Genomic DNA, 57,671 nt, shown 5'->3' on the forward strand with positions numbered 1-57,671 from the left:
CTAAGTAGGTTGGCTGTTAGAACTCAATCTGTACGAGTGCCCACACAGATGATTGCTTTATATTGTTAAAGAACGTTGCGATTATAAAGTTAAACTTTATCTCGCTAGGGCTGCGCATATTACGCTTTCCTATTTTTTTGTCAACACTTAAATTTAAACTTTCTAAAAAGATTCTATCTAAGTTTTACTTAACACCCTGAGTTGTTCGTGCCTCGCTATGCGTTGGCGTTTCCCGTCTCAGTGGGGTCGCATTATAGGGAGCGGCGGATTTTACGCAAGCGTTATTTGCATAAAATAGTAATTAAAATTAAGCCCCAAGCAAGCACACATGATAAGCACAAGTTACCCACAAAAACCTGTTGATAACTCTTGTTTTTACATAGCTAAACCATTCTATAGCTTTTAATTAAAACCTTAAAAATGCAAAAAGCACCTTATTTAGGTGCTTCTCAAAAGTAATAGTTATTAGAATCTAGGGTCTGTTTATCTTTCAAGGTTAAATTTGCAGCAGCCTGTTTAGTATTCAGGCAAGGCAGAGCCTATGTAGTGTGGTTACTCCCCATAAATAAGCGATAACGTAGCATTAATGCCAAACAGGCGCTGCCCAAAGGGTTCTTCCTAGGGGCTATTTACTCTTTGTTACTCGGTTTTTACTTATTCTTACATGGATGTAAGCCAGTAGGGTAACGCAGGAGCAATTACCGAGCCCGCTAGGTTACAAATCTCGCGCCGCGATTAAACACCCCCTAGTTTGAACAAATTTTAATCCGCAAAGAGCAACAGACCCTAGTATAAAATACTATATAACTTGCGACGATACTTTGCTGCGAGCGCATCACCATCGGGTAAAGAGGCAATAATGGCTAAAAAGCTTGGTTTCGCTTCATTGAAATTCAGATCTTTTTGCAGCACTGTAAATAGTATATCCAATGCTTCTTCTTTTCTGCCTGCTTCATTGAGTAAAATACTGAGCTCTTCTTTTAATTCTAGGTCATTTGGGTACTTTTCTACTTGTTGTTGCTTTTCTTTAATCTCTGGTGAGTCTTTTGCTTCAAGCGCAGCTTCGCATTTTGCTTTTATATTATTAAAGTAAGCATCTTGCTCTTGTACGTCTATTGTATTTATAAGCGCTTGGGCTTCATCTACCTTGTGAATTTGAATACATATGTCTGCAAGCACTAATTTGATGCGTGCATTACCGCTGTCTATTTCATAAGCTTGCTTTGCATAATTAAATGCAGCATTTAAATCTGACTTTAATAACGCTTGTTTTGCTTGCTCTAACAGTAAGTCTTGTTGCGCAGGTAAATGCTTTGCTAGGGCTTCGCGTATTTGTGCCTCACTTTGAACACCTGCAAGTAAATCTACTGGTGCAGAGTCTTTTAATAATACAAGCGTAGGCAGAGTTTGAAGACCAACTTGTTGCGCAAGTTGAGAAGCGAGTGCTTGCTCTGCATCGCAATCTAGGTTTGCTACTACTATATAGCTTGCATATTCAGCCGCTACTTTATCTAAAATTGCAGCCTGTCCGATGCAGTCAGGACTTTGAGGAGAGAAAAAGTTAAGCAACACCAATTTTTGCTGTGATGTTTCACCGAGTACTTGTTGAAGGTTTTGTGCATTAATACTAACTATGTTGCTCATTGAATTGATTGCCATATTCATCTATTTAGGTTTTTATATGGTGGTGAACATAATAATTACAAGTCATATACCTAAATCATCCGGTATACATATTCAACAATGAGGGAAAACATGAAATTAACTTATCTAAGTGCAATACTTTTATTAGCAAGCCCATTAGTACAAGCAAATGGACTCGATTTGAATTTAAGCAAAGCCATGCCAGCTATAGAAAAGTTTTACCTCGATTTACACCAATCGCCAGAGCTTTCTTATCACGAACAAGAAACGGGTAATAAAATAGCGGATAAATTAACTCAGCTGGGTTTTAAAGTAACAAGTAATGTAGGTGGCTTTGGTGTTGTCGGCATTTACAAAAACGGAAACGGTCCAACCGTGATGATCCGTACTGACACCGATGGCTTACCTATTATAGAGCAGACAGGAAAATCCTATGCCTCAAAAGTTAAAGTAATTGACGAGCATGGTGCTAAAGTAGGTGTAATGCACGGTTGTGGCCACGATATTCACATGAGCTCTTTTATTGGTACTGCTGAGCAATTAATAGTACACAAAGATCAATGGAAAGGCACTTTGATGATGGTTGCACAGCCTGCCGAAGAAGTTGGTGGGGGTGCTAAAGCCATGTTAGGCGAAGGACTATTTAGTAAATATGAAAAACCTGATCATATAATTGCGTTACATGTAAGTGCTAGCGTCCCCGCTGGTAAGATATCAATGAAAAATGAATACACTATGGCAAGTGTAGATTCTGTCAATATTACAATAAAAGGTAAAGGTGGTCATGGTGCTTATCCGCATACAACTATAGACCCTGTGATTATAGCTGCACGCACAGTACTTGCTCTGCAAACAATCACAAGCCGAGAACTTTCACCGCTAGAGCCTTCGGTTATTACGGTTGGGTCTATTCATGGTGGCTCAAAACATAATGTGATTTCGGATGAAGTAAAACTACAACTCACTCTCAGAAGCTATAACCCAAATGTTAGAAGTGCTCAAATAGCAGCAATAAAACGAATCACGGCAGGTATTGCACAAAGTGCTGGCCTAAATGAATCAAACTACCCTGTAGTATATGTACATGAAGATGAATCTATTCCATCTACTTATAATAACCCTGCACAAACAGACATTGTTAGAAACTCTATTGCCAGCGCAATTGGTGATACTAATGTGCTTGAAACACAAGCTGTAATGGCGGGTGAAGACTTTGGCCTATACGGACGCACCGATGAAAATATCCCGATTACCTTATTTTGGCTAGGAGGTGTAAACCAAGCACAATATGCAGATTCGATAAAAACAGCTGAAGTACTCCCTTCCCTACACTCTAGTAAATTTGCACCAGATTATAAAGTTGCTATCCCTACCGGAATAAAAGCAATGAGTAACGCTGCTGTTGCTTTATTTAATAAGTAACCTGAATTCTGGATAATAAATCTATCTCAAGTAGAGTTCATATATGGTCTCCTCCAGTATTGCAAGGTGTCATTCAACGATAGCAGGGACAGGTTTGCTGTCATATATACGGTCTTTTAGTGAAGATTATTACTTCTGACCTTGATGTAATCCGCGCATATTGTCCTGATCAGGTTATCGGTATTTACTACCACTGAACTCTATAGGTTTTCAATATGCAGGTTTGACCTGTTATGTCATCGTTTTAGTCACTTACGCAATTCTTTGAAGAGTATTTATACGGGTGAGTAACTCTCACCTGAAGCGCTAATAGCCCAAGCCATTCTCGCCATCTTGTTGGCATAAGCTACACATGCTCGATTATGCCCTCGAGTTTGAACTAGTCGGTTTATCCATTGACTTAATTTATCATTCTTCGTTTTTGCTCTGGAGACAACCGCTTTTGCTCCTTGGATCAACAGGCACCTTAAGTAGCTATTTCCTCGCTTACTTATCCCAAGTAAAGTATCTTTTCCGCCACTACTGTGTTGACGCGGAACGATACCTAAAGACGCTGAAACATCGCGGCCTCTTTTATAGTTACTGCCATTTCCAACTTCATTGAAATAGGCGCTTGATACCATAGGACCAAATCCAGGTATTGTTTGGAGCCGTTGGCAAATATCATTATGTTTTGCTGTTTCAACTATTAATGTACTGTAAGTTTCAATGCAGCTGTCTAAGTTATTCAATTGTGTTTCTAACTGCTTTAGTACCGCTTTAAATGCGCCTGATAATCCGGTATTTTCATCTTCTAAAATTAGGGGGATACTTTTGCGTATTGTGTTTACACCCTGATTTAAAATAATTCCGTATTCAGCAGTTAAGCCTCGGATTTGATTGCATAGTGCCGTTCTTTGTCTGACCGCTAATTCTCTCGCTTTGTGCTGTGCTTGGTTATCTTGTTGCTCAACTGATTTTATACAGACACTTTTAATATGATGTTGTTTTGAAGCAACGCTAATTGCTAAAGCATCGTTATAATCATTTTTATTGCCAACTAAGAAGGCTTTTACATGCTGAGGTGGAATAAGCTTTATCTCATGACCACATTTTCTGATTTCTCGAGCCCAAAAATGAGAAGTTGCACAGGCCTCTAAAGCAACTAAACACGTAGTGTGTTGTTGGAAAAAAGATAACACTTGCGCACGCTTTAACATTTTCTTTTTAACTAAGCGCCCTTGTTCATTGCAGCACACCACATGGAAAAATCTTTTTGCTATGTCTAAACCAATTGTTGTAATCTTCATTTTGGTCTTCTCCCTTTGATTATTGTAACCACTTTAATCATGGCACATAGATGCCGTATAGGGAGGAGACCATTACATCAGGTTAAGTAATATCGTTTAATAAAATGGCTCTGTAGCTAACTAGCAACAGAGCTTTTTTTATAACTCGACTTTTTAAGGGTCGCTTTTCCACCTCGTTTAGCAAAGCGTTTTTTAGGTGAGCTTTTTGGTAACCTTGCAAATGCATTGCTATCGCAGTTTGCTGCTAATTGTACAAACCCATTTAGCTCAGCAAGTAAAGGCTGTAAAAATTGCTGATAACTCATTACTTGCTGCGCGATATCACCTAAGCTCGATTCCCACTTTGCGGTTAAATCAGGACTCGCTAAACCTTGTGGTAATACGCTAATAAGGGCAAGTCCCGTTTCGGTCGCTCTAATTGACTTACCTTCACGTTTTAAAAAGCGCCGCTTGAATAGCAACTCGATTATTCCCGCACGTGTTGCCTCAGTCCCTAAACCATCAGTGTCTTTTAATACTTTTTTAATTTGTGGATCTTTAACATAACGGCTAATGCCCGTCATCGCAGCCAATAATGTAGCGTCGGTAAAATAAGCAGGAGGTGATGTATGCTTTTCGACCACTTCGCCTTGCTCACAAAAAAGAGGCATACCTTTAGTTAAAGGAGGTAACGTAGCTTCATCTTTTAATTCAGACTTACCCATTAATACCTTAAAGCCCAGGCTTACATCTTGTTTTGCATTTGCTTTAAATAATCCGCCAGCGATTGTTATCTCTGCTTTAGTTTCGTTATATATATAGTCGGGATAAAACTGAATTAGGTAATGGCGGCTTATTAATTGATATACCTTCGCTTCGTCACCGTTCAAACTCGCTGACTTTAACTGCTTAGCCGTAGGCACAATGGCATGATGCGCAGCCACTTTTGAATCGTTAAAACATTTACTACGCTTTTTTACATCAGCCCCGTTTACTAATTCACTGCTTTGCCCACCATTAGCACTTATAGCTTTAAAAATAGCTGATGCATCTTGATGGTGATCTTTAGGTAAATAACGATTATCCGAGCGTGGGTAAGTAATTAATTTATGACGTTCGTAAAGTATTTGGCAAATATCCAACACTTTTTGAGCTGGCATACCAAATGCTTTAGCCGCATCTATTTGCAGTGCAGATAGGTTATACGGTAATGGAGCACTTTGTTTTTTTTGTTTTTGGTCAAGTGAAGTAAGCTCAGCACTTTGCTTTGTAATGCGTGAAGCAACATTTTGTGCGAGTGCTTTGTTAAGTATTCGCCCTTCTTCATCTTGATGTGGCTCACATGCTTTACTAGGAACCCACTTAGCTATGAATGGCTGGTTATCTGGAGTAAGTAAATGCGCCAGTACATCGTAAAAAGGCTTAGATACAAAGTGTGCTATTTCGTTATCTCTATTAACAACAAGACCTAAAATAGGGGTTTGTACTCGCCCTACCGAAAGCACATTACCAAACCCTGCTTTTTGCCCAGCTAGTGTGTATGCACGTGTTAAATTCATACCAAATAGCCAATCAGCACGAGAGCGCGCTAAAGCAGATACACTTAACGGAATAAAATCTCGATTAGAACGCATAGTACCCAGTGATTTTTTTACCGCCGATAAGTTTAAATCACTAATGAGTAAACGTTGCGTACTCTGCTTTTTAGCCTGACTTATTTTAGCTTCTTCAATTACTTGATCGACTAGTAGCTGGCCTTCACGGTCTGGATCGCCAGCGTGAATAAGTTGCGAGGCTTGTTTAATTAATTTTTTTAAAACAGTGAGCTGTTTGCGAGTTTTGGTTTTGGCTTTTAACTTCCACTGTTCAGGTATTATAGGTAAGTGTTCAAACTGCCACTTTTTAAAGCGCTCATCGTAATCATCGGGTTCTGCTTGTTCTAGCAAATGTCCAATACACCACGATACACAATCGCCATTAGCGACTTCTATATAACCATCATATTTTTTATGTGGTTTTGGTAACGCATCAGCAATAGCGCGTCCAAGTGAAGGTTTTTCTGCAATGTAGAGTTTCATAGCCTGCTCATCACTGTTTATATAAACAGTAGTCTAGCACAGCTATTTTAAAGGAGGGAACTTTTTGTAACTATTGGCTAGCTGAGCTTTTTTTGTCTTTTGTTAAAATATAAATAAGCGGAAGATAACAAACAACAACGGTGCCTATATTAATAAATGGCAATAAGGTTTTATAAATGTATGTACTATAAGAAAGATCCCATAAATGGCGGTCGACTAATCTAAATAGCTGTAAAATTGGTGCCATAATAACAACCAATTGACCTAATACGCATTGCCATAAATAAACCTTATCTTTTAACCCCAGATATGCGATGAGTGCCATCCAAGCAATATCATTAAAAGCCCAAACAAGGTATCGATAAACATAAATCCCATTATCAAACTCTTTCAAGTAAGGATGAATAATGGTTCCATATAAAAAAAAAGCGGCTGTAATTAAAGCGAAACGCAGGGCCAAATAATCTTTTCTAAAATAAAAGATGAAAATAGCAGGGCTTAAAATAAACACCCAACTAGTATCTAATATCAATATAGTCTTTAAAAACCATTCAGGCATTAGAGTTAATCAAGTTTTTTTTCATCATCGTCATTACCACCGCCATTTCCTGGCATATGACTAAACTTATCGACCTTTTTCATGAACTATTCCGTTACATTTGTTAAAGAAAGCATACTTTATGATAAATAAGTGTGTTTGCCAATAAAAGTTATCTTACATCTATAGGAGCTGACTCTTTTGCTTTACCTTGTAATATAGATATTTCTACTCGGCGATTCCTGCGGCGATCTTCATCGGTGTCATTCGGTACAAGTGGTCGTGTTTCAGCTCGACCAACCACCATCATTCGGGTTTTATCAAATCCTTGGACTTTTTGCAGTTCACTTGCAACGGCTACAGCACGCTTTGATGATAGGTCCCAATTATTAATATATAACTCATTCGATACCTGAAAATCATCTGTATGGCCAGATACTGTTATTTCACCGGGTACATCTTTTAACAGCACACCGATATCTTGAATTATAGGTTTAAACTTAGGTTGTAAAAATGCACTACCTGAAGGAAATGAACCATTCTCTCTAATGCGAATAATTATTTGCTGCCCTAAAGACTCAAGCTCAATTGCGCCATCGATTATTTGCTTTTCAAGCTGCTGCGCTATCTTTTTAACAAGCTCGTTAGTTTGCTCCTGATCGGCTGCTGAAGTTGCTTGCTCAGAAGATTCTTCTTGTGAGGTACTACGAGATTCGCCACCGCGTTTATCCCCGCGCTGTTCTTGCCTGCCGCCTGCTGAGCTTTCATCGCCAGCCTGAAACTCTAACATTTGTTGAGTCATTTCGACTGTTTGCTGCTGAATGGTTTCTATTGGGGTTGGCTCTGGTTTGCCTGGGGTAAACTCCATGGCAATAACAGAGGTCCCTTTAGGGATGTCTTTTACTTCAATTTTATTCTGCACACCAAAAGCAAACTTCATAGAGCCCGCAATTTGTTTAAACTTAAGTACATCCATTTCTGAAAACGCGAGCAAGAGTACAAAAAAGCACATTAACAGTGACATTAAATCGGCAAACGTTCCCATCCATGCAGGTAGACCTGGTGGTGGACATTTGCACTCTTGATCAGACATAGTTACTCCTCGGTATCTACTTTACGTTTAGATTCAGCTAAGTAATTTTTCAAAATACCTTCGATTACTTTTGGATTTTGACCATCTTGTATACCTAAAATAGCATCCAAAATTAAACGCTGATTCATCGCTTCCTCGTCTTTACGCAGTTCAAGTTTTACCTGAATAGGAATTGCCACAACATTGGCTAAAAACGCGCCATATAAAGTTGTTAATAGTGCTACTGCCATTGCCGGACCAATTGCCTTTGGGTCATCCATGTTAGACAACATTGCAACCAAACCAATTAGAGTACCAATCATGCCCATTGCAGGCCCTATATCAGCTAACGACTTAAATAAACCCGCGCCCAATTCATGGCGAGTCGTAGTTAGAGAAATATCTTTTTGAAGTGTAGCGCGAACTACATCTGCATCATGGCCATCAACGAGCATATCGACGCCTTTGCGCATAAAGGGGTTTGGAATTTCAGCTTCTTCGAGTGCTAAAAAACCGCCTTTACGAGCTGAATCCGCAAGTTCTACTGCTTTTTCGATAAGTATTTCTGGCGTTTCGATTTTAAACATAAACGCTTTGGCAACAACTTTACCTATCCCCAAAAATTGCGACATGGTGAAGTTTGATAAAACAATAAAGAGTGAACCACCAAATACAATAACCACAGACGGGGTATTGTAAAACATAGCCATTTCACCGCTACTACTCATAAACATAGACATGACAATTAAGCCAATTGCGCCTAGGATCCCAATTATGGTTGCTAAATCCACATTTCCTCCAGAAGTTTCATGCTTAATGGCCTTATCATAAATTTTTATTATTAACTGCTTATCGGCAACATATTGAATTGCTTAAGCCATTTTTATAAATAAACATAAAAAGCAGCCTTTAGCACTATCTTAGATCAAGTTATAAGGGCTACCTAACTATCAATTGATTTATTAAACCAACAGACGCTATTAAGGCTTTATTAATGCACTTGAAATATAATTTAACGTTATAAAGGTAAAAAACCAATATCATCCTTTGACCTAGTTTAGCATTCCCCCTAAAATTGACCCCTAAATTTATTATGTAAGCTGAAATAAAGATGGCGACTAAAAAACCTGAAAACTTAAGTTTCGAACAAGCACTAGAAGAATTATCTACAATCGTTAGTGACATGGAACAAGGTGACTTATCGCTTGAGCAATCGTTAAAGCAATTTGAGCGTGGAATTGCATTAGCAAGTGCTTCATCAGGGAAATTACAGCAAGCAGAACAAAAAGTATCAGTTTTGATGGGGAATGGCGAAAAGTCAGTACTTACAAATTTTGATAATGATATGGAATAGCTGTGAGCATAAAAAATCATATTGAACGTGCTCAAAAAGATGTAGTAGCGACCTTACAGCAGCATTTTAATCAGCCTCTCGATACAGAAGAAACGGTAAAGAACGCCACCCAGTATGGATTATTTAATGGCGGTAAAAGATTACGTCCATTTTTAGTTTATGCCACAGGTAAAATGCTCGGCGCAAACCATCAAGACTTAAACGTACTTGCTGCTGCAATTGAGTGTATTCATAGCTATTCGTTAGTCCATGATGACTTACCAGCAATGGATGATGACGACTTACGCCGCGGACGCCCTACTTGTCATATAGAGTTTGGCGAGGCAAATGCAATTTTAGCCGGTGATGCTCTTCAAACTCTTGCTTTTGAGCTTATTGCGAATCACAAATTTGAATGCTCATCACAAACACAAGTAAAAATGATTGCTACACTTGCCCACGCATCAGGCCTTCAGGGTATGGTTGGCGGACAAGGCCTTGATATAGCAGCAACAGATAAAGTAATTACCGTACAAGAGCTTGAGCGAATACATAAGCTAAAAACCGGGGCTCTAATTAATTGCGCAATTACACTTGGTGCACTGTGCAGTGAAAAGGCTGATCAACAAACCTTAGAAAATTTAAGTGTTTTTGGGTATGCTATAGGGCTAGCATTTCAAGTACACGACGACATTTTAGATGTTGAAGGCGATACAGTTATTTTAGGAAAGCCACAAGGCTCCGATATTGCCGCGAATAAAGCGACATATCCGGCGTTATTAGGTATGCTAGGCGCTAAAGAAAAGGCGCAGAATTTAATACAACAAGCCCATGAAGCGTTAGCAAATATAGATGCTGACACAACACTTCTTGCGTCGCTAGCAAATTACCTAATTGAGCGTGACCACTAATTTTTGCTCATACGTATTGCAATTAGCACTGACATTATTACTCAACATTAATTATTCGTAAAAGCTTTGGATTAATTAATGTTAGCGAAGGATATATATAAAACCATGACACTTGATAGTAGCAAGTATCCATTACTTAATTTGGTTGACGAGCCAGCCCAATTGCGTGACTTAGCGCAAGACAAACTCCCTGCATTTAGCAATGAGCTGCGCGATTATTTACTCAACTCAGTATCGCAAAGTAGCGGTCATCTAGCGTCTGGTTTAGGGACGGTTGAACTAACCGTTGCGCTGCATTATGTTTATAACACTCCAGACGATCGCCTAGTTTGGGACGTGGGTCATCAAGCTTATCCGCATAAAATCCTTACTGGTCGTCGCGAGCAAATGCACACTATTCGTCAAAAAGACGGTTTACACCCTTTTCCTTTTCGCGATGAAAGTCAATACGATACGTTTAGCGTAGGCCATTCAAGCACGTCTATTTCAGCTGCTTTAGGCATGTCTATTGCCGCACAAAAAGAAGGTAAAGGTCGAAAGTCTGTTGCCATTATTGGCGACGGGGCTATAACCGCAGGCATGGCATTTGAAGCGATGAATCATTTAGGTGATGTAAAATCAGACATGCTTATTATTTTAAATGATAACGAAATGTCGATTTCTGAAAATGTTGGCGCATTAACAAATCACTTTGCTCGAATTTTATCAGGTAGCTTTTATACTAACATTCGTGAAGGTAGTAAAAAGTTACTCTCAGGAGTGCCTCCGGTAAAGCAACTTGCCAGTAAAATGGAAGAGCACATTAAAGGCATGATGATCCCGGGTACCTTCTTTGAAGAATTAGGCCTAAATTACATTGGTCCCATTGATGGTCACGATGTAAACATGCTTGTAGATACATTACGTAATATGCGTAATTTAAAAGGCCCACAGCTTTTACATATAAAAACGCAAAAAGGTAAGGGCTATAAACCGGCTGAAGCCGATCCTATTGGCTATCATGGTGTACCAAAATTCGATCCGAGCACAACTAGCCTACCTAAATCTAAACCTAGTGCTGCTACTTTTTCAAAAGTATTCGGCGATTGGTTATGTGATATGGCCGAACAAGACAGCAAGTTAATGGCTATCACGCCTGCAATGCGCGAAGGCTCAGGCATGGTACGCTTTTCTAAAGAACATCCAGATCAATATTTTGATGTCGCCATTGCTGAGCAACATGCTGTTACTTTAGCTGCTGGTTTTGCCTGTGAAGGTTTAAAACCTGTTGTTGCTATTTACTCAAGCTTTTTACAACGTGCGTATGACCAATTAATACATGATGTTGCACTGCAAAACTTACCTGTATTATTTGCCATTGACCGCGCCGGTATTGTTGGAGCCGATGGTGAAACTCATCAAGGCGCATACGATTTAAGTTTTATGCGCTGTATTCCAAATATGGTGATTATGGCGCCAAGCGATACCAACGAGTGCCGTCAAATGCTATACACCGGTTATAAAGCAAACTGCCCTGTTGCCGTTCGTTACCCTCGCGGTAGTGCAGGTACTGCAGACATTGAAAGCTCGATGCAACTGCTTGAAATAGGTAAAGCGGATACAATTAAGAAAGGCAGTAAAATTGCCATTTTATCGTTCGGTACATTACTTGAAAATGCACAGCTTGCTGCAGATGAGTTAGATGCAACGCTTGTTAATATGCGTTTTATTAAACCTCTTGATACCGCGCTTTTAAATGAGCTTGTAGCTACCCACGATGTAATTGTTACGCTTGAAGATAATGCAATCGCTGGCGGTGCCGGCTCTGCAGTTAACGAATTCTTAGCAACGCAAAAAGCTGATATTAATATCCTTAACTTAGGTATTCCTGATGAGTTTATTAAACACGGCACCCAAGATGAAATGCACGATGAAATGGGGTTAGGCGAGCAAGGAATATTAACCGCTATTAAAGCGTTTATTAATTAACTTCCTATACATCTAAAGTTGAGCATATTAAAAAAGGAGCCTAGGCTCCTTTTTTAATATCAAATATTGCTGATCAGCGCATCCACACTTTAATATCAGCTAGGCCATTGCTTTGTAAAATACCTAATTGTTGATCAACGTTAGAATTTTGTTCAAACTCAAATGCATCAAGCTGATCATCAAACGTAATATTTGCAACACCATCACCACCGCGCTTTTTAACTTGGTGTAGTGAAATATCAGCTAGGTTAATAGATGTTTCCCAGCTAATTACCTGCCCACCCAAAAGTGGTAATGGATAAAATGACCAACCAATTGATGCCGTGATATTAGTTGTTTTTCCATTTGGTAATTGGAATAAATTAGCCGCTATTACTTTACAAAGATCTGAAGCATAGCTGTCTATTTTATTGCATTTAAAATCACGTAATAATAGTAAAAACTCATCACCACTCCAACGTGCCACATAGTCAGAGCCCTGCGTACGCGAATTTAATAATGCAGCCATTTGCTGTAAGCAGCTATCACCTGCAATTGGGCCATAGGCATCATTGATACGGCTGAAATTATCAAAGTTAATAATTACCAGCACCAGTGACTTGCCTTGTGCCTGCAGCGATTGTGAATTACGTTGAAAGTGTTCAATATCTTTAGGGAGTTGATCAAACAAAAAGCGACGGCTACGCAGCCCTGTTAACTCATCTGAGTGACTAACTAATTTAAGCTGTGAATTCACTTGGCCTAATTTATCATTAGCTTGACGAAGCTCTAAGGTACGCTCGGTGATCAAGCCCTCTAATGCTTCTTGTTTTCTACGCTCTTGCGCTCTAAACACCCAAAAAATAAGGTAGAAAAGCAAAATAAAGCCACTGGTAATTAAAAGCCTAAAGTAAATAGTTTCGTCAAAGCGCTCAGGCACTACAAAACCGTATTCTACTTCTTGCGCTTTAGTCCAGTCTTCACCTTGGCGCTTCGCTTCTAATTGAAACAAAAACGAGCCTGGAGGCAAGTTAGTATAAATAGCTTCACGTCGCGTATTAGCATAGCGCCAGTCACTATCTAAGCCACTTAGTTTATATCTAAATTCAATACTGTTTGGTGCATAATAATCAATAGCTGTGTAAGTTAGCGTTATATCACGCTCGTCTGTTTCTAATGATGGTTTTTTACCAAGCGCAGCGGTGGTTAAATGACGAAGTGGTGTTGTTATTGTTTCTATTGTTGGCTTTAATGCAAGCACACCAAATAGCTCTACATTTTTAGGTATTTCAACAACACCTTGTAAGCTTGGGTACCAAATAGAATTGCCGGTGTCTGCTACCGCATCATGCCCAAGTCCACTACAACATTGATTCGCTTTACCATCGAGTTGACGGTCAAAAGATGAAATTACTTCTTCAACTTTTAGGCTTTTTATCTCTGTCTTAAATTGCTCTACAGGCATTCTGTAAACACCTTTCATGGTGCTTACCCAAACATGCTTTAATTTTTCATCATATTCTAGGCTAAATATAGAACCATACGGTAAACCATTAGCTGCATCGAGTTGACGCCATTGCCCTTGCGTACTTCTGTAAAAAAGCCCGTCGTTAAGAGAGCCGATTAAAATACCCACACCATCTATATGGAGCACGCTAGTTACGTATGCGCTTTCAAGTGTTGTTTGGTCACCAATTTTTTCAATGCCACGGTCTGTAAAGTAATATGCGCCTTTACTAGTACCAATCACACCAAAGTTTGTTTTATCCAATACGTAGGTAATAAACTTACTACCTAAAAAAGCGTTATATGCAAAAGGCGTTAAACCAGCATAATTTAATCGATATAAACCGCGTCCGGTACCAATCCAAAAACCGCCTTTACTAGAGCGACTTATTGCAAATACCGGGTTATCGCGAAGCGCTCGACCAGGGACGGTATAAAGTGTCTTGTTTTCAAAAACAAATAAGCCGCGCCCCGTGGCTATATATAATCGCTCACCATCGAATTGTAGATCGTGTACTGACGCGTATCCATATTTACTACTTGGAACTAAATTAATAAAACTTTTATCTAAATCGAAATAACCAATGCCGCTTTTGTTAGCAACCCACAGTTTTCCATCTGGAGCTTGGCTAATAGCCATAACAGACTCGGTCATATCTGAAACTGCTGAATGCCTTTCTACCCGCCCTTCATGGGCAAGCCATAAGCCTTCACTAAAACTTGCTAACCAAACGTTATTTTTATCATCTCTAAAAATATCAGCAAACCATATGCTTTGATCAAGTTGGCTTGGTTCTACCCATTGCCACTCACCGGTTTTATCTCTAAATAATAAACGTCCATAAGTCGAAACCCATAAGCCACCATCGGTATCACTCATAAACTTATAAACGGCTGAGTTATTTGCATTTGGTAAAGGAAAAGGTCTTAGTTCGTCATCTAAATCTAAAAAGTATGCACCTAGCTCAGAGGCTATATACAAATTACCGTTTAAGAATGATAAATCGTGCACTATGGTTTGCGCTAAGCGCTCTGGTAACGATATTTTAGCGGTAAGCTCTAAACGTAGTTTAGAGAAATCTGATGAGTTTTTAGTAAGGCGTAATAAATGACGATCATTAACTAGCCAAATACCTTCTGGAGAGAGTGCCATTTGGCTAACAGAGCCAACAATTTGGGTAATTACGGTAGCATTAACAATAGGTAGGGGGCCATTTACTTGAGTGCGTAAATCAACTTGCCCTCTATCTACATAGTATAAACCATTAGCCGCAATCCATATGCTGCCTTTGGAGTCCTCAAGAATATCTCTTACTGGACCTTTAATATTAAACTCTTGTGCTGCAAATGTGGCAGGATTAATAACTACCAAGCCACTTTTAGTACCTACCCATAATAAGCCACTAGAATCGACTAAAAGTTTATTAATACCATTACTAGGCAAGAACGGGCTATTTTGCGTGTTGTAGTTTGTAAATGTTGTGCCATCAAAACGGCTTAAGCCAAACTGAGTACCAAGCCACATATAGCCTTGCTGGTCTTGTACTACGCTTTTAAGTGATTGCGAAGGTAGACCATCTTTTATATTCCATTGCTTAACTACGTAATCACTAATTGAAGCCCAACTTGGTGTCGCGCACAACATCAGTACACAAACCAGTAAAAATCGCATCATATTGCTGCCACCTAGTTAAACAAATCAAATATAAAAAATTAAAAGGGTAGTAAACCCACTTTTATTAGCGCCTGTAAGCATATAAGCGAAAAAACGCCCGCAAGTATATCATCGGCCATAATACCTAAACCACCATGTACTCGTTTGTCTAGCATACGGATTGGGCCAGGTTTTGCTATATCAAAAAAGCGAAATAACAAAAAACCAACGAGTAATGTTTGCCAGCTAAGTGCTGCACCAATCATTGTAATGTAATAACCTGCCACTTCATCCCATACAATAGCAGGATGGTCGTGCACGCCTAAATCATCAGCCGTTTTACCACAGGCCCATATACCAAATATACTGATCACTACGGCAAACACAATTTGCAACCATAGCGGATAATACATAGTCATAAAAATGAATGGCAGTGCAGCAAAAGTGCCAAATGTACCAGGTGCTTTAGGGGCTAACCCAGTACCAAAACCCAAACCAAAAAACTGATGTGGGCGCTTTAAATTAAACTTTCGGTTAGTATTCAAACCAGCTCCTTTGCAAAATGCTCAAAACCTTGCTGCTTAAAATCAAACTTTTCACCGTTGTGTAAAAGTTCAATTTGACCATCGCCACTTTTAATTTGGCCTATGCATGTTGCATCTACACCATATTGACGCAGTTTTATATCTAGCATACTTTTATTGCTATCAGGGACAGTAAAAATTAATTCGTAATCATCACCGTAACTGAGAATAAATGGCAGCTGCTGATTAAAATCAAGGCTTGCTTGCATTGCATCTGAAGTCGGAATACTTTCAATATTGACCACTGCATTTACTTGCGACATATCAAGTATATGACTTAAATCAGCGATTAAACCATCCGATACATCAATAGCCGATGATGCAAGGCCTCGTAATACCTGTCCTGCAGCAACACGCGGTGTTGGAAAGTCAAAGCGCTTATTTAAGTACTTTAAATGCTCTGGCTCAATACTTATACCTTGTTTGCGAGACTCAATTGCAAGTCCAGCGTCACCTAGCGGACCTGTAACATAAATCCAATCACCCACTTTTGCGCCACTACGGCGAAGTGCAGTCCCTTCGGGTACAGTCCCTTTTGCACAAATAGTGATAGTTAATGGGCCTTGCGTGGTATCGCCACCTATAATTTGCACATTAAAGTATTCTGCAATTTCATGCATGCCTTCAGTAAACTCTTCAATCCACTGTGGGTCAATACTTGGCAAGGTTAACGCAACTGAAACCCATGTTGGCTCAGCGCCCATTGCCGCTAAGTCACTTAAATTAACAGCAAGCGCTCTGTGGCCTAATGCACGAGGGGAAATATCATCAAAAAAGTGTACGCCAGCAACAAGAGTATCTGTTGTAACGGCAAGTTGGCAGTTTTGTGGAACGGTTACTAAAGCGCAATCATCCCCTATACCTAGATTTACATCACGACGGGTGATCCCGCGACCTTTAAAGTAGCGGTTAATTAATTCAAATTCCTTCATACACAAAAAAGCCGGCCTATGCCGGCTCCCCTCTTTAACGGTTTACTTACTTGCGTAAATGCTTAACAGCTTTATCAAGTACACCGTTTACAAATTTATGGCTGTCTTCAGCGCCAAATATTTTGGCCAGCTCAATACCTTCGTTGATAGCAACTTTATAAGGTACATCGTCACGGAACTTAAGCTCATAGCTGCTTAAACGTAAAATTGCGCGCTCAACCATATCTAAGTCATTAAACGGACGTGTTAAATGTGGCGATACAGCTTCATCTAGTTGCTTGTAATTTACAGCAACACCTGTCGCTAGATCTTTAAAGTATTCAACATCAATTTTAGTAACGTCTGTTTCGATCAACATTTGTTGTTCGATATCGGCAATTAAATTGCCACTTATTTGCCAAGAATAAACGGCTTGGAGTGCTAAGATACGTGCTTTACGTCTTGCTGCTGGTTTCACAAAAATTCCTTAAACTTAAATTTTATCTAACACATTAACCATTTCAAGCGCGCCTAAAGCAGCTTCGCCGCCTTTATTGCCCATTTTGGTGCCAGCACGCTCAATTGCTTGTTCAATGCTTTCTGTGGTCAATACGCCAAATGCAACCGGGATATCATACTCAAGTGATACTTGCGCAAGACCTTTGTTTGATTCGCCAGCAACTAGGTCAAAGTGTGGTGTACCACCTCTGATCACTACGCCTAATGCGATGATTGCATCATACTCTTTTTTTGCCGCAACGCGTTTAGCCGCTAAAGGTAATTCTACCGCACCTGGTACATAAATAACGGTAATGTCGTCATCAGATACGCCACCAGTGCGTTTTAGCTCATCAACAGCACCTGCAAGGAGGCTGCTACCGATAAAGTCATTAAAACGAGAAATGACAATGGCAAACTTTTTGCCAGGAGCGTACTTACTACCTTCAATAATTTTCATTTGATAACCCTAAAAATAAGTTCAAGCGGTTGCGATTGCGCAAAAATTGCTGCGCATCATACCATAAAAATAAAATAATAGCCTAGTTTAAGCGTGATGCTTATTGTGGCTCAATGTAATCAACAACTTCTAAATGAAAGCCCGAAAGTGCATGATACTTTTTAGGACGACTCATTAAACGCATCTGTTTAATTCCCAGATCTGCAAGTATTTGCGAACCTACGCCAACAGTACGAGATGTACCTTTGAATTTACGTGGCGTAACGCTTTCGCCCGCATCAGCTGCTGCAAATGCTTTTACAGTTGCCTCTAACTCTTCAGTGCTTTCTTGCTTACCTAAAATAACTAAAGCACCTTCATTTTTAGCAATATAAGCCATTGCCTCAGAAAGGCCCCAGCTGCGGTCAGCACTTCTGTCTGAAAGTAGGATATCGTTAAAAGTGCTTTGCAAATGTACACGTACATTTGTCGGTTCTTGCTCTTTTATGTCGCCATTAAGCAATACGTAATGTAATTGGCCGTCAATTGTGTCTTTATAAGTCACTAAATCAAACTCACCGTGAACAGTAGGCAATTTACATTTTGCAACTTGCTCAATTGTCGTTTCATTTAAGTTACGGTATTCAATTAAATCAGCAATAGTACCAATTTTAATATCGTGCTCTTTCGCAAACACTTCTAAATCAGGGCGACGCGCCATGGTGCCGTCAGCATTGAGTATTTCAACAATAACTGATGATGCTTCAAGCCCAGCTAAACGAGCTAAATCACAGCCAGCTTCAGTATGTCCTGCGCGAGTTAATACGCCTCCTGGTTGTGCCATGATAGGAAAAATATGACCAGGCTGAACAATATCAGTTGGCACTGCGCCTTTTGCTATAGCCGCTTGCACTGTGCGCGCTCTATCAGCAGCAGAAATACCGGTTGTAACACCTTTTGATGCTTCTATCGACATTGTAAAGTTAGTCGAAAATGCAGCACCATTGTTTTTAACCATTAACGGTAAATCAAGTTGCTCGCAACGATCTTGCGTCATAGTTAAGCAAATTAAACCACGGCCATGAGTCGCCATGAAGTTAATCGCTTGTGCGCTAATATGCTCAGCAGCTATTATTAAATCGCCTTCATTTTCTCTATCTTCATCATCCATTAAAATAACCATTTTACCGGCTTTAATATCATCGATGATTTCTTGTGCGCTGTGTAAATTCATAAATTTGCTCGTGTAAGTTATCAGTTTCGTTATTTAATAAAACCCGCTTTTGCGAGTAAGCTCATCGAAATATCAGAGCCCGTTGGTTGCTCTGCACCTTTTATAAGGCGTTCTAAATAACGTGCAATTTGATCGACTTCTAAATTAACTTGAGTACCTACTTTAAAATGAGCAATTGTGGTCTGCTCACTCGTGTGTGGGACAATTGTTAATTTGAATTTATTGCCCTCTACAGCGTTTACTGTCAGGCTTATACCATCAATACATACCGAACCTTTGTACGGAATGTATTTCATTAAATTTTCGTCGGTTGTAAGCCAATATTCTGTTGCTCGAGCGTTTGCTGCAATACTTGTGATAGTCGCAATGCCATCAACATGGCCAGATACTAAATGACCGCCCAAACGCGAAACCGGTTGCATGGCTTTTTCAAGATTAACCGTTTGCCCTAAAGCATAGTGAGCAAAACCGGTTAAACCAATCGTCTCGTTAGATAAATCAGCACTAAAGCCGTCAATATGTTTATCAACTACGGTTAAGCAAACGCCATTGGTTGCAATGCTGTCGCCTAGTTTTACATCTTTCATATCAAGATCAGCACTTTGAATGCGAATAGCTAAGTCGCCTTGTTTTTTTTGTAATAAAGCAATTTTGCCTGTGGCTTCTATTATTCCAGTAAACATACCGCTACTCTTTTTTATTAAGTGGTTTTAATGAGCTTTTAACGCGGTGATACGTAAATCGTCACCAATGCGCGCACATTCATTAAATGTTAAATCAACGGTGTTTTGCATACTCGTCAATTCAGGAAAATTAACTAAACTTTTTGCATCATGGCCCATTAATTTAGGCGCCAAATAAAAAACAAACTCGTCAACTAAATTAAGCTCTGTCATTTTACCAGCAAGTGTTGCTCCGCTCTCAAGCCACACATTATTAAACTGCAGTTGCCCAAGCTTTTCTAAAACAGCCTGTAAATCAACTTTGCCGTTACTTTCACTTACTTCAATATGCTTTACAAAATGCGGCCATTGCAGTGATTTATCAACCTTAGTCGTAAATATTATTACATCACTTTGGATTTTAAATAAAGCAAGGTCAGGTGTTAAGCGATTTTGAGAGTCAATTATAACACGCACCGGTTGGCGAAGCGGTAAATCAGTAGGTAACGTGCAAGGCAACTCGCTTAGTCGCACATTAAGCTTAGCATCGTCTACTAATACAGTATCTGCACCGGTTAAAATAGCGCAGCTTTGCGCGCGGTATAATTGTACATCTTGGCGAGCAGCAGGACTTGTGATCCACTTACTTTGCCCATTTTTAAGCGCTGTTTTACCATCTATGCTTGCTGCCATTTTACAGGTCACATAAGGTAAGCCTTGTTCCATTCGCTTAAAAAAGCCAACGTTAAGTGCGCGAGCTTGCGATTCAAGTAATCCATAAGCAACGTCAATACCGGCGTCGCTCAGTATTTTAAGGCCTTTGCCTGCAACTTGTGGATTTGTATCAACCATAGCAGCAATTACTTTTACTACGCCTGCCTTTTTTAAGCCTTCAGCACACGGTGGCGTACGCCCATAATGACTACAAGGTTCGAGCGTTACATAAGCGGTAGCGCCTTGTGCATTGTTGCCCGCCATAGCTAACGCGTTTACTTCAGCGTGCCCTTGGCCTGCTAATTGATGAAAACCCTCACCAATTATTTGATTATTTTTAACTAATACACAGCCAACATTAGGATTAGGTGTTGTAGTAAACCGCCCTTTTTTGGCAAGTTCTATGGCGCGTGCCATATACATTTCGTCATGTTCGGTAAAAATAGTTTGGCTTTGCATTGTTACTCCCCTAAGCGGGCAATTTCTTCGCCAAATTCGCGTATGTCTTCAAACGAGCGATAAACAGAAGCAAATCTTACGTACGCAACTTTATCGAGTTTTTTAAGTGCTTCCATAATACATTCACCCACCAAATGGCTTGAAATTTCTCGCTCACCCGTTGCGCGTAGTTGTGATTTTATTATATTTACAACTTCATCTACTTGCTCGGTACTTACTGGGCGTTTTTCGAGTGCGCGGTTTAAGCCATTTAAAAGCTTATCTTCGTTAAACGGTTCCCGGCTGCCATCTTGCTTAACAACGCGAGGCATAACCAGTTCAGCGCCTTCAAATGTAGTAAAGCGCTCGTGGCAATCGTTACATTCACGACGTCTGCGAACTTGATGGCCTCCGCCAACAAGGCGTGAGTCAATTACTTTAGTATCTTTTGCGGTACAAAATGGACAATGCATAACTCGGTACTTCCGTTTTAAAACAAAAAAGACCGCTAAATAGCGGCCTTTTATCTTAGCAAAAAACTAAACAGTTGTGATCTAAATTACTACTGCTTATGCAATTAAGCGTATACAGGTAATTTTGCACAAATAGCTTTTACTTTTTCTTTAACTTGCGCCTGTACAGATTCATCAGTGATGTTATCTAGTACGTCACAAATCCAGCCAGCAAGCTCTTTTGACTCTACTTCTGTAAAACCACGACGAGTGATTGCAGGAGAACCAATACGCAAACCAGATGTTACAAATGGTGAGCGTGGATCGTTTGGCACTGAGTTTTTATTAACTGTGATGTTAGCGTTGCCTAGGGCAGCGTCCGCATCTTTACCAGTGATATCTTTATCGATTAAATCAAGTAAAAATAAGTGGTTTTCAGTTTTGTCAGAAACGATTTTGTAGCCACGTTCTTGCATAACTGCAACCATTGCTTTTGCGTTTTTAACAACTTGTGTTTGGTATACTTTAAACTCTGGTTGAAGTGCTTCTTTAAATGCCACTGCTTTTGCTGCAATAACATGACATAAAGGACCGCCTTGGCCACCAGGGAAAACAGCGCTATTAAGCTTTTTGTAAATAGCTTCGTCGCCACATGCAGAAATAATTAAACCACCACGAGGGCCTGCAAGTGTTTTATGCGTAGTTGTTGTTACAACGTGTGCATGAGGAACTGGGCTTGGGTAAACGCCTGCCGCAATTAAGCCGGCAACGTGAGCCATATCAACAAACAGGTAAGCACCTACTTTATCAGCAATTTCACGGAACTTAGCCCAATCAACAATACCTGAGTACGCTGAGAAACCACCAATAATCATTTTTGGTTTATGCTCAAGTGCTAGCGCTTCAACTTGTGCGTAATCAATTTCGCCCGTTGCTTCATCTAGTCCGTATTGAATTGCATTGTAAAGCTTACCAGAGAAGCTTACGTGAGAACCGTGAGTTAAGTGACCACCATGAGCTAAGCTCATACCTAATACAGTATCGCCTGCATCTAACAATGCTAGAAAAACAGCCGCATTTGCTTGCGAACCAGCATGTGGCTGTACGTTAGCATAGTCAGAACCAAATAATTCGTTAGCACGGTCAATTGCTAATTGCTCAACAACATCTACATGCTCACAACCGCCATAATAACGTTTGCCTGGGTAACCTTCTGCGTATTTGTTTGTAAGCTGTGAACCCTGCGCTTCTAGTACGCGTGGGCTACAGTAGTTTTCTGAAGCGATTAGTTCGATATGCTCTTCTTGGCGAGCAGTTTCTTTGGTTATCGCGTCAAATAACTCTGGATCAAAATCCGAAATATTCATGCTACGTTCTAACATTGGGGTCTCCTAGGGCAACGTGTATGGTGTTTTTTAGAGGCTTTATTGTACGCTTTAAACGACTCTTTGCCTACGCTCTTAAGTTGAGGATATTTAAACAGGGATTGAAACTATTTCACAGCTCTTTTAAGATGATATTTTTTTATAAAACCATAATAATTTTAAATGAATTATATTCACTACATTTAATTAGTAAATATAACTAAGTGTATTCATCCGTATAAAGTTATAAAAAAAGCGGCTCAAGCCGCTTTTCCTTTTAATTTAACTTAGCCTAATTTAGCGAGCATTTCGGTACGTAACTCGTCGTAATCGGCGTTCATATCGCTTGCTAGGCATGGTTTTGCTAGTGCATCAGCAAGTGGTTTTGGCATACCTAATTCAATATTTAGAATACCCTCTACGCTTTCTTTAAACTTAGCAGGATGAGCTGTCGCTAAAAAGATACCCGCTGCACCAGGTGCCCGATTTTCAACAAGACCTTGGTAAGCAATAGCAGTATGAGGCTCCGCAACATAGCCAGTTTGTTGAATTTTTTTCATCACGGCTTGCGTGTCTTGCTCGTTTACGCTTGTTGAATAAAAATTATCGTAGCTAAACCAGTTATTATCTAACATTGTTTGTACACGCGGCCAATTGTTTGGCTTACTTACATCCATCGCATTTGAAAGCGACTCAAGCGTTGCGTTTGGCGTCCAGTTTTTATCAAGCATAAAGCGCGGCACAGTATCATTTTGATTTGTTGTTGCACTTAATTTGCCAACAGGTAAACCAATAACCGCACCAATCATTGCGGCACACACATTACCAAAGTTACCACTAGGTACTGATATATGTGCTGTTGCGCGTTTTTCTTTTGGTAGCTGTGCGATGGCTTCAAAGTAGTAACAAACCTGAGCAACTAAACGGCTAATATTAATTGAATTAGCTGAGTTAAGCCCAAGTGTTGATTTAACTTCTTCATCTAAAAAGGCATTTTTAACTAGCTCTTGGCAATCATCAAAGCTGCCCTCAACTGCGTAACAATGAATATTGTTACCTAGCGTAGTAAATAGCTTTTGCTGAGCAAGTGAAATTTTGCCTTTAGGGTATAAAATAACAACATCGATATTTGGTTTATTGTAAAAAGCATGCGCTACAGCTGCACCGGTATCGCCCGATGTTGCTGTTAAAATAGTTACTTTCTCGTCTTTGTTAAACTGCGTTAAACACTCTGCCATAAAGCGACCACCAAAGTCTTTAAACGCAAGTGTAGGACCATGAAACAACTCTAAGCAGTATGTATTCTCTTCAACTTCCACCAGCTTAACTGGAAAGTTAAATGCATTTTTAACCATTTGTGCCACAGTGTCGCTTGGCAGCTCATCACCAATTAGGTGAGATAATATTTTACCACTGCGTGTAACAAAGTCCATATCAAGCAATGCATCAACATCGGACAGTGGGGCAAGGGATTCAGGGAAAAACACACCTTGATTACGACCCAAACCTGTTTTTACGGCTTCAACGAACGACACTTTTTGTGAGCACTCTTTTAAATTATGTAATTGCATGACTACCTATCCTATAAAACTGTTAATTGACGCGTGCCGTCGTTATCTAATTTACAAATGTGGCAAAAGCCTTGCTCGTTAATGTAATTGGTTTCTAACCACTGCGCGCATTGCTGTGCAGCTTCAAGTGTTTTACACACACTAAATAAGGTTGGTCCTGCGCCCGAAATACTGACTATTTCAGCGCCCAGCGCTGGCAAGCTTGCTTTGGCTTCACTAAAGCCTTTTATAAGCGGTGCGCGGTAAGGTTCTGCTATTTCATCTTTCATTATGCTTAGCGCATCGTCAAAACGATTAGTTAACAGCAAGCTACTAAATGCCGACAAACGCTGAGCAAACTCAACACTTGCATGCATGTTCAACTCTTTTGGTAAAACAGAGCGCGCTTTTGCAGTGTTGAGTGAAAAACCAGGAAACGCAGCAACGTAGTACCAGTTTTCATCAACAGGCAGTGCAATCGATTTATCAGGAATTAAATCACCTGTTAACTGCAAGCCACCTAAATAACATGGCGTGATGTTGTCGTAATGACGACCGCCACTTACTACAGCTTCAAAGTCAGCCATCAGTTCAATAAGCTCAACCTGACTTAAATTAGTTTTTGCAAACTTATCAAGGGCAGCAAAAGTAGCCACGACCGAACATGCACTAGAGCCAAGCCCAGAGCCAATTGGTAAGTTCTTTTTAAGCTCGAGCTTTACGCTTGGCATAGTAGGCGCAACATGCGCTCTAAAATGCACTAAGCACTGGTACGCTAAATTTTCATTAGCATCACTTGGTAACTTGTGAGCGTACTCGCCTGTGCAAATAAATTCGTCGCTTGGTGCTGCGCTTACAACGGCTACATCACCTAACAAACTGCCATCAATTGGCGCAAGCGCTGCGCCAAGTGCATCAAAACCCACTGCAAAATTACCAATAGACGCCGGAGCATATACTTCAATCATAACGAGCTCCTAGCGCGATAACGTTTTTAAAATATCAGCAAATACACCCGCGGCTGTTACTTCCGAGCCGGCGCCATAACCACGAATTACAAACGGACGTGGCTGGTAGTATTGGCTTAAAATAGCCAGTGCGTTTTCACCATCACGAATGACACTAAGCGCATGCTTTGCATCTACCGCTTCAATACCTACTTTACAGTGGCCTTCTTTAATTGTGCCTACATAGCGAAGTACCCTACCCTCGCTCGCAGCGCTTTTGATACGGTCGTTAAAATCAGCATCTAAGCTTGGTAGTTTTGCCATAAACTCATCAACGCTATCACCTTGTGCAAAACCTGGTGGTAATACTGACTCAACTTCAATATCGCTTAGCTCTAATTTCATACCGGCTTCGCGAGCGATGATCAATAACTTACGTGCTACATCGGTACCCGATAAATCATCACGAGGATCTGGCTCAGTAAAGCCACTTTCTTTGGCTTTAATAGTTGCCTCAGAAAGTGATAAACCATCTTGAAGTGCGCCAAACATATACGAAAGTGAACCTGATAAAATACCGCTAAACTCTAATAACTCATCACCGGCACCAAATAATGACTGTAAGTTGTCGATTACTGGTAAGCCTGCACCAACGTTCGTTTCGTATAAAAATTTACGATTATTCTTTTGCGTTGCTGCAATTAAATCTTGGTAATACGTGTATGAGCTTGTTGTTGCTTTTTTATTGGCAGCAACCACATGAAAACCTGCATTTAAAAAGTCTACATACTGCGCAGCAAGTGCATCCGACGACGTACAGTCAACAAGCACAGGGTTTACTAAATGATTTTGCTTAACAAACTGCTCTACTAGTTTTAAATCAAACGCCTGCTCAGATGAGGCCAATTTTTGCTGCCAATCACCAAAAGCAATACCTTCACTATCAAGGTGTAATTGGCGAGAGTTAGCAACACCATACAAGTTGAGTTTAATATTACGTTTTTCAAGCCACGCTTGTTGGCGCTCAAGCTGATTAATAAGCTCTTGCCCTACTAAGCCACAACCTAGTAAAAACACATCAATTGACGGCACATGCGTGAAAAAGTTTTCATGGCATATTTTTACGGCGTCGTTACAAAGTTCGCCATCAATTACTGCTGAAATAGCACTTTCTGTAGAATCCTGTGCAATTGCCACAATATTTACTTGCGCTTGTGCAAGCGATGCAAAAAACTTAGCCGCTAAGCCACGGTGCGCGCGCATGTTGTCGCCCACTAAAGTAACAATGGCTAAATTGCGCTGTACTTGTACAGGCTCAATAAGCCCTGCTTGTAATTCAAGTTCAAATGCAGTTTGTAGCGCATCAAGTGCAAGTGCTAGGTCTGTTTCGTGTACACAAAAGCTAATGCTGAATTCGCATGATGACTGCGTGATCAATACAATTGATACGTTATCGTGAGCAAGCGCGTTAAATACCTTAGACGCCATACCTACTTTGCCTTTCATGCCTGGCCCTGAGACAGTTAGCATTGCAAGGTCTTGTAGGCTCGAAAGCGCTTTTACTGGCTCATCTGATGAATAATCGTTACCAATTAATGAGCCTTGTGCGTCTGGGTTATGCGTATTTTTAATTTCGCACGGCACGCCTGCTTTAGCACACGGTAAAATTGTTTTAGGGTGAAGTACTTTTGCACCAAAATAAGAAAGCTCCATCGCTTCTTTATAAGATAAAAAATCTACTTTAGTCGCTTTTTTAATATAACGAGGATCAGCACTGTATACACCATCAACGTCAGTCCAAATTTGGCAAATCTCAGCTTCTAAACATGCTGCTGCAATGGCTGCTGAGTAATCTGAGCCATTACGGCCAAGCGTTGTAAGCTCACCTTTATCATTACTCGCCGTAAAACCAGGCATGATATAGATAGTTGCAGGGCTTTCTTTAAGCACAGCTTGAAAGCGCGCTTTACTTGTTACTAAATCAGCCTCGGCGTCGATATAACCGCCAGTTGAAGCGATACAGCTTGTTGCTTCTAAGTATCTTGCATCGTGCGAGTTCAATAAAGCCTGCATTAAAGAAACACTAACGCGCTCTCCGAAGCTAATTACAAATGCGCGAACTTGATCAGGGCAACATTGTATAAGTGATACGCCATCTAGTTTATTTTTAAGCTCGCCTAAGTTTGGCCAACTTGTAACTACTACACCACTTTTTTCAACGTCAGCTTTCAAACCTTCACAGCGGCTAACTAATGCTTGCCATTGCTGCGAAAAGTCAGAGCCTTGTTCTGCAGCACTTGCAAGTGCAACTAGCGAATCGGTCATTCCACCTGGAGCAGAAAGTACCAAAAGCATTTCATCTTTTAATTGTGCTTTAACTAGCTGAGCTACCTGTTGTAAGCATGCATAGTCGGCAAGCGAAGACCCACCAAATTTTAAAACTCGCATTGTTTATGTTCCTCATCCCATAAAACGAAAAAAGGCCTGTGTTCTAAGTGAACACAGGCCTTTAAATTTGTTGCACCGACCTATGCCACTATCCAGTAAGAATGATGGTTGTAATAATGGTCAGTACGCGATTAATTGTTTTCATATGTTAAGACTGCCTTAACAAAGGCTATGCTGTCAACCCTAAATCAAAAGATAAAACAGCCTTTTTTAACATGAAAAAACCTAATGAATGCCAAATTTATGCAATATTTCGTTTAAGTTAGATTTATTGATAGGTTTATCGATAAAGTCTATTGCGCCAAGTTGTGCGACTCGTTGCTTCATTTTTTCTTGTATATCGGCAGAAATAACTAAAACAAAGCACTCTATTTTTTCTATTTTTATAGTCTCGAGTACTTGTATACCATCAACTTCGGGCATGGTGAGATCTAAGCACAATAAATCAAAGCTTTGTGCTCGTAAAAGTTCTAGAGCGTGCGCTCCATTTGTAGCTTGTTGTATTTGAGCGTCTATACATTCATTTAAACACCGCACGACTTGTTTACGGGCAACTGCAGAATCGTCACAGACTAATATCGAAAATTTCATCATGTTTACTACTACACAACCATCAAAGTTATTAAAAGGTTATTAAACTAATGCCTTCCATTGCATTTTAGACACTTTAACACGCCTCCAAGCACTCAGCGCATTAATAATTTAATACAATGATAAATATAGAATAAATCCGTTTAAGATATAATTAACCAAAGCAAATACTAATTAAGCCTACAATACATAACAGATAACGAATTTATTAATTTATACCTTGGTTTAAATACTTTGATACTACACGCTCACTTTTTGGATTTATCTTATTAAATTTTAACTTTTTTATTTATTTTTAGAGGTTTATTGACTAACTTTTAAATTACTATCGTAACGTTACAAAAATAATAAAGGATGAACAAGTCACTCATGTTACAAAAAAGTCTTTCTAAGAAGCTACTGACTAGCGTTTTATCCGTCTATTTTTTGCTTACCTTTGTAGTGACCTGTGGACAAGTGCTTGCTGAATACGTCAATACTAAAGACTATATTCGCGATGAACTTAGTACCTTACAAAAAACCTTTAGTCGCAGCTTAACACGTGCAATTTGGGAGCTTAATACCAAGCAAACAATTACAACAGCAGAAGGTTTACTCGCCATCCCCATGATTGAAGGGATTATTGTTCGAGACGACAGCGGCGAAATTATTTCACAGCTAGGGCGCTCTCTTGATATACATAAGCTATATAACCAACAGTTAGTACAAGAAGAGGTTATTTTAGAAGACGCAAAATCGGGTTTATTTGGTTATACCTTTCCACTTATTTTTGAATTTTCAGGTCGTGCTACTCAAGTTGGTGACGTTACCTTATTCTCAAGTCGAGAAGTTGTTTTTAGCCGCATTATGGTATCAATCTACTTTTTGATTGGTAATGCGATGATTAAAACCACCTTTTTGATCATCTTATTTTTAATGGCATTTAGAAAACTTCTTACAGACCCTTTAGCAGAACTCACTGAGCAACTAGAAAATTTAGAACTAGACGAGCTAGAAGGTCAACATATAGAAATAGAAACAGAAGAACATAATGAACTAAAAGTGATGGAGCAGTCATTTAACAAACTAATAGATAAAGTGGTTCAGTATAGAAAAGAGCTTGAACACACCCAAAAAGAACTCATTATAAGTAACGAAAAGCTTGATCAACACAACATACAACTTGAACAAGACGTAGCCCGTAAAACATCCAACTTAAGCCAAGCAATGATGGATTTACAGCAGCAAAAATACGAACTCGAAAAGCAAAAAATTGTCCTCACCGAAGAAGTAGACTTACGCCGCAGCACAGAGCTAGAGTTAATTACAAAGCAAACTGAATCTCAGCGCTATATAGAAGAGTTAAGCCTTGCACAGGAACGTTTACTAGGCACAGAAAAAATGGCTGCGCTAGGCGGACTTGTAGCAGGTATTACACACGATATAAACACCCCTATTGGGATAGGTGTAACGGCAATATCATTTTTACAAGAACGCTTAAATAAACTCGAAAATGCTTATACCGAAAAAACACTTTCGCCAAAAGCACTAGAAGAATTTATTAACGAAGCAAAGCAAAGCACAAGCTTACTAACCACTAACTTAGATAGAGCTTCGGAGCTTATAGCTAGCTTTAAACAAATAGCGGTCGATCAAGCCAGTGAAGCAGTAAGAACCATTAACTTTAAAGATTACACTAACGAAGTAATACGCTCACTGCACCCAAAACTAAAAAAGACATCCCATACTATAAAATTAGAATGTCCTGATGATTTAGTTTTAAATCTCCCTGCAGGGGCTATAAGCCAAATTTTTACTAACCTAATTATGAACTCACTTATTCATGGCTTTGAAGGTAAAAGCAACGGTGTAATGGATATTAAAATAAGCGCTGATGACACTAACTTAACTATTGATTACAAAGATGACGGTAACGGTGTTACTAACGAGCAATTAAAAAAATTATTTGACCCATTTTTTACTACCAAACGCGATGAAGGCGGTAGCGGATTAGGCACCCATATAATGCTTAATTTGGTCAAGCAAACCCTTAGTGGCTCTATTGATGCAACGAGTGAACCGGGCAAAGGTCTGCGTTACTATATTCAATTTCCGAAGAACATGGCTAAGCCACTGCCTATTTTTGATAAATATGAATAAATAAAAGTATATGCATTAAATTTGTTCATATTCAACAGTAACAAATCAGTCATTTCGAGATACTGTTTTTATTGCTATGATTGTACAAATTTTTCAAATGGATCAATTCCCCTATGTGGTTTAGTAACCTTATTTGTTACCGCTTTAAGCAAGACGTTTCATATACTCAAGAAGACTTTGATAAAGCATTAGAGCAAGATTTATTTCGCCCATGTACTGGTCAAGAGCTTGCAACATTTGGTTGGACAAAAGCGTTTGGAAAACATGGCGATACGCTATCGCATTTTTCTCAGAAAAGTATTCTAGTTTGCGCTAAACGCGAAGAAAAAGTACTCCCTGCTTCTGTTATTAATGAACTAGTTGCTGAGAAAATTGATCTGATAGAAGCTGAAGAAAACCGCCCAGTTAAAAAGAAAGAAAAAGACGAATTAAAAGAAAACATTCTTCATACTCTTCTACCTCAAGCATTTAAAAAGTCGAGCTTACAATTTGCCTTTATTGACCAAGAAAACGGTTGGGTTGTTGTAAACAGTGGCAGCTTTAATAAAGCAGAAGAGCTACTAGCACTACTTCGTAAATCGTTAGGAACGCTTCCGGTTGTACCTGCGTTTGCTAACTACGACCTAGATGTATTTTTAACTGATTGGTTAACTAACTTTAGTACACCAGAAGGTTTTGCTATTGGCTCAGACGCTGAACTTGAAGAAGCAGACGACAGCGGCGCACAAGTAAAGCTTAAAGGTCATGATCTATCGTGTGATGAAGTTAAATCGCATTTAGAAAGTGGTAAACGCGTAACTAAACTTGCACTTGATTGGCAAGAGCGTCTTAAGTTTATGCTGCAAAACGATGGCTCTATCAAACGTTTAAGCTACTCTGAAACTCTAAAAGAAGAAAACGCAGATATTCCTAAAGAAGATATGGCTTTAAAACTTGATGCTGACTTTATTTTAGCTTCTGAAGAAATAAAGCAATTACTTGAAGAGCTAACTGCAGGTTTAGGTGACGTTGAAGATTTAGAAAAAGCGTAAATACCATAGTGCCTACCTGCATAAATATTTAAGCAATTTAATGAATTAAATAGCATATGTAAGTAGGTTGGTATAACAGATAAAAATCCGATAGCAGTTTACTGCTATCGGATTTTTTTATGAAATTTAGAAGCACTTATTTATATCTAAACCGCGAACAGTATTTAGCTAACGATCGACGTATTAAAACCTAAGGTAATCATCTTTTAAGTAGGAGAATACAGCATGGTTCAGAGGTAAGTATGTAGAGTGATATGAGATTATCTATATACGCTTCAAGCTGGATGCACAAAAGCTGAAGTTTTTGATTTTAATTAAAACCATTAACTTACTTTGTGCAGATAACTTATTTTAGCTTTTAGCGTCTTCAACTTTAGGTTGGCGATATATTTTTATAATGTGATATAAATTTACAAGCGACAATAAGCCGTTGGTAAAAATAACAGGCACTGCGCCAATGGCAACACCGTATGCAGTAAATACAATACAACCAAACATGTTGTACCAACGCAGTTTTACTACATCTGTCATTGTTAACGATGCAACCAATAAAGCTGATGCAATATAACCTAAATATTCCCAACTCAATTGTTCTCTCCTAGCCTTTAGGTTAGCATTACATGTACTGCTATCTTATGGCACTTGTAAGTATTGCAAAGTTACAACAAAATAAAAAAGCTAACCTGCTTAAAAAACCTGAAAAAGTTTGCCGGAAAATACCAGCAAATTCTTAAATCATTACACGGGAAATGAAGGTAAAATAATACTCTTAGCAAAGCTAATAATATTATTAGCAAGTTAGCGTAAATTCTTAGTGTCTTAATGCTATCGTCATTAAGATGTAATAAATAGGACAAATGTCCGAAGAGCACATTGATGTTTCAATACCATTTTTCTAGTTACCTTGTTGATCAGCTTTTAACCTTTGCCGGTAGTAGCTATCAACAATCAAAAAAAGAAGTTCTGATCCATCAAGATCAGCCTTTAAGCAAGCTTGTGCTTGTACGCAGTGGCACTGTGTCGTTTAGTTACGACGTAGGTAATGGACGACGCCTGCTGTTAGGACAATTGGATTGTAACAACACCCTTATTGGTGAAATAGAAGCGCTAAATAATAATCCGTGTATATATACGGTAACGTGCTTTAGCGATGTAACTTATAACCTTATTGAATTAAGGCATTGGCGTGCTCTACTGCTTGAAAAACCAGAACTAAGCTTATACACAGCACAAACTATTGCGGCTAAGTTTCAGGAAAACCAAAAAATCAATTTAGATAAGTTATTACTACCACTTAGCTATAACATAGCTAAAGATTGCTTACTAAGGGCCGAGAACAACAACCCTACGCTACTTAGAGCCTACCCAACTGTAAATGCTGAAGCCGAACGTTTTGCTACCACTGAGCGAGCTTACAGACGTGTTGTTACAGAACTCGTAGAAAAAGGCTTGGTACTTAGAAGTAACGATGGCTTGCAAGCAGTCGATATACCAAAACTAAGTGAATACGTAGATAGCTTTGCTCAGCTTTAAAATAAAAAAAGGCCTTAACGGCCTTTTTTTATTTATGCAAATTACTAATTACTTCTCTAGCAAAATGTCATGAATTTTCGCAAGATCAGATTTACCAGCAATAATTTCATCCGGTGTTAAACCCGATAATTCATGCGGGAACACTAACCACTCTTCAGATTCATGAATATAATAATCTGGAACAGTGTCCACTTTTGAGTTTTTTGGCTTGTAGTACGGGCATGCAATACGAATATCACGTGGCAAGTTTAAGCGCATAAGCTCTGAAAGCTTTTCTTTTAATGCAACAATACTACGACCTGAGTCAAATACATCATCAACAATTAATAATGAATCACCTGCATTTGCGTTCTCTACAATGTAATGTAAGCCGTGTACTTTAATTTCTTTCGACTGTTTACCAATACCGTAATAAGACGATGTACGTACTGCAATGTGGTCAGTCTCAATGCCTTTGTAATCGTAATATTCTTGAACAGCAATACCGATCGGTGCACCACCTCGCCAAATACCAATAATAAAATCAGGACGAAAGCCATCTTGGTATACTTGTGCCGCTACGCGGAACGAATCTTCAAGCAGCTGTTGAGCTGTGATGTAGCACTTATCTGACATAATTAGAAACCCCAGTGGTGGATATAAGATTTGAGCGCAGCTTAGAGTTAAGCAAAAATTAAACTCAAACAGGTATTGGCGACTGATTTTACCGTAAATGAAATAAAATTGCTTGCCTGTAAATTAAAAAATAGGCACCCAAGGGTGCCTATTTTTAGCGTAAAAAGCGTAATTTAGTAAATATTATGCTTTTTCTTGTAAAGTACGAGCAACTGTACGCATACCTTGAGTTGTTGCACCCGCTGCCCATTGACTTGTACTGCCCATGTTAAATGCAGCCGCTAAATCGATGTGTACCCAGCCTTTGCCATCGTTTGGCACAAAGCGCGATAAAAAGCCTGCAGCATTCGATGCACCGCCATAACCGCCACCTTTTTGTGCACGGCTATTCGCCGTATCAGCATAAGGAGATGGGCAGTTTTGTTGATGCCATTTTTCAAGAGGAAGTGGCCAAGCAGCTTCCATTTCTTGAGATGCAAAACTCTCAACTTCACGTACAAGTTCTTTATCAAGTGCAAATAATGCATTGTACTCTTGGCCAACAGCAACAAGCGCTGCACCAGTTAGTGTTGCTGCATCAATAATAAGTGGAGCGCCAGTCTCACCTGCGGCCATTAAGCCATCAGCAAGTACTAAGCGACCTTCAGCATCGGTATTTACAATTTCAACTGTCGTGCCATTTTTATAAGTAAGAATGTCGCCTAATTTGTATGCGTGACCCGAAATTAAGTTCTCAGCACAACATAAAAACAGCTTAATACGTTTTTCAATACCACGGTTAATAGCCAATGCTAAGCCTGCAGTTACTGTTGCAGCGCCGCCCATGTCGCACTTCATACCAAGCATACCTTCGCTTGATTTAATTGAGTAACCACCTGAGTCAAACGTAATTCCCTTACCTACAAGCGCTGCACTTACTGGTGCATTTTCGTCGCCTGTTGGGTTGTAATCAAGCTCAAGTAATACTGGTGGGCGCACACTACCGCGACCAACTGCATGAATACCAATCCATTGCTGCTCTAGTAACGCATCACCTTTAATAATTTGGTAACTTACATGCTCAGGCGCTAATGATTGAATAAACTCAGCCGCTTTTTCAGCAAGGCTTTCTGGGTAAATGTCATCGGCAGTCCCGTTAACCATTTCACGTGCCCAAATTGCTGACGTTTTTAAGTGAGCAAGCTCTTTAATATCAGATTGTGCGTTATCAACAAACTCAACACCATTTAACGATTTTGGTGTTACAAAGCCTTGATAAAAAGCCCACTGGCTTTCTGTACACCAAGCATCGCCTGCTAATTCAACGTTTTTAATACCTTGGATTGCAAGAGTTCGACCAGCTTTTTGAACATTTTTCAATGTTTCTTGCTCAGACAAATGTACCGTTGCACCGCGCTCATTAAAAGACAACGACGCATTATCGCCCCAATGACTCGCTGCTGCTTGTTCGCTTAGTTGAACAACAAATTTTTCACTCATGTTAGAATACCCTGCACTTAAATGTGCCACCGAGTTTACTATAGAGCGCTTAAGTTCCCAACAGCTTGAGATAAATAACATAAATCACACTGCTGTGCAGTATTTACACTTTGGAAGTTATTATGAAGTACACGCCAGCGCTGCAACCAGCCATATTATTAAAACGCTACAAACGCTTTTTAACTGATTTACAACTAAGTGATGGCAGCGAATTTACCGCCCACTGCGCTAATACAGGTAAAATGACAGGATGCGCAGAGCCAGGTTTTGCTGCTTTTTATTCAACTAGCGATAATACCAAACGAAAATATCCGCATTCATTAGAGCTTACGAAAAATAACTTATCGCAGCTTATTTGTGTAAATACAGCGGTTGCAAATAAAGTAGTAGAAGAAGCAATAAACAATGATGTGATAAGCGAGCTACTCGACTACAGTCAATTACAAAGCGAAGTAAAGTACGGCAGCGAAAACAGCCGAATCGACTTTTTACTCACAGACGAAAATAAACCTGATTGCTATGTAGAAGTTAAATCAGTCACATTATTAAGCGAAGACGCCCCACAAAGTGGCCAAGGCTATTTTCCTGATGCGCAAACACTGCGCGGACAAAAACATATTCGCGAACTAATAGAAATGATCGAACAAGGCCACCGAGCAGTATTACTGTTCGCTGTTTTGCATGAAGGAATAAATACAGTAAGTGCAGCTGCGCATATTGATAAAAAATACGCCACGCTATTAAGTCAAGCAATAGTAGCCGGCGTTGAAGTATTAGCATACAAAGCGACTATTTCTGCTAATGAAATTTTACTTCATAAAAAAATAGCATTTATAGAATAAAAAATAGCATTTATAGAATAGTGTATTGAGGTGTGTTTATTTAAAGCAAAGGATTGAACTATTCGTAATTTGCAAAGTAAGTAACGAGCTCAAAATATAGAAAGTTACAACAGTGAATTATTAAAATTAACTTGTTTTTGAAGCTTTTGCCCACATAACAAGGCGAGTTTTAGAAAGCGAATATGTGAATTAATTAAAAGTGTAAACAAGCTATTAATACACTTTTTACTCAGTAAGCATGGCTGAAGCTAATTCGATTAATTAAAAATAAATTTGCCTAGGGTATAAGATTCTGTTATTTATACCGCCGGCTAATGCTGAGGCATTAAATTAAGGATTTAGGAGAGAGTTATGCCAGACCAAAAGAAACATGGTTTATTGGCTCAAGCCGGTTTAGAACCATACCAAGAAAAACCAGGCGAAGAGTACATGAATGATGCACAACGTGCTCATTTTAGAACGATTTTAGAAACTTGGCGTAATGATTTACGTAACGAAGTTGATCGCACTAAATCGCACATGCAAGACGAAGCTGCTAACTTTCCTGACCCAGTTGACCGCGCTGCACAAGAAGAAGAGTTCTCTTTAGAACTTCGTACTCGTGACCGCGAACGTAAATTAATCAAAAAAATTGAAAAAACAATTAATTTGATTAAAGAAGATGATTTTGGCTTTTGTGAGTCTTGTGGCATCGAAATTGGCATACGTCGCTTAGAAGCACGTCCTACTGCCGATTTATGCGTAGACTGCAAAACACTTGCAGAAATCAAAGAAAAGCAATCTGGACGCGGCTAATTAATACTTATTAATTAGTTATGTTTCCTACAGCCGTTACTGCGCCTATGCGTAAATATCGCGGTCGTTTTGCACCGTCTCCTTCTGGGCCATTACATTTTGGCTCACTTGTAGCGGCTGTGGGTAGCTATCTAGATGCAAAAGCTAACCAAGGAGATTGGTTAGTTCGTATAGAAGACATTGACACTACGCGCGTGGTTAAAAACGCCGACTCCGATATTCTAAACACCTTACATGCCTACGCCCTTCACTGGGACGAACCTGTTGTATATCAAACGCAGCGTCTGTCTTTATATCAAGATATTACCCACTCACTTTTAAAACAAAACCTTGTTTATGGTTGCACCTGTACTCGCAAACAAATAAAGGCTATTGGCGGTATTTATCAGGGGCATTGCCAAGCACTTAATCATAATACTCAATCCGGTGCGCTTCGTTTAATTCAGCAATATCCAACGGCTCAATTTAGTGATTTAATTCAAGGCGACATAAGCGTTAATAGTGCTCTCGCCCATGAGGATTACTTAATTAAACGCAGCGATGACTTATTTGCCTATCAACTTGTTGTGGTGGTGGATGATATTGACCAAGGGATTAATCGAATTGTTAGAGGCGCTGATTTAATTGAGCCAACCGCACGACAAATTAGTTTGTTTAAACAACTCGATAGCCCTGTGCCTGAATTTGCTCATTTACCTTTAGCGGTTGCCAAGCCTGGTTTCAAATTGTCTAAACAAAATTATGCTCCTGCCATTAGCAAACAAAATCCAAAGCCTGCTTTAATTAGTGCATTTGAATTTTTAGGATTGCCTGTTATAGCTGATTTAATCGATTTAAATATTGAACAATTAATCGCTTGGGGAATTAAAAACTTTAGCTTAAAACAGGTACCACAAGTATCCGAAATACAAATTTCTCAGCATCCACGTAGTCAGAAAGTCCAATTTACACATTTAAGTAAATAAAATAGCTAAAAACGGCTTAATTTCAACACATCAACTTAATTTTTAAACCCTGCTGGTATATGATAGCCGCCTAAATATATGCTAATTACGTCAAACAGCTTGTACTGGGCTATAACCGCCCCATTTGCTGTAACTTTTGATTGCGATGCAGAGTCAATCACACCTTCTAGGAGACAGACTATTATTTCCAAGCTTTTTCAATTTTGCCGACAAATAATCGGCCCGAATACCAGTGCCGAAAGCGCTTCTGTAAGCAGTGAACCTATTGTTGTCACTCGTGGTGAGCATGGTATTTCTCGCAAACAATTTAGCCCAAATGCAATCAAAGTATTATACCGCTTAAAAGACGGTGGCTACGATGCCTACCTTGTTGGTGGTTGTATTCGCGATATATTGTTAGGCCAACAGCCAAAAGATTTTGACGTAGTTACTAATGCCACGCCAGATCAAGTAAAAAAACTATTTAGAAACTGTCGCCTTATTGGTCGTCGCTTTCGTTTAGCACATATTGTATTTGGCCGTGAAATTATTGAAGTGGCGACTATGCGTGGCCACCACGAAGCGCAAGAAGACAAAAATCAAATAAGCCAATCAAGCGATGAAGGCCAATTACTACGTGACAACGTATTTGGCAGCATTGAAGAAGATGCAGAACGCCGCGACTTTTCAATCAATGCACTTTATTACTCAATCAAAGATTTTAGTATTCACGATTACGCCAACGGCTTAGCGGCAATTAAAGCTAAACAAATTGAGCTAATCGGCGACCCTGAAACGCGTTACCGCGAAGACCCTGTTCGTATGTTACGTGCAGTTCGCTTTGCTACTAAACTTGATATGAGCATTGCGCCTAAAAGTGAAAAGCCAATTAGCGAGCTTGCAAGTTTGCTTGATAACATTCCGCCGGCACGTTTATTTGAAGAAATTCTTAAGCTGTTTTTAAATGGCAAGGCCGAAGCTAACTTTTTAATGCTGCGTAAGTACGGCTTATTCCGCTCACTGTTTCCTGAGCTTGATAAAATCTTAGATAAAAACCCAAGTGGCTTAGAACACACGCTTATTCAGCAAATGTTTCAAAATACCGACAAACGTATTAATGCCGATAAAAAAGTAACACCAGCGTTTATTTTTGCCGCACTACTTTGGTTCCCGCTGCTTGAACGTACTAAAAAGATTCAAAGCCAAGAGCAACTTGCAGAATACGATGCTTTCGCACAAGCAATGAATAAAGTACTAAGCGATAACTCACAACACATTGCGGTTCCTAAACGCTTTACTTTAGGTGCTCGCGATATTTGGCATATTCAGCATCGTTTGGATAAACGCGCAGGCCAACGTGCTTACAGACTAACGCAGCAACCTCGCTTTAAAGCCGCCTACGACTTTTTACTCTTACGCGTAGACGCGGGCGAAACACAGCATACTGAGCTTGCCCAGTGGTGGACACAATACTTAAGCCAAGATATAAACGGCCAAAAAGAGATGGTTAAAAACTTAGGCCACCAAGGTGGTCCTAAGCCGCGAAAGCGCCGTCGACCTACTAAAAAGCCAGCTGAGTAATAACATGTACTGTGTTTATTTGGGTTTAGGTGCCAACCTAAACTCACCAAAAGAGCAGCTTGATAACGCGGTAATCGCGCTTAAAAAGCTGCCTAATTGTGAATTTATAAACGTATCGCATTACTATGCAAGTAAGCCTATGGGCCCACAAGATCAACCAGACTATATCAATGCAGTAGCGTGCATTAAAACGACCCTTGAGCCAGAGCAATTACTTGATTTAACGCAACGTATTGAACTTGAGCATGGTCGAGTAAGAAAGGCTGAGCGTTGGGGTCCACGCACACTTGATATCGATACTCTATTATTTGATGATCAAATTATAAATACGGTGCGCTTAACTGTGCCTCATTATGGTTTGAATAATCGCGAGTTTGTGGTTTATCCACTATTAGAGCTTGCACCTGAACTTATTTTACCTAGCGGCATTGCATTAAAAACCATTGCAAATAATTTACCGCTCAACGACTTACAACAATTACCTCTGTAATTAACCTAGGCTTTTGCCTGCGAGGATATTATGTCTAAAATAACCGTTTCTACTTTAAATAAAATGAAAGCAGAAAATAACAAAATTACTGCATTAACAGCCTACGACGCTAGTTTTGCAAAGTTATTTCATGATAACGGCGTTGAAGTTATTTTAGTGGGCGACTCTTTGGGCATGGTACTACAAGGCGGCGATGACACCCTTGGCGTAACCAATCAAGATATTGCATATCATACCCGCTGTGTACGCGCTGGTAGCCGCGAATTATTTGTAATTGCTGACTTACCTTTTATGACCTACTCAAGCGTAAGTGATACTTGTAAAAATGCAGCTGAGCTTATGCGCGCTGGCGCAAACATGATTAAGCTTGAAGGCGGAGAATGGCTTTACGAGAGCATTAAAACGCTTACTCAACAAGGTATTCCAGTTTGCGGGCATTTAGGCCTTACACCACAGTCAGTACATGTATTTGGTGGCTTTAAAATACAAGGTCGCGAAGAAGACAAAGCACAAAAAATGATTGATGACGCAAAAGCACTAGAAGCTGCTGGCGCGCAATTATTAGTACTTGAGTGTATTCCAAGTGCATTGGCAAAACGCATTACAGACGCCCTGAGCATCCCAACTATTGGTATTGGTGCGGGCAGTTTAACTGACGGCCAAATACTGGTAATGCATGACCTTGTTGGTATTTCAGCAGGTTACATTCCTAAATTTTCTAAAAACTTTTTGCTCGAAACAGGCAATATGCCTGCAGCCGTTCAAAAGTATTGTACAGACGTTAAAAATGGCGCGTTTCCAAGCGCTGAACACGAGTTTAAATAATGCAGTCAATTACTGAAATCAGATCGTTACGTAGTCAAATTAAAGCGTGGCGCCAAGCGGGTCTTAGCGTGGCACTCGTGCCAACAATGGGCAACTTGCATCGTGGGCATTTTTCGCTAGTAGAAAAAGCAAAAAACTTAGCCGATAAAGTCGTTGTGAGTATTTTTGTTAACCCAATGCAATTTGGTGCTAACGAAGATTTAGATAACTATCCTCGTACACTAAACGAAGATAAACAAGGCCTTGCAGAACTAGGCACTGATATTGTATTTACCCCAAGTGTAGAGACAATTTATCCAAATGGACTTGGCGCACAGAGCTTTGTAGATGTGCCTGATATTTCATTAGGTTACTGTGGTGGCTCACGCCCTGGTCACTTCAGAGGTGTTGCCACGGTAGTTACAAAATTATTTAACCTTGTACAACCCGATTACGCCTGCTTTGGTGAAAAGGATTTTCAGCAACTGCAAGTAATTAAAACCATGGCGCGCGACCTATCAATTCCGGTCGAAGTTATTGGTGTACCTACAATGCGAGAAGTTTCTGGCCTTGCTATGAGCTCGCGTAATGGTTACTTATCTGATGAGCAAAAAGCGACTGCAACCGTATTATTTAAAGCACTTAATACATGCGCTGAGCAACTTAAAAGCGGCGAAAAAGACTTCGTAAAACTTGAAAGCTTAGCTAAACAGAGCTTAGAGCAAGCTGGCCTAAAGCCAGACTATTTTGAGATTGCTCAACGAGATACATTAAAAACTGCTACAATCGAAGATACTCAATTTGTTATTTTAGCCGCAGCCTATTTTGGTGGTGTTAGATTGATCGACAATATTCAAGTCGAAATTTAATATTATTGCGACTCCATTTTAAGGATAAGAAGCATGCACACTTTAATAAAAACAAGCGTAGTCGCCCTTACTTTTGCACTATTAGTAGGTTGCCAAAACCAAGTTGAAAACCCTGAAATGAATCAGTGTGCTCAACAAAATTACCAATGCGAAAGTACATGTAAACAGCAAACAACTGCTGAGGGCTTAAAGCAGCAAGTATGCTCTGGAAAATGTGTTGAGAGCTATAATCAATGTAAAGCACAAGCCGAAAAATTAGGTAATATTTAATTCCTTAAAGTTTTTTAGTTTTAGGTACAAAAAAACCGCTCAATGAGCGGTTTTTTATTGCCTATGGTTTATCATACCAATTTTATTAAAAACATGACCATTCTAGTGTATTAAATAACTCACTAACTACGTTAAAAATTATTTATATAGAACAACTATGTATCATAATTTTAGCCTTGTTATTGCGCTATTTTCTTATCGCTATAATAACTCACTAATTTAATGCAATTGGTATTAGTTCAAACCCAGCTTTTTAAGTTCTGTTTTTACTAGCTTTGCAGAAAGTGGTACATAACCATCTTTTTCTACAATTTGCTGACCATCTTTTGAAAGTACCATTCTTAAAAATTGTTCTTCCATAGGTGATAGCGGCTTATTCGGATGTTTATTCACATAAACATATAAAAAGCGCGATAGCGGGTATTTACCTTGCGCAACGTTATCAAGTGTTGCATCAACAAAGTTATCGCCTTTTTTAGCAAGCGGTACTGTACGTACGCCCGATGTTTTATAGCCGATACCAGAGTAACCAATTGCATTTAATGAAGATGAAATTGACTGTACTACTGATGCAGAACCCGGTTGCTCATTTACATTATTACGGAAATCACCTTTACACAGTGCTTTCTTTTTAAAGTAGCCATAAGTACCTGATACTGAGTTGCGTCCGTAAAGTTGCACATCTTTAGCTGCCCAATCACCTGTTAGACCAACATCGCTCCAACGGTTAACTTGCTCTGGTGCGCCACATTTACGAGTAGATGAAAAGATAGCATCTACTTGGTCAATACGAAGACCTTCAATTGGGTTATCTTTATGTACAAATACAGCAAGTGCATCAATAGCTACACGAACTTCTGTTGGCTTATAACCGTAACGTTTTTCGAACGCTTCGATTTCTTTAGATTTCATTTTACGGCTCATTGGACCTAGGTTAGCTGTACCTTCGGTAAGTGCCGGTGGCGCAGTAGAAGAACCTGCTGCTTGAATTTGAATATTTACATTTGGGTAAATACGTTTGTACTCTTCAGCCCAAAACGTCATCATGTTGGCTAAAGTGTCAGAACCTACTGATGAGAAGTTACCTGAAACACCACTAATTTTTTGATACTCAGGAATATCTTGGTCTAAAGCAACTGCTTGTGCAGATACGAAAGTTGTAACAGCCACACCCATTGCGGCAACTAAGTTTTTAAATTTCATGTAGGGTTCTCCGGTTTGTTCGTCCCATTTTCTAACTGCTGCCCACTCTAAAGTGAGTACATGACAGTTACATTACTCTTAAATGACACTTTTATGACTTTGCTTTTCAGCCTAATTACTTAGCTAGCGAAACTATCTTATCTATTGAAAATTCGAAAGAAAAACACGAACCTTTGTTAACTTCACTGCTAATATTTAATTTACTATCGTGGCGCGTTAGTACATGTTTTGTAATCGCGAGCCCTAAGCCTGAGCCACCTGTTGTTCTGCTACGGGCTTTATCAACACGATAAAAACGCTCGGTCAAACGGTTAATATGCTCTGGCGCAATACCATCACCATTATCGGTAACACTAAAACACGCTTTATTGTTTTTGCGCTGCCAACACACTTCCACTTTGCCACCGGGTTTAGTGTAATGAATGGCGTTAAATACTAAATTAGAAAACGCACTACGCAGTTCATCCTCAGAGCCTTTAATATCAAGGGTTTTATCAATATTAAAAATAAGCTCATGGCCTTTGTCTTGATTAATTGAGTTTGCCTCAGTGTGAATATAACCAAGTAATTGCGGTACGTTTATGGCTTTGTCGTTGTCTTGGCGACGAGCACCTTCAATACGCGAAAGCGATAATAATTGGCTGACTAAGCTATCCATGCGCTTGCATTGTTCAAGCATAGTATTTTGCGCTTTGTTCCACATTGCTGGCGGCGGCATCATGTCGCCATCCATCATCTCAAGATACCCAGTAACCACTGTAAGCGGTGTACGTAGTTCGTGTGACACATTGGCTACAAAGTCTTTACGCATCTGTTCTAGCTGTTTTAAGCGCGTTACATCACGCACAACAACCATAAGTTGCGTGCTTGCATAAGGCATTACCCTAAATTCTAGTACTTGCTCAATGCTATGGCCGTTATCCAGCTCAAGCGCGTCGTCAAATTCACCTTTGTGCATGTATTTAGCAAACTTAGGTTCGCGAATTAAATTATCAAGACGCTGACCATGATCGGTTGGCCACTGCAAACCAAGCACTTTAAGGGCTAATTGATTACACCACACAATACTTAAATCGTTTTGTAATACCACTACCGCATCAGGTACTGCTTCAGCCCCATCGCGAAAGCGACGAATTAAATCAGCAAGCTCATTACGTTTTTTACGATTACGATGCTGTAGATGATAAATACCTTCGAACACTTGCTCCCATGCACCCTCGCCCTCAGGTGGATTAAAGCTACGTTGATTAAGTAGCCAATCGCTCAAACGATAAAGTTGATGGTAGTGCCAAATAAGGAGGGAAAAAGATCCTAAAAATAAAAGCAAAAATGGCGCGCCAACCAGCACACCAATTAATAGTAAGGGTAAAAAATAGATAAACAGGCGCTTTACTAACGCCTGCTTATTAACAACTCGATACATACACTCACTTTACCTTAGAGTAGTAATACATGCGTATTTCATACATTAGCTAAGCTTTAAGCTGATCACAGCTTACTTGAAAAACGATATCCAGCACCACGTACAGTTTGCACCAAACGGTCATGTCCAAGTGGGCCAATTGCTTTACGCAGACGACGAATGTGCACATCAACCGTGCGATCTTCTACGTAAACATTAGTTCCCCATACATGATCAAGCAGTTGTTCACGGCTATAAACACGCTCTGGGTGAGTCATAAAAAAGTGCAGTAATCTAAATTCGGTTGGCCCCATATCAAGCTCGTTACCTTCTGAGGTAACACGATGCGAAATAGGGTCTAAACGCAGGCCATGTACTTCAATAGCTTCTTCTAATGAGGTTGGCGATACACGGCGAATAACCGCTTTAATACGCGCCATAAGCTCTTTAGGAGAAAACGGCTTAGTTACGTAATCGTCAGCACCTACTTCAAGACCGCGTACTTTGTCTTCTTCTTCGCCACGGGCTGTAAGCATAATAATTGGGATTTGACGGGTGTGTTCGTTTTGCTTAAACTTTTTAGCAATTTGAATACCGCTTCCACCTGGTAACATCCAATCAAGTAAAACCATATCTGGGTAAGGTTCAACCATAGCTGCAATAGCAGAGTCGTAATCTTCTGCTTCAATTGCTTGAAATCCATTTTGCTCTAAAACAAAAACCAACATCTCCCTAATAGGAGCTTCGTCATCTACGACTAGTACTTTACGTGACATTCCAATTTATCTCTTACGCTATCGAATTAGTTTTCATTATTATGACTAAGTATGACATTTTTATGAAAGTGTAACGTGTAAATTAAAATGGTGGTAAAAAAAACACAAATTAGTGACAAAAAACCTCATTAACGTCATATTTTTAAAACCTTTTTAATATTTAACGTAATAAAAAGAGATTTACGATAAATTTATAAAATAGCTAATTTTTGAAATTATCTGCTTTTTGTCGCTAGTTAAATCATTAAATAATACAAAATTTACTGGGATCATTGTTTTACTAACCAAGACTTTTTTACAGATCGATCGTTTAAAAGTAACTTTAAAGCTATTTAAAAATTAACAAACCCGCCTGTGTAACAATCAATACGTTTAAAAATAGATCTAAATTTTACTAAGCCCAAAATAAAGGATCAGATTTTTACCAAGCCGATCCACTCTCAGATCAGAGTTGTACCTAGTCAAAGCCATAAGTTGTTGATTGTTTATACAAATAAATAACGATCAAATTATCTCAGAGCCTAAAATAGCGAAAAAGTGTATTTGGCTTAGTAAAGTAATGATCCGAAAAGGCTGCGTTAGTAAATGCGTGATCCCAAAGTACGGCGTTGATAGTACAGCGATCTGATCAATAGAAGCCGTAACCTGCAATATAAAAAGGGCTGACATTAAAAAAGCCAGCAACAAAGTTACTGGCTTAGGGCCTGTTGACCTTTCAGGATTAAAATTTGTTCAATCTAGGGGCGATTTAATCGCGGCGTGAGGTTTGTAACCTAGCGGGCTAAGTAAAAACCGAGCAAAGCTTCCGCGTCCTGCTCACGCCCCTTACCTACATCCATGTAGGCAACAAAGAGCAAATTGCCCCTAGGCAGAACCCTTCGGGCAGCGCATGTTTGGCATTTATTCCACGTTATCGCCTATTTATGGGGAATAACCACACTTCATAGGCTCTGCCTTGCCTAAATACCAAACATACTGCTGCAAATTTAACCTCGAAAGATAAACAGGCCCTAATAATGATCAATTATAAATTGATCTATTATCTAATTTTAGGGTCTAGTTCGCCGCTTAAGTATTTAAGGTGCATTTCATCAAGTGAAATTGGCTTAATTTTACTAGCCTGACCAGAAGTACCAAACGAGTTATAGCGCGCAACACAAATCTCTGTCATTGCTTTTGTAGCTTCAGCTAGGTATTTACGTGGATCGAAGTTAGATGGGTTAAGCGCCATATGACGGCGAATAGCACCGGTAGATGCTAAACGTAAATCGGTATCAATATTTACCTTACGAACACCAAACTTAATGCCTTCAACAATCTGTTCAACTGGCACACCATAAGTTTCTGGAATTTCGCCACCATACTGATTAATAATTTCTAACCATTCTTGAGGAACTGAAGATGAACCATGCATCACTAAATGCGTGTTAGGAATACGTGCATGAATCGCTTTAATGCGGTCAATCGCTAAAATGTCATCTGTTGGTGGGCGAGTAAATTTATAAGCTCCATGCGAAGTACCACATGCAATTGCAAGTGCATCAACATGTGTTTTATTTACAAAGTCAGCCGCTTCTTCAGGGTCTGTTAGCATTTGCTCAGTGGTTAGTATACCTTCTGCGCCAACACCATCTTCTTCGCCAGCTTCACCTGTTTCAAGTGAACCAAGTACACCTAGCTCGCCTTCAACCGATACGCCACAAGCATGCGCCATAGCAACAGTTTCGCGCGTTACTTCTACATTGTATTCGTAGCTTGAAGGAGTTTTGCCGTCGCTCATTAACGAGCCATCCATCATTACTGATGAAAAACCAAGCTGAATTGAACGCTGACATACACCTGGCGATGTGCCGTGATCTTGGTGCATAACAACGGGAATATGTGGCCATTCTTCAACGGCTGCTAAAATCATATGACGAATAAATGGAGCACCAGCATAAGCACGTGCGCCAGCTGATCCCTGAACGATTACTGGGCTGTTTGTTTTGTCAGCCGCTTCCATTATTGCGCGCATTTGCTCTTGATTGTTAACGTTAAAAGCAGGTACGCCGTAACCATGCTCTGCTGCATGATCTAAAAGTTGTCGCATACTGATTAAAGCCATTGGGTATTCTCCAATTTATCGACAGTAGTTCCCTACCATCTAGTTTGAACGGATGTGTTAGTTTGGCGTTATAACAACGCCACGAAAAACCACTGCTTTGCAGTAATATTCCGTCTAAATTAACTATTAAATTAGGGTGAGAGGTATTTAATAATTAATTGTCGGTGAGGGCTATTACCCCCTCACCTTACGCTACTAAAATTACTTAGCGCGCGACTCTAGCATTTCAACTGCTGGAAGTTTTTTGCCTTCTAAAAACTCTAAGAACGCACCACCACCAGTAGAAATATAAGAAACTTTATCGGCAATGCCGTATTTATCAATTGCGGCTAAGGTATCACCACCACCAGCAATTGAAAACGCATTTGAGTTAGCAATTGCTTGTGCAATAGCACGTGTGCCATTACCAAATTGGTCAAACTCGAACACGCCAACAGGGCCATTCCATACAACAGTGCCCGCATTTGCAATAATTTTTGCAAGCTTGCTCGCTGTATCAGGACCAATATCAAAAATCATATCGTCGCTTGTTACTTCGCTTACATCTTTAAGCGTAGCTACAGCAGATTCAGAAAACTCATTACCAACAACTACGTCAGTCGGTACCGGAATTTCACCATTATTAGCAATCGCTGCTGCACATAAGCGGTTAGCTTCATCCATTAAATCTGGTTCGTAAAGCGATTTACCAACTGGGCTACCTGATGCAGCAATAAAGGTATTTGCAATACCGCCACCGGTAACTAATTGGTCAACAATTTTAGAAAGTGAATCTAAAACGGTTAGCTTAGTTGAAACTTTAGAACCACCTACAATCGCTACTAATGGACGAGCTGGGTTATCAAGTGCTTTGCCTAACGCTTCAAGTTCAGCTGATAATAACGGACCTGCACATGCCACATCTGCAAATAAGCCAACGCCATGGGTAGATGCTTGTGCACGGTGAGCCGTACCAAATGCATCCATTACATATACATCACACAGTGCTGCTAGTTGCTTAGATAACGCTTCGTCGTTTTTCTTCTCGCCTTTGTTAAAGCGCACGTTTTCAAAAACAACCACTTCGTTATCAGCAATATCAACACCGTTTAGGTAATCTTTTTCTAAACGTACAGTTTGCTCAAGGGCATCGTTTAAGTAATCAGCTACAGGTGCTAGCGAAAACGCTTCATCATATTCCCCTTCCGTAGGACGGCCAAGGTGTGACATAACCATTACTTTAGCACCCATCTCCAGCGCTAATTTAATAGTAGGTAGTGCTGCACGAATACGCGCATCTGACGTCACTTTACCTGCTTTGACTGGTACATTTAAATCTTCACGAATTAATACGCGTTTGCCGTTTAAATCTAAATCTGCCATTTTTATGACCGACATGAACATCTCCTTAGTTAACGATACTGAACCTGAAAAATACGTTTAAAATTATTATATTAATAAATTACTTATTCACTGCCATCATAGCACGCGCTGTGTCGAGCATACGATTAGCAAAACCCCATTCGTTATCACACCATACTAATAACTTTATCAGTCGTTTGTGACTAACACGTGTTTGTGTACCATCAATAATACAAGAATGTGGGTCGTGATTAAAATCAACCGATACAAGCGGCTCTTCGGTATAACTTAAAATACCTTCTAAGCGGTCTTTTGCTTGCGCTTTAAGTGCATTATTTACTGCATTTAAATCTACATCGGTATTAACCGTTACACTTAAATCCATTGCCGTTACATTTATAGTAGGAACACGTACGGCGATGGCTTCAAAACGGCCTTTAAATTTAGGTAAAATACGGTCGATACCACGGGCGAGCTTTGTATCAACTGGAATAATTGATTGGCTTGCAGCGCGAGTACGGCGTAAATCATGATGATAACCATCAATCACTTGTTGATCGTTCATCGACGCATGAATAGTTGTAATAGCGCCCGACTCAATACCAAATGCATCATCAAGTACTTTAATAACCGGCACAACACAGTTAGTTGTACACGAGCCGTTAGACACAATTGTGTGCTCGTTTTTAAGCTCATCGTCGTTAATGCCATACACAATCGTAGCATCAACATCGTTATCGGCCGGATGCGAAAACAACACCTTTTTAGCGCCTGCAGTAATATGTAACTGTGCGTGTTCACGCGAGTGATAAACACCCGTACATTCAAGTACAACGTCTACATCGAGCGTTTGCCAAGGTAATTCAATTGGGTTTTCTTCACAAAAAAGTGCAATGGTATCGCCTGCAACACTAATGGTGTCTTCACCAAGTTTTACAGGAAAAGAAAAACGACCATGGGATGTGTCGTATTTTAATAAATGAGCAATAGCTTCAGGATCAGCAAGTTCGTTAATCGCAACAATTTTTATATCGTCGCTCAAACCAGACTCGTATAACGCGCGGACAATATTTCGACCAATACGACCAAAACCATTAATTGCAAGTTTGATTGCCATGAAATATAAAATCCACTCTTTTAGCGTGCAGATAAAGGCAATTCGCCTTTTAGATGGCTGTATTGTAATCGACCTTGAGTATTATTATAAGAGGGTAGCATTAGAAACTTTAAATTAAGAGCAAAGAGCTTACGCCTTGCAAGCTCTTTAATGGTTCTGGGCTTTTAGATTAAGCCTTGTAAATTAAGCTTTTTAAACTAGTTTTTTTAATGCATTAATTATATCTTCTGGCTCAGAACGAGTACGATAATCAACATCAACATAGCGCCAAGTCACTTTACCTTGTTTATCTAAAACAAAGGTGGCAGGAATAGGTAAAATACTGCCATTTCCGTTATTCAGCGACTCTAAATCTAGGCCTCGGTCTACTCGCATATGCTCTAGTAAAAATGTCGGGACTTTCCACGCTACGCCGTAGCTTGCTGCTACATCCGCATTTTGATCACTCAGCACTAAAAAATCCATTTTACTTATTTCGTTTTCGCCCATTGAGCCATCGGGTACTTGCGGGCTAATAGCCACCAATTGTGCGCCTAATTCGTGAATTTCAGGTAAACGTGCTTGAAGCGCTTTCAGTTGTAAATTACAGTACGGGCACCAACTACCACGATAAAAAGTAACAACCACAGGCCCTTTAGCAAGTAACTCGGTTAACTGCACCGATTGACCATGTTGATTTGGTAACTCAAAACTTGGTGCGCTTTGGTTTAAATCAAGTGCATTAGCACCTTGTTGAAACGCTTTTGCTTGTGCAATAGTTTCATCAACGCCTTTCATAAAATCAGGATTACCTTTACGCCCTGCTGCTATTTTTGCCTCAGTTTGTGCTTTTAACGTGTTATTTTCATCGCTCATAATATGGCTACCTTCAAATTAATCAAAAACTTAAAGCCAGCTTACATTATGAAAATGTATTTGAAATGAAAATTTCAACTTAATCATTTACTTCTAAATCAAACACCACGTTTATTGATGATTTAAATGTAATAGTTTCTTGCAGGTACTTGCCTTGTTCAAATGGATTTCTAGTAACTTTAGAACCGGTTACAACTATTCTCTCAAAATTACCTGCACCATAACCATAACTTGAACGGTTAGAATTTGAATTAATGCTGTAAATTTTTCCAAGCTCTGCGCCAAATGCTTTAGCAAGCTCGCTCCCTTTAACTATAGCGTTATCTATTGCGCCTTGTGTTGCTTCAGCTTCTAACTGCGCGAATTTTGAAGACATAAGCTCAATATTCGTCAGTTCATTAATTTTTACACTTAATGCAAAATCGATAAAATCATTCAACTTTTCAATATTTCTTAATGTTACTTTAAGTGTTCTTGTTGCTACATATCCTGCATTAATTGCTGTACCGCTCTCGACATTAAACTTGTCGTCATCATTGTAAGTTAACAGGCTTGTAGCAGAAACATCCGTCTCCTTAACACCGTACTTGCTTAATCCTTTAAGTAACAAATTTACTCGGTCATCAACATCACGTTTAGCATCAAGTGATTTGTCTTTAAAGCTTATTACTTCAAAAGAAATCTTAGCCATATCGGGCTTTGCTAATACCTCTGCAGTACCCTGCACTGCAATATGGCGATTAGCAGGCAAGCTTGAATTAGCAAAAGTGATAAGTGGGAATAATGTTAGAAAAATAGTGATAATGAGTTTCATATTCGTTCCTTGGAGTAATTAGTTAAATAATGACTACGTAACTGTACCTATAGTCATACGGATAACAATAAAAGTAAACTGCTCTTTATTGTAGGCGGGAGTTTATCTCGCGCGGCATAAAGCCCCGCCTACAGCCAACCTACGTCAACTCGGCTACTTTTAGCTCTTTGCCACGGCTTATTTGATGGCACTGGGCTAGCAGTAACTCGGCGGTGGCTTGTGCATCGGTCAGTGCATGATGGCAATGATAGCTTGGTAACTCATAACGTGTGCGGCAAGCATTAAGGGTTAAATCATCTTGTTTTATTTCAGTTGAATGATGGAGTAAGCGCTTTTGTTCAATATGGAGTGTGTCGATTATGAGTTTAGGACGTATAGTTATATTGGCATTTTTAAGCGCTATTTTTAAAAATCCCCAGTCGAGCATGGCATTATGAAACACTAAAATACAGTCGCTAAAATGGCAGCTCAATTGCGTTAGTATGCTGTTTAGGCTCTGTCCTTTTGTTATAGCATCGTCGCTAATTCCATGAAAAACAGGACTTTGCTCAAGGCTTTTTACGTCTTTATTTATAAGGTGCTGCGACTCGCTCATTTTTATACATTGGTTATCTATTATCACCCACGCTACCGACACTATTTCGTGCTGTTTTGCATCAAGGCCAGTGAGCTCTAAATCAATCACTAAGTAACGTTGTTGTAAGGCATTTTTACCTAGTAATTTACGGCGCTTTAAATACCGAGTGAGCAGCTTTTTTACCATGTTAGTAATCCATTATTATAAACTGCCGCGAGCAAACTTAAACGCGGCGGCTTGCTGCGCTTGTTTAACAAGGTAAAACGCTTCTTTTAGTTGATGGCGCTCTAATGAGTTTAATTTATTAGGATTAATACAATTACTCGGTAAGCCCTCTTCGTTTATTTGTGTACTCAAGCGAAGCTGCGTTAAGAACCGCCAACAGTCTTTTAGGTTGTATATATCTTCTTTGCTGATCAGTTTATGTTTTAGTAGTGCGTCCAACCGCTCTTGCGTGTTGGCGCGCCTAATACCCGCTTTTAAAGCGTATAACCGCACTATGTCATTTATAATTACGACACCACGCTTTTTTAAATCTATGTATTTATTATTTTGATCTGTTTTTTCGGTTTTAAATTTATTAAATAAGCCAATTGGCACGCTGTTACTGCTTATATCGCTTGCCATTGCGGCATAGAATAAATCATTACGTGATATACGAATTAGTTGCTCGCAAAAAGCGGTGTATAAAGTGTTAGAGCCTTCTATAAAGCGCAGATCAAAAAATATTTTACAGTTAAGCATTGCATTGGGAGTAGGACTTTTTATCCATTTAAAAAAGCGCTCGCTCCAGTCGTTTACACTCATTCGGCACTCATCGCTGCTTGCCATAATATTACCTGGGCAACGCCTAATGCCGCACTCAACTAAGTTTTCACATACAAACTCTCCCATGCTTTTAAAGTAAGCGTGTTGCTCGGTGGTTAAGTCGTTAGGGAGTAATAAGCCGTTGTCTTGATCTGAATGCAGGGTTTGTTCTTCGCGTGCTTGCGAGCCAAAGCAAATAAAACTAAAGCTGGTTGGCGCTGCGCCATGCTCTTCTTGAAATAAGTGAATAAGGCGCGATGTAAGCGCATCAGTTAAACCACTCAGTAATTTACCAATGAGCGATATATCGTCAATGTTGTACGAAAAGCCACGCAGAAGTTCGGGGATTTCTTTTGCGTAGCGTTTTAAGTCGGTAATGGTATGTGCTTTGTATATGCGCCCAATAAGCTGCACGGGGTCACTTTTTTGTTGGCGCAGTAAATCGGTGCTGGTTATCATTCCTATCGGGTTATGACTTTCGTCAAGCACGGGCAAATGGTGAATATTGTATTTAAGCATTAAGTGCAGCGCCGAAAACACCCGGTTATTTTCAAATATAAACTTGGGTTTAGCGGTCATAATACTGCTTACTGCATCTTGCGGGTCTACCTCGTCAGCAAGTACTCGGTTGCGTAAATCACGGTCGGTCACAACCCCTACTAAGTGCGCATGCTGCGTTATCATAATTGACGACACACCATGCTCTTTCATTTTTTTAGCGCTTTGTCTAATACTTGCATCGGGTGCAAGCGTAATAGCAGTGCGGGTCATCAGTTCTGATATTTTACGCTCAGACCAGCTGTCGTTTTTACTTTTATAATGCGATGACAGCAACCGATTAGCATGAGCGCGTACAAAGTATTGTTCAAACGATTTATATTCTCGGCGTAAAAAGTCAAAGTCTGTTTGGGAGAGCATATACACTATGCCCTCTTTTTGTACTTCCAACCTATTTTGAATGGCCTCGCCGGTTAACAGCGACGGAAAACCAAAATAATCACCTTGCGCTAGACGCGTTACCACATCGCCTTTGGCATCAACTAAATCGTATAGACCAGAGCGAATTAAAAATAGTTTGGGGTTTTCACTTTGTAACCACTGCGCTTGGTTTTCGCGTGTAAGGTAAATAACATCGAGGTGATTTACAAAGTACTCACATGCACTGCTATTAAGGAGGCTAAAAGGCGCTTGCAAACATACATACTGGGCTATTTCTTGTTGTTCTACACTCATTGTATTCGCTCTTTAAATGGTGATGTACCAATCTAATGTACTTACTTATTAAACAAATAAAAAGCCCGACTAAAGTCGGGCTTTTGGTGCTTTATGTTTTCTAAACTATATCTATAAATTGTAGCCTAGTGGTCGTGCGCTTCTGCAGACCCTTTAGGGTTACGAATGCTTTCAACCATTTCTTGAATTTCAACCGGTGTAGGTTTAGTAAACTTAAGAACAATTGCAGCAACTGCAAAGTTAATAATCATACCGACTAAGCCAATACCTTCAGGCGAAATACCTAAGAACCAGTTTTCAGGGCTGTTAAGCTCAGGGCTAACAAACTTGAAGAATATAATATACGCAGCGGTAAAGCCAATACCCGTTACCATGCCTGCAATAGCGCCTTCTCGGTTCATTGTTTTAGAGAATATACCCATAATAATTGCTGGGAAGAAACTCGCTGCCGCCAAGCCGAATGCAAATGCTACTACTGATGCCACAAACCCAGGTGGATTAATACCAAAGTACGCGGAGATAACAATAGCGACCATGGCTGCCAACCTCGCTGCAAGTAACTCTTGCTTATCGGTAATATCGGGCTTAAGGGTTCGCTTGAGTAAATCGTGCGAAACGGAGGTCGAAATAACCAGTAGTAAACCGGCTGTTGTAGAAAGCGCAGCGGCAATACCACCAGCAGCTACAAGTGCGATTACCCATGCTGGTAAGTTAGCAATCTCTGGATTAGCTAATACCATAATGTCGCGGTCTACGTTTACTTCGTTAGCACTGTTCGGATCGGTGATTTTACCCGCCGTGTAGAACATTTTGCCATCGCCGTTTTTATCATCAAATGTAATTAAACCTGTGCGTTCCCAGTTTTTAATCCACCCTGGTGCTTCTGCGTAAGCTGTACCGCTACCGTCTTTACCATTAATGGTATCAACCATGTTTACTCGAGCAAAGGCTGCAACCGCAGGTGCTGTTGTATAAACAATGGCGATGAACACTAACGTCCATGCTGCAGAAATACGCGTGTCTTTTACGCGAGGTACAGTGAAAAAGCGAACAATTACATGTGGTAAACCCGCAGTACCTACCATTAACGCGCCCGTAATAGCGAACACGTCAATCATGCTCTTAGAGCCTTCGGTATATTGTGCAAAACCAAGTTCAGCGCTTAAGCCGTTTAGTTTATCAAGTACGTACACGCCATCGCTGCCAATTAACGTGGCACCAAAACCAGTTTGTGGGAAGAAGTGACCCGTCATCATCATCGAGATGAAAATAGCTGGTACAAGGTATGCAAATACAAGTACACAATACTGCGCTACTTGTGTGTAAGTTATGCCTTTCATGCCGCCAAGTACCGCATAAAAGAATACAATCACCATACCAATGTAGACACCGGTTTCAATTTCTACTTCTAAGAAGCGTGAAAATACCACGCCTACGCCACGCATTTGCCCTGCAATGTAAGTAAAACAAATGAATATGGCACATACAATTGCAACTAAACGCGCGGTGCGTGAATAGTAACGGTCGCCAATAAAGTCAGGCACAGTAAACTTGCCGAATTTACGTAAGTAAGGCGCTAAACACATGGCTAATAGTACATAACCACCTGTCCACCCCATTAAGTAAACGCTGCCATCGTAACCTGCAAACGAAATAATACCCGCCATTGAAATAAACGACGCGGCGCTCATCCAATCGGCTGCTGTTGCCATACCATTAGCAAGAGGAGGTACGCCGCCGCCCGCTACATAAAACTCTTTAGTTGAACCCGCTCGAGCCCAAATTGCAATGCCGATATAAAGCGCAAAGCTTAAACCAACAATTATAAACGTGAGTGTTTGAACATCCATTGCTTAGCTCCTATTCGTCTACGCCGTATTTTTTATCTAACGTATTCATTTTGAAAACGTACACAAAAATCAAAGCAACAAAGGTATAAATCGCGCCTTGCTGGGCGAACCAGAAGCCAAGTTTAAACCCAAAAAAACGTACTTCATTAAGTACATCAACCAGTAATATGCCAAACCCAAAAGACACGATAAACCACACTGCTAAGAGTTTAAATAACAGCGAAATGTTTTCTGCCCAATAAGCTTTTGCTTGTTCTTCATCTTTAAAAGCCATTTTTGTTTTCCCCTTTAAGCACCGCAATATCGCGATGAGTGGTTTTTTATCTTCGCTTACCAATTTAGCAACGCTGGTTAAATATTGAATTGAGACCATAGTCGTAACAGCTTGTTAACGTTTACGTAAACTGTATTTATCATTCAAACGTATTTTATACATTTTCATTTTATTTCAATTGGTTAGCTTAATTTTTTGAATTGGCTTTACTATTAAATTGGTAAGTTGTTTATTAATGCGACATTAGTCTAATGCTTGAGATGATTTTATTTTTGTTATTAATATTCAATAAGATAGAAATAAAATGAAAGTTTTATTTTAAATTCAAGCCTCACACTTAACCTCAGTTCTGGTATTGTGTTAATCCCTCATAGGGTTGAGGGACTATTTAAAATAATAAGGTTTAATAACAACATGACTGCCGTACTCATTATTGTTGCTTTAAGTTATATAGGTGTGCTGTTTTGGCTCGCCAATTGGGGCGATAAAACAACCCCTTTGGCGAAGCGTATTAGCCATCACCCTTTTGTGTATTCACTCTCACTTGGGATTTACTGTACCTCTTGGACTTACTACGGCTCAGTGGGTACAGCCGCCACCAGCAGCTGGAGTTATTTGCCAATATTATTGGGCCCTGCGCTGCTGTTTTTTTTCGGCCAAGGGTTTTTACGTAAACTAGTACTTGTGAGTAAAAAGCAAAACATTACTACTATTGCCGACTTTATTTCAGCTCGCTATGGCAAACGTCAAACCACGGCTATTATGGTTACAGTTATCGCCTTGCTCGCTACTATTCCCTATATCGCACTGCAACTAAAAGCGCTTAGTACCAGCTTTTTACTGCTGCAAAGTAGCACTAAAATATCGGGCGATATGCTGGCGCTTTCGGCTACATTAATTATGGCTTTGTTTGCCATATTTTTTGGTACTCGCAAAGTGGATGTAACCGAATATCGTTCGGGGTTAATGCTCGCTGTTGCCTTCGAATCAATGATTAAACTAATTGCCCTTATTGCTGTTGCTGGACTTGCAGTATTTACACTCTTTAACTTGCCCGAAACCACTGCAAATAAAGTAACCGAATCGATTTGGGATCACTGGACCAACTTTAACTTTTTTAGTTTTAACTTTATTGGTCAGTCCTTAATGGCGGCAGCCGCTATTATATGTTTACCACGTCAGTTTCATGTAACCGTGGTCGACAACCAAAACAAACGCCATTTGTTTACTGCTCGTTGGGCTTTTCCACTTTACTTGTTGCTAACCGCGGCAATGATTTTACCTATTGCTACAGCAGCTATTCATCCTGAAATTGGCAGTGGTTATTCGCCAGATAGCTTTGTACTTGCCCTACCTTTAATTAACGACAATGCCTTTTTAACCACCTTTGTATTTATAGGCGGTTTATCGGCCGCCACCGCAATGATAGTGGTCGCTACACTAACGCTAAGTACCATGATTTCAAATGATGTTGTGCTACCACTTATGCTACGTCGTAAGTTTAAACGTAACTTAATCACTACCAGTTATAAGTCTCGTATTTTACTTGTAAGACGCTTTGCTATTGCGGGCATTTTAATACTGGCCTACTTTTACCAGCAATGGTTTGGGCACAGTAGTGCGCTGGCGAGTATGGGTTTGGTGGCTTTTTCACTTGTTACGCAATTACTGCCTTCTATTGTGGGCGGATTATATTGGCGAAAAGGCCATGCATATGGCGT

51 protein-coding genes (1 of these 51 running past the window's edge) are annotated in these 57,671 nt (G+C 39.8%); 16 read left to right on the forward strand and 35 right to left on the reverse strand.

Annotation, left to right across the window (positions count from 1 at the left end; genetic code table 11):
• Positions 1 to 786: 786 nt before the first annotated feature.
• On the reverse strand, positions 787 to 1,644 hold the full coding sequence (locus I6F54_RS14525) for a tetratricopeptide repeat protein (protein WP_101162966.1): 858 nt from the start codon (positions 1,642 to 1,644) through the stop codon (positions 787 to 789).
• Between the two features lie 111 nt (positions 1,645 to 1,755).
• Between I6F54_RS14525 and I6F54_RS14530 the strand changes: the two genes are divergently transcribed.
• Positions 1,756 to 3,066: a M20 metallopeptidase family protein gene (locus I6F54_RS14530; protein ID WP_197142021.1), complete on the forward strand. Its 1,311-nt coding sequence runs from the start codon at positions 1,756 to 1,758 to the stop codon at positions 3,064 to 3,066.
• Between the two features lie 275 nt (positions 3,067 to 3,341).
• Here I6F54_RS14530 and I6F54_RS14535 read toward each other — a convergent pair whose 3' ends face one another.
• The 5 genes from I6F54_RS14535 to pomA form a co-directional block, all read right to left on the reverse strand.
• Positions 3,342 to 4,355 (reverse strand): IS110 family transposase, encoded by a 1,014-nt coding sequence (locus I6F54_RS14535; protein ID WP_197142023.1) that lies wholly within the window; start codon positions 4,353 to 4,355, stop codon positions 3,342 to 3,344.
• A 116-nt stretch (positions 4,356 to 4,471) separates the two neighbouring features.
• Complete coding sequence (locus I6F54_RS14540) at positions 4,472 to 6,412, reverse strand: DNA topoisomerase III (protein WP_197142025.1); 1,941 nt, start codon at positions 6,410 to 6,412, stop codon at positions 4,472 to 4,474.
• Between the two features lie 70 nt (positions 6,413 to 6,482).
• Positions 6,483 to 6,971, reverse strand: a complete 489-nt coding sequence (locus I6F54_RS14545) for a hypothetical protein (RefSeq protein ID WP_197142027.1) — start codon at positions 6,969 to 6,971, stop codon at positions 6,483 to 6,485.
• Positions 6,972 to 7,122: 151 nt separating this feature from the next.
• A complete protein-coding gene (locus tag I6F54_RS14550) occupies positions 7,123 to 8,043 on the reverse strand; it encodes a flagellar motor protein MotB (protein ID WP_007587113.1) in 921 nt (306 codons plus the stop codon).
• Positions 8,044 to 8,045: 2 nt separating this feature from the next.
• Entirely contained in the window at positions 8,046 to 8,813 is a 768-nt protein-coding gene (gene pomA / locus I6F54_RS14555; protein ID WP_007587114.1) for a flagellar motor protein PomA, read from the reverse strand.
• Between the two features lie 320 nt (positions 8,814 to 9,133).
• Between pomA and I6F54_RS14560 the strand changes: the two genes are divergently transcribed.
• From I6F54_RS14560 to dxs, 3 genes are all read left to right on the forward strand, one after another.
• Positions 9,134 to 9,376, forward strand: coding sequence for an exodeoxyribonuclease VII small subunit (locus tag I6F54_RS14560; protein WP_165727311.1), 243 nt, complete (start codon positions 9,134 to 9,136; stop codon positions 9,374 to 9,376).
• Positions 9,377 to 9,378: 2 nt separating this feature from the next.
• The gene (gene ispA, locus I6F54_RS14565; protein WP_007587115.1) at positions 9,379 to 10,266 is read left to right on the forward strand and encodes a (2E,6E)-farnesyl diphosphate synthase; all 888 of its coding nucleotides are present in this window, start codon (positions 9,379 to 9,381) and stop codon (positions 10,264 to 10,266) included.
• 105 nt (positions 10,267 to 10,371) lie between these two features.
• Positions 10,372 to 12,234 carry a 1-deoxy-D-xylulose-5-phosphate synthase gene (gene dxs / locus I6F54_RS14570; RefSeq protein WP_197142029.1) on the forward strand — a complete coding sequence of 621 codons (1,863 nt, stop codon included), beginning with the start codon at positions 10,372 to 10,374 and terminating at the stop codon, positions 12,232 to 12,234.
• Between the two features lie 73 nt (positions 12,235 to 12,307).
• Here the strand turns inward: dxs and I6F54_RS14575 are convergent, their stop codons facing one another.
• From I6F54_RS14575 to I6F54_RS14640, 14 genes are all read right to left on the reverse strand, one after another.
• Positions 12,308 to 15,394, reverse strand: a complete 3,087-nt coding sequence (locus tag I6F54_RS14575) for a ligand-binding sensor domain-containing diguanylate cyclase (protein ID WP_024589765.1) — start codon at positions 15,392 to 15,394, stop codon at positions 12,308 to 12,310.
• 38 nt (positions 15,395 to 15,432) lie between these two features.
• Entirely contained in the window at positions 15,433 to 15,918 is a 486-nt protein-coding gene (locus I6F54_RS14580; protein WP_197142031.1) for a phosphatidylglycerophosphatase A family protein, read from the reverse strand.
• Positions 15,915 to 16,889, reverse strand: coding sequence for a thiamine-phosphate kinase (gene thiL, locus I6F54_RS14585; RefSeq protein WP_007587128.1), 975 nt, complete (start codon positions 16,887 to 16,889; stop codon positions 15,915 to 15,917). The genes I6F54_RS14580 and thiL overlap by 4 nt, the downstream gene beginning before the upstream one ends.
• A gap of 46 nt (positions 16,890 to 16,935) precedes the next feature.
• Positions 16,936 to 17,346 carry a transcription antitermination factor NusB gene (gene nusB / locus I6F54_RS14590; RefSeq protein WP_024599862.1) on the reverse strand — a complete coding sequence of 137 codons (411 nt, stop codon included), beginning with the start codon at positions 17,344 to 17,346 and terminating at the stop codon, positions 16,936 to 16,938.
• Positions 17,347 to 17,361: 15 nt separating this feature from the next.
• Complete coding sequence (gene ribH, locus I6F54_RS14595; RefSeq protein ID WP_007587130.1) at positions 17,362 to 17,826, reverse strand: 6,7-dimethyl-8-ribityllumazine synthase; 465 nt, start codon at positions 17,824 to 17,826, stop codon at positions 17,362 to 17,364.
• Positions 17,827 to 17,926: 100 nt separating this feature from the next.
• Positions 17,927 to 19,039, reverse strand: coding sequence for a bifunctional 3,4-dihydroxy-2-butanone-4-phosphate synthase/GTP cyclohydrolase II (gene ribBA, locus I6F54_RS14600; protein ID WP_165727309.1), 1,113 nt, complete (start codon positions 19,037 to 19,039; stop codon positions 17,927 to 17,929).
• A 29-nt stretch (positions 19,040 to 19,068) separates the two neighbouring features.
• Positions 19,069 to 19,722: a riboflavin synthase gene (locus tag I6F54_RS14605; protein ID WP_166419234.1), complete on the reverse strand. Its 654-nt coding sequence runs from the start codon at positions 19,720 to 19,722 to the stop codon at positions 19,069 to 19,071.
• A gap of 27 nt (positions 19,723 to 19,749) precedes the next feature.
• Positions 19,750 to 20,874 (reverse strand): bifunctional diaminohydroxyphosphoribosylaminopyrimidine deaminase/5-amino-6-(5-phosphoribosylamino)uracil reductase RibD, encoded by a 1,125-nt coding sequence (gene ribD / locus I6F54_RS14610; protein WP_197142033.1) that lies wholly within the window; start codon positions 20,872 to 20,874, stop codon positions 19,750 to 19,752.
• Between the two features lie 2 nt (positions 20,875 to 20,876).
• Positions 20,877 to 21,326 carry a transcriptional regulator NrdR gene (gene nrdR / locus I6F54_RS14615; protein ID WP_006794272.1) on the reverse strand — a complete coding sequence of 150 codons (450 nt, stop codon included), beginning with the start codon at positions 21,324 to 21,326 and terminating at the stop codon, positions 20,877 to 20,879.
• A 104-nt stretch (positions 21,327 to 21,430) separates the two neighbouring features.
• Complete coding sequence (gene glyA, locus I6F54_RS14620) at positions 21,431 to 22,687, reverse strand: serine hydroxymethyltransferase (protein ID WP_165727306.1); 1,257 nt, start codon at positions 22,685 to 22,687, stop codon at positions 21,431 to 21,433.
• 269 nt (positions 22,688 to 22,956) lie between these two features.
• On the reverse strand, positions 22,957 to 24,240 hold the full coding sequence (gene thrC, locus I6F54_RS14625) for a threonine synthase (protein WP_197142035.1): 1,284 nt from the start codon (positions 24,238 to 24,240) through the stop codon (positions 22,957 to 22,959).
• 11 nt (positions 24,241 to 24,251) lie between these two features.
• Complete coding sequence (gene thrB, locus I6F54_RS14630; RefSeq protein WP_165741379.1) at positions 24,252 to 25,187, reverse strand: homoserine kinase; 936 nt, start codon at positions 25,185 to 25,187, stop codon at positions 24,252 to 24,254.
• Positions 25,188 to 25,196: 9 nt separating this feature from the next.
• The gene (gene thrA / locus I6F54_RS14635) at positions 25,197 to 27,614 is read right to left on the reverse strand and encodes a bifunctional aspartate kinase/homoserine dehydrogenase I (RefSeq protein WP_165722047.1); all 2,418 of its coding nucleotides are present in this window, start codon (positions 27,612 to 27,614) and stop codon (positions 25,197 to 25,199) included.
• Between the two features lie 225 nt (positions 27,615 to 27,839).
• Entirely contained in the window at positions 27,840 to 28,208 is a 369-nt protein-coding gene (locus tag I6F54_RS14640) for a response regulator (protein WP_024589756.1), read from the reverse strand.
• 366 nt (positions 28,209 to 28,574) lie between these two features.
• On the opposite strand from I6F54_RS14640, the gene I6F54_RS14645 reads away from it, so the two are divergent.
• Positions 28,575 to 30,344, forward strand: coding sequence for a sensor histidine kinase (locus I6F54_RS14645; RefSeq protein ID WP_024593692.1), 1,770 nt, complete (start codon positions 28,575 to 28,577; stop codon positions 30,342 to 30,344).
• Positions 30,345 to 30,457: 113 nt separating this feature from the next.
• Complete coding sequence (gene rdgC / locus I6F54_RS14650; RefSeq protein ID WP_024589755.1) at positions 30,458 to 31,375, forward strand: recombination-associated protein RdgC; 918 nt, start codon at positions 30,458 to 30,460, stop codon at positions 31,373 to 31,375.
• Positions 31,376 to 31,726: 351 nt separating this feature from the next.
• On the opposite strand, the gene I6F54_RS14655 is transcribed toward rdgC, so the two are convergent.
• Positions 31,727 to 31,963 carry a YgjV family protein gene (locus tag I6F54_RS14655; RefSeq protein WP_002962663.1) on the reverse strand — a complete coding sequence of 79 codons (237 nt, stop codon included), beginning with the start codon at positions 31,961 to 31,963 and terminating at the stop codon, positions 31,727 to 31,729.
• Positions 31,964 to 32,251: 288 nt separating this feature from the next.
• Between I6F54_RS14655 and I6F54_RS14660 the strand changes: the two genes are divergently transcribed.
• Positions 32,252 to 32,908, forward strand: coding sequence for a Crp/Fnr family transcriptional regulator (locus I6F54_RS14660; RefSeq protein WP_002962665.1), 657 nt, complete (start codon positions 32,252 to 32,254; stop codon positions 32,906 to 32,908).
• Positions 32,909 to 32,956: 48 nt separating this feature from the next.
• Here the strand turns inward: I6F54_RS14660 and I6F54_RS14665 are convergent, their stop codons facing one another.
• Complete coding sequence (locus tag I6F54_RS14665; protein ID WP_007377478.1) at positions 32,957 to 33,523, reverse strand: phosphoribosyltransferase; 567 nt, start codon at positions 33,521 to 33,523, stop codon at positions 32,957 to 32,959.
• A gap of 183 nt (positions 33,524 to 33,706) precedes the next feature.
• Positions 33,707 to 35,002: an aminopeptidase PepB gene (gene pepB / locus I6F54_RS14670; RefSeq protein ID WP_197142037.1), complete on the reverse strand. Its 1,296-nt coding sequence runs from the start codon at positions 35,000 to 35,002 to the stop codon at positions 33,707 to 33,709.
• 122 nt (positions 35,003 to 35,124) lie between these two features.
• On the opposite strand from pepB, the gene sfsA reads away from it, so the two are divergent.
• The 8 genes from sfsA (at position 35,125) to I6F54_RS14710 (ending at position 41,597) form a co-directional block, all read left to right on the forward strand.
• Positions 35,125 to 35,844, forward strand: coding sequence for a DNA/RNA nuclease SfsA (sfsA, locus tag I6F54_RS14675; protein ID WP_197142039.1), 720 nt, complete (start codon positions 35,125 to 35,127; stop codon positions 35,842 to 35,844).
• Positions 35,845 to 36,195: 351 nt separating this feature from the next.
• Positions 36,196 to 36,639, forward strand: coding sequence for an RNA polymerase-binding protein DksA (gene dksA, locus I6F54_RS14680; RefSeq protein ID WP_024611520.1), 444 nt, complete (start codon positions 36,196 to 36,198; stop codon positions 36,637 to 36,639).
• 20 nt (positions 36,640 to 36,659) lie between these two features.
• Positions 36,660 to 37,604: a tRNA glutamyl-Q(34) synthetase GluQRS gene (gene gluQRS / locus I6F54_RS14685; protein ID WP_197142041.1), complete on the forward strand. Its 945-nt coding sequence runs from the start codon at positions 36,660 to 36,662 to the stop codon at positions 37,602 to 37,604.
• A gap of 78 nt (positions 37,605 to 37,682) precedes the next feature.
• On the forward strand, positions 37,683 to 39,164 hold the full coding sequence (gene pcnB, locus I6F54_RS14690) for a polynucleotide adenylyltransferase PcnB (protein ID WP_007587164.1): 1,482 nt from the start codon (positions 37,683 to 37,685) through the stop codon (positions 39,162 to 39,164).
• 4 nt (positions 39,165 to 39,168) lie between these two features.
• Positions 39,169 to 39,654 (forward strand): 2-amino-4-hydroxy-6-hydroxymethyldihydropteridine diphosphokinase, encoded by a 486-nt coding sequence (gene folK, locus I6F54_RS14695; RefSeq protein ID WP_024593696.1) that lies wholly within the window; start codon positions 39,169 to 39,171, stop codon positions 39,652 to 39,654.
• Between the two features lie 30 nt (positions 39,655 to 39,684).
• Positions 39,685 to 40,479, forward strand: a complete 795-nt coding sequence (gene panB / locus I6F54_RS14700; RefSeq protein WP_007587166.1) for a 3-methyl-2-oxobutanoate hydroxymethyltransferase — start codon at positions 39,685 to 39,687, stop codon at positions 40,477 to 40,479.
• The gene (gene panC / locus I6F54_RS14705) at positions 40,479 to 41,327 is read left to right on the forward strand and encodes a pantoate--beta-alanine ligase (protein WP_007587167.1); all 849 of its coding nucleotides are present in this window, start codon (positions 40,479 to 40,481) and stop codon (positions 41,325 to 41,327) included. Before panB ends, panC begins: the two co-directional genes overlap by 1 nt.
• A gap of 33 nt (positions 41,328 to 41,360) precedes the next feature.
• The gene (locus I6F54_RS14710) at positions 41,361 to 41,597 is read left to right on the forward strand and encodes a hypothetical protein (protein ID WP_197142043.1); all 237 of its coding nucleotides are present in this window, start codon (positions 41,361 to 41,363) and stop codon (positions 41,595 to 41,597) included.
• A gap of 234 nt (positions 41,598 to 41,831) precedes the next feature.
• Here the strand turns inward: I6F54_RS14710 and I6F54_RS14715 are convergent, their stop codons facing one another.
• From I6F54_RS14715 to I6F54_RS14770, 12 genes are all read right to left on the reverse strand, one after another.
• The gene (locus I6F54_RS14715) at positions 41,832 to 42,800 is read right to left on the reverse strand and encodes a PstS family phosphate ABC transporter substrate-binding protein (RefSeq protein WP_010554592.1); all 969 of its coding nucleotides are present in this window, start codon (positions 42,798 to 42,800) and stop codon (positions 41,832 to 41,834) included.
• A 115-nt stretch (positions 42,801 to 42,915) separates the two neighbouring features.
• Complete coding sequence (phoR, locus tag I6F54_RS14720) at positions 42,916 to 44,223, reverse strand: phosphate regulon sensor histidine kinase PhoR (RefSeq protein WP_007587170.1); 1,308 nt, start codon at positions 44,221 to 44,223, stop codon at positions 42,916 to 42,918.
• A gap of 65 nt (positions 44,224 to 44,288) precedes the next feature.
• On the reverse strand, positions 44,289 to 44,978 hold the full coding sequence (gene phoB / locus I6F54_RS14725) for a phosphate regulon transcriptional regulator PhoB (RefSeq protein WP_006791869.1): 690 nt from the start codon (positions 44,976 to 44,978) through the stop codon (positions 44,289 to 44,291).
• A gap of 1,039 nt (positions 44,979 to 46,017) precedes the next feature.
• Entirely contained in the window at positions 46,018 to 47,082 is a 1,065-nt protein-coding gene (gene fba, locus I6F54_RS14730; RefSeq protein WP_007377491.1) for a class II fructose-bisphosphate aldolase, read from the reverse strand.
• Positions 47,083 to 47,283: 201 nt separating this feature from the next.
• A complete protein-coding gene (locus tag I6F54_RS14735) occupies positions 47,284 to 48,459 on the reverse strand; it encodes a phosphoglycerate kinase (protein WP_007587175.1) in 1,176 nt (391 codons plus the stop codon).
• A 64-nt stretch (positions 48,460 to 48,523) separates the two neighbouring features.
• Positions 48,524 to 49,540, reverse strand: coding sequence for an erythrose-4-phosphate dehydrogenase (gene epd, locus I6F54_RS14740; protein WP_007587176.1), 1,017 nt, complete (start codon positions 49,538 to 49,540; stop codon positions 48,524 to 48,526).
• Positions 49,541 to 49,732: 192 nt separating this feature from the next.
• Positions 49,733 to 50,395 carry a peroxiredoxin-like family protein gene (locus tag I6F54_RS14745; protein ID WP_197142045.1) on the reverse strand — a complete coding sequence of 221 codons (663 nt, stop codon included), beginning with the start codon at positions 50,393 to 50,395 and terminating at the stop codon, positions 49,733 to 49,735.
• A 79-nt stretch (positions 50,396 to 50,474) separates the two neighbouring features.
• Positions 50,475 to 51,209 (reverse strand): SIMPL domain-containing protein, encoded by a 735-nt coding sequence (locus I6F54_RS14750; protein WP_197142048.1) that lies wholly within the window; start codon positions 51,207 to 51,209, stop codon positions 50,475 to 50,477.
• A 139-nt stretch (positions 51,210 to 51,348) separates the two neighbouring features.
• Entirely contained in the window at positions 51,349 to 51,972 is a 624-nt protein-coding gene (locus tag I6F54_RS14755) for a 3'-5' exonuclease (protein WP_197142050.1), read from the reverse strand.
• A gap of 15 nt (positions 51,973 to 51,987) precedes the next feature.
• Positions 51,988 to 53,826, reverse strand: a complete 1,839-nt coding sequence (locus I6F54_RS14760; protein ID WP_197142059.1) for a DUF294 nucleotidyltransferase-like domain-containing protein — start codon at positions 53,824 to 53,826, stop codon at positions 51,988 to 51,990.
• A 125-nt stretch (positions 53,827 to 53,951) separates the two neighbouring features.
• Entirely contained in the window at positions 53,952 to 55,676 is a 1,725-nt protein-coding gene (locus I6F54_RS14765) for a sodium:solute symporter family protein (RefSeq protein WP_197142061.1), read from the reverse strand.
• A gap of 10 nt (positions 55,677 to 55,686) precedes the next feature.
• On the reverse strand, positions 55,687 to 55,950 hold the full coding sequence (locus I6F54_RS14770) for a DUF4212 domain-containing protein (protein WP_007377498.1): 264 nt from the start codon (positions 55,948 to 55,950) through the stop codon (positions 55,687 to 55,689).
• A 414-nt stretch (positions 55,951 to 56,364) separates the two neighbouring features.
• Between I6F54_RS14770 and I6F54_RS14775 the strand changes: the two genes are divergently transcribed.
• Positions 56,365 to 57,671: the beginning of a PAS domain-containing hybrid sensor histidine kinase/response regulator gene (locus tag I6F54_RS14775; protein ID WP_197142070.1), read on the forward strand. 2,134 nt of this gene lie beyond the right edge of the window; 1,307 of the gene's 3,441 nt are visible here — the first part of the coding sequence; its start codon is at positions 56,365 to 56,367; its stop codon lies off the right edge, out of view.

Origin of the sequence: Pseudoalteromonas sp. SWXJZ10B (assembly GCF_015864475.1) — a bacterium.
Taxonomy (GTDB): Bacteria; Pseudomonadota; Gammaproteobacteria; order Enterobacterales; family Alteromonadaceae; genus Pseudoalteromonas; species Pseudoalteromonas arctica.

Bases quoted from the DNA above. Each gene is read 5' to 3' on its own strand.
- I6F54_RS14525 (WP_101162966.1), bottom strand. From the start codon at position 1,644: ATGAGCAACATAGTTAGTATTAATGCACAAAACCTTCAACAAGTACTC.
- I6F54_RS14530 (WP_197142021.1), top strand. From the start codon at position 1,756: ATGAAATTAACTTATCTAAGTGCAATACTTTTATTAGCAAGCCCATTA.
- I6F54_RS14535 (WP_197142023.1), bottom strand. From the start codon at position 4,355: ATGAAGATTACAACAATTGGTTTAGACATAGCAAAAAGATTTTTCCAT.
- I6F54_RS14540 (WP_197142025.1), bottom strand. From the start codon at position 6,412: ATGAAACTCTACATTGCAGAAAAACCTTCACTTGGACGCGCTATTGCT.
- I6F54_RS14545 (WP_197142027.1), bottom strand. From the start codon at position 6,971: ATGCCTGAATGGTTTTTAAAGACTATATTGATATTAGATACTAGTTGG.
- I6F54_RS14550 (WP_007587113.1), bottom strand. From the start codon at position 8,043: ATGTCTGATCAAGAGTGCAAATGTCCACCACCAGGTCTACCTGCATGG.
- I6F54_RS14560 (WP_165727311.1), top strand. From the start codon at position 9,134: ATGGCGACTAAAAAACCTGAAAACTTAAGTTTCGAACAAGCACTAGAA.
- dxs (WP_197142029.1), top strand. From the start codon at position 10,372: ATGACACTTGATAGTAGCAAGTATCCATTACTTAATTTGGTTGACGAG.
- I6F54_RS14575 (WP_024589765.1), bottom strand. From the start codon at position 15,394: ATGATGCGATTTTTACTGGTTTGTGTACTGATGTTGTGCGCGACACCA.
- thiL (WP_007587128.1), bottom strand. From the start codon at position 16,889: ATGAAGGAATTTGAATTAATTAACCGCTACTTTAAAGGTCGCGGGATC.
- ribH (WP_007587130.1), bottom strand. From the start codon at position 17,826: ATGAAAATTATTGAAGGTAGTAAGTACGCTCCTGGCAAAAAGTTTGCC.
- ribBA (WP_165727309.1), bottom strand. From the start codon at position 19,039: ATGAATTTACACAGCGCACAAGAAATCATCGATGATATTAAAGCCGGT.
- I6F54_RS14605 (WP_166419234.1), bottom strand. From the start codon at position 19,722: ATGTTTACTGGAATAATAGAAGCCACAGGCAAAATTGCTTTATTACAA.
- ribD (WP_197142033.1), bottom strand. From the start codon at position 20,874: ATGCAAAGCCAAACTATTTTTACCGAACATGACGAAATGTATATGGCA.
- nrdR (WP_006794272.1), bottom strand. From the start codon at position 21,326: ATGCATTGTCCATTTTGTACCGCAAAAGATACTAAAGTAATTGACTCA.
- glyA (WP_165727306.1), bottom strand. From the start codon at position 22,687: ATGTTAGAACGTAGCATGAATATTTCGGATTTTGATCCAGAGTTATTT.
- thrC (WP_197142035.1), bottom strand. From the start codon at position 24,240: ATGCAATTACATAATTTAAAAGAGTGCTCACAAAAAGTGTCGTTCGTT.
- thrB (WP_165741379.1), bottom strand. From the start codon at position 25,187: ATGATTGAAGTATATGCTCCGGCGTCTATTGGTAATTTTGCAGTGGGT.
- thrA (WP_165722047.1), bottom strand. From the start codon at position 27,614: ATGCGAGTTTTAAAATTTGGTGGGTCTTCGCTTGCCGACTATGCATGC.
- I6F54_RS14640 (WP_024589756.1), bottom strand. From the start codon at position 28,208: ATGATGAAATTTTCGATATTAGTCTGTGACGATTCTGCAGTTGCCCGT.
- I6F54_RS14645 (WP_024593692.1), top strand. From the start codon at position 28,575: ATGTTACAAAAAAGTCTTTCTAAGAAGCTACTGACTAGCGTTTTATCC.
- rdgC (WP_024589755.1), top strand. From the start codon at position 30,458: ATGTGGTTTAGTAACCTTATTTGTTACCGCTTTAAGCAAGACGTTTCA.
- I6F54_RS14660 (WP_002962665.1), top strand. From the start codon at position 32,252: ATGTTTCAATACCATTTTTCTAGTTACCTTGTTGATCAGCTTTTAACC.
- I6F54_RS14665 (WP_007377478.1), bottom strand. From the start codon at position 33,523: ATGTCAGATAAGTGCTACATCACAGCTCAACAGCTGCTTGAAGATTCG.
- pepB (WP_197142037.1), bottom strand. From the start codon at position 35,002: ATGAGTGAAAAATTTGTTGTTCAACTAAGCGAACAAGCAGCAGCGAGT.
- sfsA (WP_197142039.1), top strand. From the start codon at position 35,125: ATGAAGTACACGCCAGCGCTGCAACCAGCCATATTATTAAAACGCTAC.
- dksA (WP_024611520.1), top strand. From the start codon at position 36,196: ATGCCAGACCAAAAGAAACATGGTTTATTGGCTCAAGCCGGTTTAGAA.
- gluQRS (WP_197142041.1), top strand. From the start codon at position 36,660: ATGTTTCCTACAGCCGTTACTGCGCCTATGCGTAAATATCGCGGTCGT.
- pcnB (WP_007587164.1), top strand. From the start codon at position 37,683: ATGCTAATTACGTCAAACAGCTTGTACTGGGCTATAACCGCCCCATTT.
- folK (WP_024593696.1), top strand. From the start codon at position 39,169: ATGTACTGTGTTTATTTGGGTTTAGGTGCCAACCTAAACTCACCAAAA.
- panB (WP_007587166.1), top strand. From the start codon at position 39,685: ATGTCTAAAATAACCGTTTCTACTTTAAATAAAATGAAAGCAGAAAAT.
- panC (WP_007587167.1), top strand. From the start codon at position 40,479: ATGCAGTCAATTACTGAAATCAGATCGTTACGTAGTCAAATTAAAGCG.
- I6F54_RS14710 (WP_197142043.1), top strand. From the start codon at position 41,361: ATGCACACTTTAATAAAAACAAGCGTAGTCGCCCTTACTTTTGCACTA.
- I6F54_RS14715 (WP_010554592.1), bottom strand. From the start codon at position 42,800: ATGAAATTTAAAAACTTAGTTGCCGCAATGGGTGTGGCTGTTACAACT.
- phoR (WP_007587170.1), bottom strand. From the start codon at position 44,223: ATGTATCGAGTTGTTAATAAGCAGGCGTTAGTAAAGCGCCTGTTTATC.
- phoB (WP_006791869.1), bottom strand. From the start codon at position 44,978: ATGTCACGTAAAGTACTAGTCGTAGATGACGAAGCTCCTATTAGGGAG.
- fba (WP_007377491.1), bottom strand. From the start codon at position 47,082: ATGGCTTTAATCAGTATGCGACAACTTTTAGATCATGCAGCAGAGCAT.
- I6F54_RS14735 (WP_007587175.1), bottom strand. From the start codon at position 48,459: ATGTCGGTCATAAAAATGGCAGATTTAGATTTAAACGGCAAACGCGTA.
- epd (WP_007587176.1), bottom strand. From the start codon at position 49,540: ATGGCAATCAAACTTGCAATTAATGGTTTTGGTCGTATTGGTCGAAAT.
- I6F54_RS14745 (WP_197142045.1), bottom strand. From the start codon at position 50,395: ATGAGCGATGAAAATAACACGTTAAAAGCACAAACTGAGGCAAAAATA.
- I6F54_RS14750 (WP_197142048.1), bottom strand. From the start codon at position 51,209: ATGAAACTCATTATCACTATTTTTCTAACATTATTCCCACTTATCACT.
- I6F54_RS14755 (WP_197142050.1), bottom strand. From the start codon at position 51,972: ATGGTAAAAAAGCTGCTCACTCGGTATTTAAAGCGCCGTAAATTACTA.
- I6F54_RS14760 (WP_197142059.1), bottom strand. From the start codon at position 53,826: ATGAGTGTAGAACAACAAGAAATAGCCCAGTATGTATGTTTGCAAGCG.
- I6F54_RS14765 (WP_197142061.1), bottom strand. From the start codon at position 55,676: ATGGATGTTCAAACACTCACGTTTATAATTGTTGGTTTAAGCTTTGCG.
- I6F54_RS14770 (WP_007377498.1), bottom strand. From the start codon at position 55,950: ATGGCTTTTAAAGATGAAGAACAAGCAAAAGCTTATTGGGCAGAAAAC.